This window comes from Sanguibacteroides sp. AM78-02pH3A, assembly GCF_027666085.1.
Lineage (GTDB): Bacteria > Bacteroidota > Bacteroidia > Bacteroidales > Marinifilaceae > Gabonibacter > Gabonibacter massiliensis.
The window spans coordinates 68,108-117,626 of record NZ_JAQEHX010000009.1; the positions used below are offsets into that span (position 1 = coordinate 68,108).

General features: G+C 42.5%; 35 protein-coding genes and 1 pseudogene. 10 read left to right on the forward strand and 26 right to left on the reverse strand.

Annotated features, from left to right (window positions below):
- Both PGR74_RS12045 and PGR74_RS12050 read left to right on the forward strand, forming a co-directional pair.
- The coding region (locus PGR74_RS12045) for a golvesin C-terminal-like domain-containing protein (protein WP_270517263.1) at nucleotides 1-1,673 on the forward strand (1,673 nt) is incomplete at its 5' end.
- 120 nt (nucleotides 1,674-1,793) lie between these two features.
- On the forward strand, nucleotides 1,794-2,270 hold the full coding sequence (locus PGR74_RS12050) for a fibronectin type III domain-containing protein (protein ID WP_270517264.1): 477 nt from the start codon (nucleotides 1,794-1,796) through the stop codon (nucleotides 2,268-2,270).
- A 521-nt stretch (nucleotides 2,271-2,791) separates the two neighbouring features.
- Here PGR74_RS12050 and PGR74_RS12055 read toward each other — a convergent pair.
- The 6 genes from PGR74_RS12055 to PGR74_RS12080 all read right to left on the reverse strand — a co-directional run bounded on the left by PGR74_RS12055 (nucleotide 2,792) and on the right by PGR74_RS12080 (nucleotide 13,533).
- A complete protein-coding gene (locus PGR74_RS12055) occupies nucleotides 2,792-5,113 on the reverse strand; it encodes a S9 family peptidase (RefSeq protein ID WP_270517265.1) in 2,322 nt (773 codons plus the stop codon).
- Nucleotide 5,114: 1 nt separating this feature from the next.
- Entirely contained in the window at nucleotides 5,115-6,719 is a 1,605-nt protein-coding gene (locus tag PGR74_RS12060) for a PKD-like family lipoprotein (RefSeq protein WP_270517266.1), read from the reverse strand.
- Between the two features lie 20 nt (nucleotides 6,720-6,739).
- Entirely contained in the window at nucleotides 6,740-7,426 is a 687-nt protein-coding gene (locus tag PGR74_RS12065; protein ID WP_041501911.1) for a DUF4843 domain-containing protein, read from the reverse strand.
- An 11-nt stretch (nucleotides 7,427-7,437) separates the two neighbouring features.
- A complete protein-coding gene (locus tag PGR74_RS12070) occupies nucleotides 7,438-8,892 on the reverse strand; it encodes a RagB/SusD family nutrient uptake outer membrane protein (RefSeq protein WP_270517267.1) in 1,455 nt (484 codons plus the stop codon).
- Between the two features lie 3 nt (nucleotides 8,893-8,895).
- Nucleotides 8,896-12,300 carry a SusC/RagA family TonB-linked outer membrane protein gene (locus tag PGR74_RS12075; protein WP_270517268.1) on the reverse strand — a complete coding sequence of 1,135 codons (3,405 nt, stop codon included), beginning with the start codon at nucleotides 12,298-12,300 and terminating at the stop codon, nucleotides 8,896-8,898.
- Nucleotides 12,301-12,381: 81 nt separating this feature from the next.
- On the reverse strand, nucleotides 12,382-13,533 hold the full coding sequence (locus PGR74_RS12080) for a FecR family protein (RefSeq protein WP_270517269.1): 1,152 nt from the start codon (nucleotides 13,531-13,533) through the stop codon (nucleotides 12,382-12,384).
- Between the two features lie 340 nt (nucleotides 13,534-13,873).
- Between PGR74_RS12080 and PGR74_RS12085 the strand changes: the two are divergent.
- A pseudogene (locus tag PGR74_RS12085) lies at nucleotides 13,874-14,982 on the forward strand (PDDEXK nuclease domain-containing protein).
- Between the two features lie 95 nt (nucleotides 14,983-15,077).
- On the opposite strand, the gene PGR74_RS12090 reads toward PGR74_RS12085, so the two are convergent.
- The 9 genes from PGR74_RS12090 to PGR74_RS12130 form a co-directional block, all read right to left on the reverse strand.
- Nucleotides 15,078-15,605, reverse strand: a complete 528-nt coding sequence (locus PGR74_RS12090) for an RNA polymerase sigma-70 factor (protein WP_235375020.1) — start codon at nucleotides 15,603-15,605, stop codon at nucleotides 15,078-15,080.
- Between the two features lie 160 nt (nucleotides 15,606-15,765).
- Nucleotides 15,766-16,218, reverse strand: a complete 453-nt coding sequence (locus tag PGR74_RS12095) for an ATPase (RefSeq protein WP_041501909.1) — start codon at nucleotides 16,216-16,218, stop codon at nucleotides 15,766-15,768.
- Between the two features lie 47 nt (nucleotides 16,219-16,265).
- Nucleotides 16,266-18,098, reverse strand: coding sequence for a V-type ATP synthase subunit I (locus PGR74_RS12100; RefSeq protein WP_160289119.1), 1,833 nt, complete (start codon nucleotides 18,096-18,098; stop codon nucleotides 16,266-16,268).
- A gap of 8 nt (nucleotides 18,099-18,106) precedes the next feature.
- Nucleotides 18,107-18,706, reverse strand: coding sequence for a V-type ATP synthase subunit D (locus PGR74_RS12105; protein WP_041501907.1), 600 nt, complete (start codon nucleotides 18,704-18,706; stop codon nucleotides 18,107-18,109).
- 75 nt (nucleotides 18,707-18,781) lie between these two features.
- Nucleotides 18,782-19,141 (reverse strand): four helix bundle protein, encoded by a 360-nt coding sequence (locus PGR74_RS12110; RefSeq protein ID WP_041501906.1) that lies wholly within the window; start codon nucleotides 19,139-19,141, stop codon nucleotides 18,782-18,784.
- A 50-nt stretch (nucleotides 19,142-19,191) separates the two neighbouring features.
- Complete coding sequence (locus PGR74_RS12115) at nucleotides 19,192-20,529, reverse strand: V-type ATP synthase subunit B (RefSeq protein WP_110688846.1); 1,338 nt, start codon at nucleotides 20,527-20,529, stop codon at nucleotides 19,192-19,194.
- A 75-nt stretch (nucleotides 20,530-20,604) separates the two neighbouring features.
- The gene (locus PGR74_RS12120) at nucleotides 20,605-22,368 is read right to left on the reverse strand and encodes a V-type ATP synthase subunit A (RefSeq protein WP_041501905.1); all 1,764 of its coding nucleotides are present in this window, start codon (nucleotides 22,366-22,368) and stop codon (nucleotides 20,605-20,607) included.
- Between the two features lie 69 nt (nucleotides 22,369-22,437).
- The gene (locus PGR74_RS12125; protein ID WP_041501904.1) at nucleotides 22,438-23,265 is read right to left on the reverse strand and encodes a DUF2764 family protein; all 828 of its coding nucleotides are present in this window, start codon (nucleotides 23,263-23,265) and stop codon (nucleotides 22,438-22,440) included.
- Between the two features lie 110 nt (nucleotides 23,266-23,375).
- Nucleotides 23,376-23,984, reverse strand: a complete 609-nt coding sequence (locus tag PGR74_RS12130) for an ATP synthase subunit E (RefSeq protein ID WP_041501903.1) — start codon at nucleotides 23,982-23,984, stop codon at nucleotides 23,376-23,378.
- A 219-nt stretch (nucleotides 23,985-24,203) separates the two neighbouring features.
- Here PGR74_RS12130 and PGR74_RS12135 point away from each other — a divergent pair, with 219 nt between their 5' ends.
- The 6 genes from PGR74_RS12135 (at nucleotide 24,204) to PGR74_RS12160 (ending at nucleotide 28,130) form a co-directional block, all read left to right on the forward strand.
- Nucleotides 24,204-24,368: a hypothetical protein gene (locus tag PGR74_RS12135; protein WP_270517270.1), complete on the forward strand. Its 165-nt coding sequence runs from the start codon at nucleotides 24,204-24,206 to the stop codon at nucleotides 24,366-24,368.
- Nucleotides 24,369-24,487: 119 nt separating this feature from the next.
- Nucleotides 24,488-25,381 carry a LysR substrate-binding domain-containing protein gene (locus PGR74_RS12140; RefSeq protein WP_041501902.1) on the forward strand — a complete coding sequence of 298 codons (894 nt, stop codon included), beginning with the start codon at nucleotides 24,488-24,490 and terminating at the stop codon, nucleotides 25,379-25,381.
- A gap of 115 nt (nucleotides 25,382-25,496) precedes the next feature.
- Nucleotides 25,497-26,189, forward strand: a complete 693-nt coding sequence (locus PGR74_RS12145) for a MotA/TolQ/ExbB proton channel family protein (protein ID WP_059025311.1) — start codon at nucleotides 25,497-25,499, stop codon at nucleotides 26,187-26,189.
- A 71-nt stretch (nucleotides 26,190-26,260) separates the two neighbouring features.
- Nucleotides 26,261-26,653 (forward strand): ExbD/TolR family protein, encoded by a 393-nt coding sequence (locus tag PGR74_RS12150; RefSeq protein WP_070807428.1) that lies wholly within the window; start codon nucleotides 26,261-26,263, stop codon nucleotides 26,651-26,653.
- A 158-nt stretch (nucleotides 26,654-26,811) separates the two neighbouring features.
- Entirely contained in the window at nucleotides 26,812-27,474 is a 663-nt protein-coding gene (locus tag PGR74_RS12155) for a DUF4136 domain-containing protein (protein WP_041501899.1), read from the forward strand.
- Nucleotides 27,475-27,512: 38 nt separating this feature from the next.
- A complete protein-coding gene (locus tag PGR74_RS12160) occupies nucleotides 27,513-28,130 on the forward strand; it encodes an outer membrane beta-barrel protein (protein ID WP_059025310.1) in 618 nt (205 codons plus the stop codon).
- A gap of 97 nt (nucleotides 28,131-28,227) precedes the next feature.
- On the opposite strand, the gene PGR74_RS12165 is transcribed toward PGR74_RS12160, so the two are convergent.
- From PGR74_RS12165 to PGR74_RS12180, 4 genes are read right to left on the reverse strand one after another with little or no spacing between them, the layout of a single operon-like run.
- The gene (locus PGR74_RS12165) at nucleotides 28,228-29,910 is read right to left on the reverse strand and encodes a PKD-like family lipoprotein (protein WP_270517271.1); all 1,683 of its coding nucleotides are present in this window, start codon (nucleotides 29,908-29,910) and stop codon (nucleotides 28,228-28,230) included.
- Between the two features lie 18 nt (nucleotides 29,911-29,928).
- Nucleotides 29,929-30,681: a DUF4843 domain-containing protein gene (locus PGR74_RS12170; protein WP_270517272.1), complete on the reverse strand. Its 753-nt coding sequence runs from the start codon at nucleotides 30,679-30,681 to the stop codon at nucleotides 29,929-29,931.
- An 18-nt stretch (nucleotides 30,682-30,699) separates the two neighbouring features.
- Nucleotides 30,700-32,319 carry a RagB/SusD family nutrient uptake outer membrane protein gene (locus PGR74_RS12175; RefSeq protein WP_270517273.1) on the reverse strand — a complete coding sequence of 540 codons (1,620 nt, stop codon included), beginning with the start codon at nucleotides 32,317-32,319 and terminating at the stop codon, nucleotides 30,700-30,702.
- A gap of 18 nt (nucleotides 32,320-32,337) precedes the next feature.
- Nucleotides 32,338-35,736 carry a SusC/RagA family TonB-linked outer membrane protein gene (locus PGR74_RS12180; RefSeq protein WP_270517274.1) on the reverse strand — a complete coding sequence of 1,133 codons (3,399 nt, stop codon included), beginning with the start codon at nucleotides 35,734-35,736 and terminating at the stop codon, nucleotides 32,338-32,340.
- 541 nt (nucleotides 35,737-36,277) lie between these two features.
- Here PGR74_RS12180 and PGR74_RS12185 point away from each other — a divergent pair.
- Nucleotides 36,278-37,288 carry a YeiH family protein gene (locus PGR74_RS12185; protein WP_059025305.1) on the forward strand — a complete coding sequence of 337 codons (1,011 nt, stop codon included), beginning with the start codon at nucleotides 36,278-36,280 and terminating at the stop codon, nucleotides 37,286-37,288.
- Between the two features lie 421 nt (nucleotides 37,289-37,709).
- On the opposite strand, the gene PGR74_RS12190 is transcribed toward PGR74_RS12185, so the two are convergent.
- From PGR74_RS12190 to PGR74_RS14155, 7 genes are all read right to left on the reverse strand, one after another.
- Nucleotides 37,710-38,444 carry a LytR/AlgR family response regulator transcription factor gene (locus PGR74_RS12190; protein ID WP_041501893.1) on the reverse strand — a complete coding sequence of 245 codons (735 nt, stop codon included), beginning with the start codon at nucleotides 38,442-38,444 and terminating at the stop codon, nucleotides 37,710-37,712.
- 136 nt (nucleotides 38,445-38,580) lie between these two features.
- A complete protein-coding gene (locus PGR74_RS12195) occupies nucleotides 38,581-39,939 on the reverse strand; it encodes a RagB/SusD family nutrient uptake outer membrane protein (protein WP_270517275.1) in 1,359 nt (452 codons plus the stop codon).
- A gap of 13 nt (nucleotides 39,940-39,952) precedes the next feature.
- Nucleotides 39,953-43,279, reverse strand: coding sequence for a SusC/RagA family TonB-linked outer membrane protein (locus PGR74_RS12200; protein WP_041504640.1), 3,327 nt, complete (start codon nucleotides 43,277-43,279; stop codon nucleotides 39,953-39,955).
- 62 nt (nucleotides 43,280-43,341) lie between these two features.
- Nucleotides 43,342-45,912: a zinc-dependent metalloprotease gene (locus PGR74_RS12205; RefSeq protein ID WP_110688848.1), complete on the reverse strand. Its 2,571-nt coding sequence runs from the start codon at nucleotides 45,910-45,912 to the stop codon at nucleotides 43,342-43,344.
- 154 nt (nucleotides 45,913-46,066) lie between these two features.
- Nucleotides 46,067-47,569 carry a histidine kinase gene (locus tag PGR74_RS12210; RefSeq protein ID WP_059025303.1) on the reverse strand — a complete coding sequence of 501 codons (1,503 nt, stop codon included), beginning with the start codon at nucleotides 47,567-47,569 and terminating at the stop codon, nucleotides 46,067-46,069.
- A 227-nt stretch (nucleotides 47,570-47,796) separates the two neighbouring features.
- Nucleotides 47,797-48,906 (reverse strand): hypothetical protein, encoded by a 1,110-nt coding sequence (locus tag PGR74_RS12215; protein WP_270517276.1) that lies wholly within the window; start codon nucleotides 48,904-48,906, stop codon nucleotides 47,797-47,799.
- 107 nt (nucleotides 48,907-49,013) lie between these two features.
- Entirely contained in the window at nucleotides 49,014-49,283 is a 270-nt protein-coding gene (locus tag PGR74_RS14155) for a fibronectin type III domain-containing protein (RefSeq protein ID WP_442985419.1), read from the reverse strand.
- Between the last annotated feature and the right edge of the window lie 236 nt (nucleotides 49,284-49,519).

Sequence of the window (49,519 nt, forward strand, 5' to 3'; positions counted from 1 at the left end):
TAACCGCGGAAGATGCTGCCGATTTTTGGGAAAAGAAGTGCAGATACAAATACTGGGATAACAAGATAAGGTACGCATTCGATAAACTGTGTCTCGTGGAGACGCCTGTTCATTTTTGCGCTTACGGCCGGGACTGGAAAACCAATAGCGAGCTGGTGCAACCGGAAATCGTGTTTCGTCCGGAGAGGGAGGCGTTACTCTCTATCGCATTCCGGTTGAAAAGCGTTGTTAATATCGGCAATACCCCGACAAGCGAGTTCCTGAACAACTACATTTGGGAGCTAACAATCAAGACACGATACCTCCTGAAAGGGAACCTGTTTTTTAATCAACTGACCGGGAAAAGCGGTAGAAGCGGAAAAAGCAAGGTCAAGAACGAAAACGATATCTCTTACTTGATGCGAAGATATCATTACAACGTGTACTCTACCGAATTCGCAGGGATCGACCTCTTGTTCCGCACTATGCAGGAGGGGTTCGACACCCATTTTGACTACTGGGGAGGTGATGGGTGTTTTAAAGAAGCCAAGTATCTTTCCAACCGGAGTATTGAAGACGCACTACTCGCCCCGGGGGACGGGATCGAGGTGGGGGATCTCCTGTCTTTCAAGGGATCTAATTTTTTGAAGCAAGTGTTACGCGTTATTCCCGCGGAAGAGTTCGCCCGTTTTAACACGGAGTTTATTCAAAGTCACCCGTTCCGGGGCTTTAGTTACGAGGAGTATTGCGGGGAGCTGGAGAAGCGATTCGGCGTCTCTCTTTTGAACCTGACCCGGAAACTGTATAGCGAGCGAGGTTTGCCAGCGTACTATTTTAGAGATGCCCGGGTGGACGACGTGGAAACCCCGGGAGAAAAAGAAGGGTTCGTGTTCAGCATTAAAGCGTGGAATAAAGGAAACAGCGATGGCATCCTCTCGATAAAACGCCTGTACTCCGGCACTATATCGAGAGAGCAACATTATCTTATCTCCGCCGGGGCTTGCAAAGAGATCAAGGTATATTTCGAGGGGACGAGCGAGGGAGCGATCATCGGGGTTCTCACGAACGTTTCCCGGAATGTCCCCTCGTGTTATGATTTCGGTCCCTTCGCCAAAAAAGGCAGGGTAAAAGAAGCGACAGACGGATTTTTCGATGCGGATACCCTTGTTTTCGCCCCGAATCCGGGAGTGTATATCGTGGATAACGATGACCCCGGTTGCCGGGTCATCGAGGAGAGTCGGGTCGTGCAGAAATTTCTCTGGCGAAAGAATTACAAAAACACGCCTTGGGATTGGGCTACCGACCAGGGAGCGTACGGGGAACTTGCCAGGAGTTATTTAGAGAAAAAGTCCGGGCAAGGGGATTCCGATGTCGAGTGGGAGGTGGACTTGCCGGAAGCTGGAGCGTACGAGTTGTTTGTTTACAACAACAAGCCTCTTGCCGGTAGAAACAACACGATGTCTTTTTACAGTCGGGGGAAGAAAGAAAGACAACCGGTACAAAGATACCGCTTTGTTCACGCCGATGGAGAGAAAAAGGTGGCGATCGCCCCGTTGCGCACAAAAGACGGCTGGGTATCGCTCGGGACTTACCGATTTCACGCCGGAAAGGCAAAGGTTACCCTGTCCGGGAGAGGTGCCGATCCACATCAATACCTGTACGCCGATGCCGTGAAATGGGTTAAAGTCAGGTAATCGTGAATCTCCCCGAAAATAAGAGATTACGGAACGATAATGAAAAGTTCTTCTCTTCGAACAATTTAAGCTATTTAAAAACAAATAGTTAGAGAGAAATAAAACAAAAAAAACGAAATGATGAAAACAAGTAAATTTTTTATCGTGTTGATTTTGGTATTAGTATCGAATATCGCGTTTGCCGCAGGTAAAGTCACTTTAACGATCAAACCCCCAGTTCATGACGGGGGTTCCCGTTTGATGATCTATTATGTTGAATATAGGGAAATACATGAAAAAGATTGGAAGGAAAATGGAACTGTTCCTGTACCGATGGTCGGTGGAAAATATGTAGATATGCCTTATACCGCTGAAAATCTAACAGAGGGAGAAACGTATATTTTTAGAGTAAGGGTCGAAAATTATTACGGTACGGGAGAGCCTGGTTCGTCGTCAAAGAAAGTTACAGTTACAAGCGAAGACCAATCCGGAATCGAGGTTCAAAGCGGACCTGGGTTCATTAAACCCGGGAGGGTAAATTCTTCAGTTTTGTCCAATGTCTCGTCAGCCAATCAAATTCGGGCAACAGGAGTTCTTCATAAAAAAGAAGAGGATTAAAGAATATATCTATAAAATTAGAAAAATATATAATAACTTTTATTTCTCTCTAACGTCTGTATTAAATGATTTATGAGTATTGATCATACTCTCTGAAAATGTTATTTAAGATCCTTTGATAAAGTTAACGTCGAATTGGATTTAGGATAGTGGATAGATAAATTCTAATCGATAAACTCATGGTAAGAGGTTATCCAATTAAAAGTGTCCCTAAATAATAGAAACGAGATCTATTTTATTGAATCTTGTTTATTCTCCTCCTCACTCCTAAAAATAAGGCTTTTTCTTGAATACCAACAAGAAAGCCTTTATTGTCCTGCAAAATTTCGTATGTTCATTTCACATAAACAAATAATAATCAACGATATAACAATAAGTATTATAGTTATATCAGGTAATTTTTCGATGATATCGAAAAAAGAAGTACTAAATATAAGGAGAATAAAAAAAGACGACTGAAAAATAAAATTTTCAGTCGTCTCGCTGTAAAAAATGACAATAATACAAAATCTTAACCGAATTTACCTTTCGGTCTGTTTACGCTCTTCTATATCAATATACATATCGCCTGAAAAATCGTTTAACAGATATTTGGCAAAATATCCCCGCATCTTATGTTCCAACAATCGGTTCTCTCTCCCATCTATTGCATGTCCGCTTCGAGGGAGAATCAGCATGTCAAAGTTTTTTCCGGCATCTATTAATGATTGTACCATCCGCATCGCGTGAGCCGGATGAACATTATCATCCTGCATTCCGTGAACGAGCAAAAGATGTCCCCGGCAATTCTCAACCAATTGCATATTGGTACGAATTTCCCGAACCTTAAAGTTCGTCCTTTTATCATAGGGTTTATTATCTCGGACTACGCTATCGACGATCTCTTGCACTCCATTGTTTAACTCCACCCAATCAAGAGCATAAATCCGGTTATCATGATTTCCCGATACGGAAACGGCTACCGAATAAAAATCCGGATAGGTCAGTAAAGCAGCCGTAGACATAGCACCTCCCCCGGAATGTCCGTAAATTCCAACCCGAGTAGTATCGATAAACGGATATTGCTTCGCTAAATTTATAATCGCAGCCCGATCATCCGCCAACGGGTAATCTCTCATGTTCCCATAACCAAAACGCTGATACTCTTTTCCCCGGATTGGCGTTCCACCCCGATGGCCGACCTGAATAACCACAAAACCCAACTGAGCCAATTTGGTGGCGTAACTTGAGCTTAAACCAAACGATACCGGTACATATTCTCCCTGCGGTCCGGGATATACTTCCGAGATGATCGGATACTTCCGGTTCGGGTCAAAGTTCATCGGCCTCCACATTACCCCGTAAAGATTTGTAATCGAATCGGCCGCCTTCACCTTAAAACGAATCGGCATATCCCATCCTTTTTCAAGGTAAGGATCAATATCGTGTTTAACCAATTCCAACACAATCCTACCTTTAGCATCCCGAAGAACGCTACGGGGAACCGTGTCGACCCGGGAGAAATTATCAATTATATATTTTCCGACCGGAGATAGCTCTATCTTATGTGTGGCATTCTCCGGAGTAAGGATCTGAAATCCGCCTTTATCAATATTTGTCTTACATAAAACTTTATAATAGGGATCTCTGTCCGGAACAACACCATAAGCATAAAAATAAAGATCCCGTGTCTTTGAATCGATTTCCTGAATATGTCCCGTCACATACTCTCCGGAAGTCAGTGCTCGTTTCAATTGTCCCGTCTCCCCGTCATACAAATAAAAATGCCCGAATCCCGTACGCTCCGATCGATAAACGATCTCTTTACCGTCATTCAAGAAAAAAACCTGAGCCAAAACATAATCGAAAAAAGGTTTATCCACCTCATGAATCAATACCCGTACGCTATCCGTATCCATATCATACACGCATAACTCCTTCTCGTCCCACGTGCGTTTGATACGTTGGAAATAGATCTTTTTTCCATTTTGAGAAGCGTATAAAAACTCGACATATTGATCTTTCCATTTGGAAACATCCAATTCCCGAATAGCGGGAATCGTCACATCAACTAGCTTCAAACCATATTGACAGGCCAAGCTGTCTCCGGCGACGGCATAGCGATAGGTTCGCAAACTCGGGCATTTCCAATGAAGGTAATCCGTAAGATACATCTCTCCCAAGCAGCGTCGATCTTCAGATTGAATTACAAAATGAGTCGAATTCGGCAACCAACAACCGTTAGGCCTTACCTCCCGTTCTTCCATTCCTTTAAAATACTGACCGTAAGAGTTGAATCTCGAACCATCATCCGAAAGTCGGACAAGCGTAGAATCACCGCTTTTTTCCGGATTATGCGCTAAAAACAGATTATGATCCCTTACAAACAAAATGTATAAGCTATCCGGAGAATACTCCCAGGCAGAAGGCTGGCCGTAATATTCCCACTCTTCCGCTTCCGATTTCATCACTCCGGTTTTCAAATGATAGGAAAATTTTTCATCACCGAGATAGAATGAGATCTTTTTCAACGAACGATCAAAAGTTATCCCGTCCAGCCCCAGATTATCGGGATTTACCTTGTTCCCCGTCAATCGATTTACCTTCGTTGCTATATCCCGGTTATCAAACAACAGCTCTTGTTTTCCTCGTTGCGGATAGACAATATAGTATTTCATACTACCGCCATCTTTGTATCGAAACCAAAAATTATCCGTGCCGTTAATAAAATAAGGAACAATAGAAAATCCACCCCCGAATCCCTTAAACTCTTTTTCAAACCGAAAAACCTGTTCGTAGTCTGCTTGCGCAACAGCCGAAGCCATCACCGCCATACAAGCTAACAAAATAAATACCTTCCTCATCTTACCTTCCGTTAAAATAATAGTTTCCGACTCCCAATTTCCAAATAACATCGCGTATCTTTCCGAAGCTCCGAGTCGAACCGTAAACTTTATTGCTGAACTTATACAAGCTACTCATATCCTTACCGTCGTACTGCAATTCGTATATATCAAAGAATCCATCTTCAAATGCGACTCCGATATGATGTTCGAAACTCTTTGCCCCATAACCGAACATGGACTGAGTGGCCATAGAAACGATCTCCTTATCGAACGTCCGGACAATACCGAATTCATATTTATGGAAGGTCTCGTCGACTTCAAAATAATAGATATTCTGTTTATCGCAAACATATACCATATTGCAATTCCGAAAAGTACCGAGTTTTACAAAATCGGTAATTCCGTGTTCCCGCGTCAAATTAATCTTCTGCGAGCTGTATATTTTCACGTGCTTCGCGGAAGAAGGCGCTCCTCCGACAAACAGATGTAACATATATTCCCCTTCCGGGTTTTTAGAAACAACTGCACTCCCGGAAACTCCCTCTTCCTTTACCCTAAAATAATCCGATTCCATAACCTCATCCGTTAAATCCGTAAAATGTGCGGCAAACTCCTCTTCTTCATAAACCAACTCCATCTCCGTAAGATTCCGTCTATTACTGTAATAATCGGAATAGATCCCCAAGTACCTCTTTTTTCCGACAGCATCTTCTTCTATGGCATAAATCGTTCCGGACTCCACGTAATCGCTAAATATAATATTCGATATTTTTCGTTTTCCACCTAAATAAACCACATCTTTGGAAAAATATCCCAAATGATAACCCGTGGCGGGATTACACCTTCGAGTATACAATAAACCGTCTTTATCTAATAAAAAACTATCGAAACAGGTATGAAGCAAATCCACGGGATGGAAAGCAACAGGTAATAACCCGTTACTAAACTCCTCTTCTATAAATGTCTCTTTTTTCAACGACTCTCCATTCAACTCCATAAATTGATTTCTTTCGGGTAGGGCCGTTTTAACAGTAACTTCCCCGAATACCCGATTATAATCGTCGAAAGCGTAATGTTCCCTTAATTGTAAAGGTTTTCCATTTATAGGTTCCCCGTACAAATCACTGTAACAATTGATATAATCCGCTATATACACAACCGTATCGTTTGTCCCGGTCTGAGAATTACTCGGAATCCTACCCGCCTTCACAAATCCCAAATCACTATTTTCTCCATTTTCCGTCAATAACAAAAATCCCATTTCATAGAGGGGTTTCACCTCGATCGAAAACTCCTTGTAAAATTTCGCTCCGGTTTTCTCATCCTCCACGGTCAGCAATCCTCGTAAAGAACCTAACTCTTTTGCCACGTGCGTATAGACAGAATCATGTGAAACGACCTTACTCTCTATTTGCCATTCGTATTTTACGCCCGCCGGATTTTTCTCGTCAAAGGTGAGTTCCGGTTTAAAAGTACGCGATTCGTTGACGACCATAGTAACACTATTAGGCAACTTTACCCCTATGGTATAAATTTTACCGTAATCATAATTCCCTTTATCCTCAAAACAGCTCATGCAATTCAAAAGGCAAGCAAGGATAAATATGTATTTTATCGTATTCATAATGTTTATGTTTTAAATGACTAACCTATAACCGGTACTGATATAAATCCACCGTTCTCTTCATCCGGGATAGGCTCCCGATCAGCTAACCAATGCTTAAATCTCAAGGCGGCGATACGTCTCTCGCCGTCGCTCATTTCACTCATATCCGTTATTCCAGTTGCTTCCATGAAAAGCTCAAATTTTCTTTTGGAATAGGTTCCCAAGTAAAACCGTTCGACGACCCTTTCATCCCACCAGGAAGGTCTTATAGCAATATCCGTAACAGAGAGAATCGAATGACTCCAAACGCCTCCTGTAGATAAAAAGATCTCTGATTCCTCCAACTTCAACTTTAAAAATAATTTTTCCGTTCGCAATAACGGATGATTTTTTAATTTTATACTGAACGTATCCGATACAACCCCTCGCCTGAAAACAAATCGCTCCGGTAGTACAAACATATCACTCGCGAGCGTCGATGCTGTATCCACCTTCACGATAAATTCTCTATCTTCCTCAAGAAGGTCACCGGTCAAATTAACAACAACAGGATATTCATACTCTTCGTCTAAGGTAAAGAAAAAGGAAAAATAGAGCGTATCCTTTTCATTCGACTCGAAAGAAAGATACCGGGGAGAATTATAAAGCTCTATTTTCCGCTGTTCGCAAGCCCAAAGCATAAGGGGAAAAATCAACATTCCCATTAATTTATATTTCGTTTTCATCATCCAAATTTTTAATTATTCATTTCGTCTATTTCCGGCGAGGGTAATACAAACTCTTTTTCCAACGTCTTCTCGGTCCAAGCATCTATAACGACAGGCATATGATGACGTTTATAAAAAAAGAACAACTGACCTTCTCCGTACACTTCCCGACGCAAATCTTTCAATATAATATTCTTTATAAATTCCTCTTTCGTGTTATACCCTGCCACACCTGCACGGGAACCTCTTTTACGAACGACAAAATACACGTAATCTTCAGCTAATTCCGGATCTTCATCAAAAACGGCTTCGGCAGCAATATAGTACATCTCGCTTAAACGAATCATGGGTATCATTTTACTGCAATACTTCCCTTTACCTTGTGTCAGTTCTTTTAATCTTTTGGGAAGCGGTTGATCTGATCCGTATAGCGGGTGGTCTTCCCACGCTTCATAGCGGTAATCGTATTTTTTATCACTATTAGAAAACAAGCCGTCTACATCTTGCATACATATATAATTGTTCTCCTCGAAGTATCCGGTCGAATAATCCGTCAGATTATTATTGTATAAAGCAAAAAACACATCGTCATAATATTTGAGATTACTTTGAGACTCCACATCGTCTCTCGTTGTAAATTCGATCCAATCCTCTTGTTCATGCAGATCGATCAACTCTTTAGCATAAGCGAATGCACTCTTTTCATCTCCCTTGTACATATAGACACGGGCCAATAAACATTTAACAGCCCAATAATTTAACCGGTATCCCCGGAATTCTAAAAAACGATTGCTTTCAAAACTCGTTAATTCCAATCTCGCTTTAAGTTCCTTTACCCTTTCCAATTTACTCCGGTCATACTCTTGTACCAATTCATGCGCTTTTTTCAAATCACTAATAACAGAATCCAAAAAGACGGAACTTTTTACCTTATCCGGAAAATAAACAGGGAACTCGGTTACATAAGGTAAAGCCTTTATTTCACCATCTACTTTTATACTGGGAGCAAACAAACGTAATAAATCGAAATGCACGAGAGCCCTGACCGCATAAGCTTCTCCTAAAATAAGATCCCGTTCTCTCTCTTGCAACGAGAATAGATTAGGATCGGCGATTAGAATATTCTTTATTAACACGTTACAATTGGCAATAATATTGTATCCTTCTGTCCAAAAAGTCTTGATTATCGTTTTCACCCGGGTATATTCGTAATTATATTTGGACGCCTCTTCATAAGCATGATTCTTCGTGTTCTCCGTATCATAATATTGTGCCAAGATATCCAAAAATCCCCAAGATAATTCCTGCCCGTACATACCTTGTTCAGCCATCGACTTATAAAGTCCATCCAATTGAGTATAAAATCCTTCTACCCGGGAGAATAGATCTTCTTCTGAAATCTGTTCTTTAGGCTCTATGGTTAACCATGAATTACAAGACATAAATGCCAAGCATATTCCTAAAACACACCATCTATTTAGCATAATTTAAAAATTAATCATTAGGTTGAAATTAAAACTCCGGGCAAAAGGGTAATCCAATCCTCTCTCCCGTTTCACGCTACACAGTTGAAACAATTCTCCGCATCCGATTTCCAAACGCACTCTTTCGAGTCCCAATTTTTCCGAGGAAGATTTACCCAATTCGTATTGCAAAGACATCGAGCTTAATGAAAACATATTATAGTCCTGCATAAAACGGGACGTAGGTCGTGTCTGTTTATATCTCTCCTTAATATCTTTTAACGGAGCTTTATCGCCGGGATTTTGCCACCGTTGGCTCAACACCCGCTTATCCACATTTTCAGTTTCTATATTCGCATTCTCGACATAATATACCAACGTTTCATTGTACCGCTCGCTACCGAACTCATAAGAAAAATTGGCCGTCAAGGTAAAATTCCGATAGGTTGCATGTAATCCTAAAGACCCCGATCCCAAAGGCTCCGTATCTCCGATAACGACATACTCCTTCGGATCATTTTCAAAAACCACGGCCCCTTTTTTATCTAAAAACACCTCTTGTCCGGTAGCCGGATCTATTCCCAAAGAACGCATCCCGTATTTAGCCGTTAAAGAACCTCCCTCGTAAAATTTCGTCCAGATTTTCCGTTCATCCGACTGCTCCCCCAATGCTTTATCCGAGTTGTCATAATACGCTTCTACTTTCCGATTATAATCTTCCAACGATTTACCGATTTCAAGCATCCTGTTCTTATTCCGGGCGATGTTACCGTTCAGAGCTAATGAGAAATCCCGCCCCTGATACACACTCGCGTAGATATCGAACTCCACTCCTTCGTTCCGAACCTTGCCCAAATTATCTTTATACACGCTAAAACCGGAAGTGGAAGGAATAGTGACATCATTTACCATATCGACGGTTGTTTTATTATAATAAGATAACTTCAGATTGATCTTACCCCTCAAAAAAGAGGCATCTACCCCCACATCTACAGTACTTGTTTTTTCCGGCTTTAAAGAGTGATTCCCCAAATAGGTGATTTTAGTCCCGAAACCCGTCACATACCAATCATCGAACATATTTACAAAATAGTTCCGGGCAGCATAAGCCGGAAAATTAATATTTCCGATCATCCCGTAAGAGCCTCTCAACCTCAATCGATCCAACCATTCCGTGTTTTCCAAAAAACTGTATTTATGAATATTAATTCCAAGGCCACAAGCCCAATAAGGAGAACCTTTTTTCTCCGTCCCGAAAACCGAAGAACCCTCGTAACGAAAAGAAAAATCCATCAGGTAAATATCGTTCCAACTATAATTCAAAATACCGTTTATTCCGGCAGAACGGGAAGTAGTTTCTCTCTTACTGGGCTTCCCGTTAACCTCCGACGCATAATTCACGGAAGACAAATGCCCCGAAGGAAAACCGACATAGTGTGTATATACCGAATGACTCTTATTCTCTGTCAACTCTCCGTTAATGGCAATATTAATATCGTGTTTCTCTATCGTTTTATTTAAACTTATCCCCAAACGAACATTGACTCTACTGGAACCTCCGACATCGGTATACAAATCCCCGGCAACCAAATTATCTACCGAAATCTTCCGGGAGCTGTACTTCGAAAGCGGATCTATAAAACGACTGTCATCATTCCATTTTTGAGTCACTCCCAATGATCCCTGAATCATCAAATAATTCGTCACGTTACAACGCAACTGCAAATTATCCATCAGTTCATGTTGAGTCGTTTTCGCAAAACTCTCCAATCGAGCTTCATACATCGGGTTAGGAGAATCTCCCCCCGATGCGAATGTCGTGAGTTCTTTCAACAAGTTCCCGTTCGCATCTTTATACTTTACATAAGGCAATTGATGGGAATAATCCCGAAACGCTCCATAAGGAGAATCGGCCGTAGAAGTATAATGGTAAGAAACAGAATTACGTAAGAATAATTTTCCGTATTTCAAATGAATATTAAACTCGCCTCCCCAAGTATTTCGCTCGGAACCTTTCATTACGCCATCGTTTTGCGAATAATCCACGATAAGGCTATAACGAATAGCCTTCGAACCACTTTCAACCTGTAAACTATGATCGTGTCGAAAAGCCGTACGCAAAGGCAAAGCCATCCAATCCGTATCTACACCCTCCACATAGACGGCATTCCACCTTTTCATATACAACTCCTGCCCATCATACATGGGAGAGTTTGAATTCGGATCATAATCAAAGACACCGGAACGTTTCTCTGCCTCCAACTTTTCTCTCGCGTTCATCAGATTATATCCGGACAAATCAGGAAATTCCACGGATCCCGTCACGTTATAGCTGACCTGTAACCCACCTTCTTTAGGGGTACGGGTCGTGATAACGACTACCCCGTTTGCAGCCCGCGAACCGTACATGGCCGTTGCCGCGGCATCTTTCAGGAGGGTCACCGACTCTATCCGGTTCGGGTCCAAATCGTAAATCTTACGTATATCCACCTCAAACCCATCTATCACAAACGTGGGAGTATTCGGGTTCGCCTCCAATGAAGATTTCGCAAACGGATTCGCTCCCAACTCATCCAACTCCATTTTACCCAAGCTCGAACGCCCCCGAATCGTTACTTCTGGCAATTTATTCGGATCGGAACCGGCTAAATTATCCTCCGTAATCTTAAACGACGGGTCGAATATTTGTAAGGCTTTTATAATATTCGTTCTCGATACCTTTAACAAATCGTCTCCCCGTATCGTTCTCGCGTTTCCGGTAAAACTTTTGGTATTGATATTTCCGTAACCCGTAACCACGACCTCCTCCATCTCTTCAACATCATCCTCCATTTTTATAAGAATAGGCTCTCCGGGCACAACCGCATGTTCTACCTTTTTCATTCCGATAAACGAAAATACCAATACCGGATTTTTCGATTTTTTTAGTGCAAACGTAAACTTACCCTTTGCATCGGTTGTAATTCCCAAAGTCGTCCCTTTCAGTACGATGGTGACTCCCGGAAGCGGAACCCCCTTGGAATCGGTCACTTCTCCCGTCAAAATCATCTTCTCAACAGCAGGCGATACCGTCTTCTTTTTGATAATAATCGACTGCATTTCAAATTTGTAGGTAAAAGAAGTTTTTTCAAACAATCTGGTCAGAACCGAATCCACCGTCACGTTTTTCAAGTTTAAGGTCACCGATCCGATCTCTTTCAATTGTTCCGCATTATACACGAAATTCAACCGGGTCTGTTTGTTGATCTCTTTAAATACATCCTGTACACCTACCTTTGTCAGGTGAATCGTTACTTTTTGCTGTTGAGCCGCTACCACTCCCGGTAGTAAGATCACGGACAACAACAAAATCACTTTAAAAACCCTGGTTTTTCCATTTTTTAGGCATAAAAGCCGCCCAAGACAAAACCATCTTCGATTTTTTTCCATAAATTTGTATATTACTATTTAACACTCGGATGTGTAAACATCCATCTTCTACCGAAAGTTGCTGGAACAACTTTCGGTTTTTTATTTTACTACAATTACATGATTTTCAATATCAAATTTTACCGTAGCCGTCTCTTCGATCAAATGAAGGATATCCCGGACATCCGAAAAACGTTCCATAATACCCGTAAAAGTCTGATACCTTATCTCCTGATTCTCATAGACGACCTCAATGTCATACCAACGACTTAAACGCTTCATGATCTCCTCGACAGTCTCATTCTCAAACACGAACTTACCCTCTTTCCAGGCAGTATAAACAAACGGATCGACCTTTTCTTTGGTGACTAACCGCGTACTTCTACAATACGTTGCCATCTCATCCGGACAAAGTAGGGTCTCTCTATCCGAAAAAACATCCTTTATGCAAACACTTCCATCTACCAGCGTCGTCCGTATGGTATCACGATCATAACAATTCACGTTAAATCTCGTCCCCAACACCTTCACTTCCATCCCTCCGACATTTACAACAAAAGGATACCGATTATCATACGCCACTTCAAAATAAGCCTCTCCCCTTAAATATACCCTTCTCTCCCTTTCCGTGAATCTTACAGGGTAACGGAGACTCGTTTCCGAGTTCAGCCAGACTTTCGTTCCATCCGATAATTCTATCGGGTAAAAACCTCCTTTCGGCACATTCAGGGTATTGTAAATCTCCTCTCCGCTCGAGTCAACCTTCACCTCCGCGTAACTCAAACCGTGCAAGGAGTCGTTACGAATTCCCGTTGCCGACAAATCTTTACATCCACTCCCCGTTTTACTCAATTGAATCGTTTGACCATCCGATAATATCAATTCAATCGCCGCACCTTCCGGGCGAAATGCTTCGGTTCGTATCGTCGAGTTTTCTCTCCCCGTTATTTGCAACTCTTTTACAGCCCATATCGCGGAAAATCCCAATAACACGACAGAAGCCGCTATGGAACGATACCAAATCAACCGACGCCTCTTTCGTCGGCCAATGGTTTGTCGCAAGTGAAAGTAAACAGCCGACCTATCCTGCTCGAAATCGACAGTCGAACTCTTTTGCCGGATAGCAACCAGCTCTTTCAATAACTCCACATGTTCGGGGATACTCATCCACTGCTCAACCTCCCTGTTTTCTAACGCTTTCCTGCAGGAAAGAATCTTAATGGCAAATTTTATATCTTCCTCGTGATAGCTCATCTTCTCTTATTTTTACATCTAATACCCCCACCCCCCAAAAACGGGTGACACGCAAAACCTACTTTTTTCAAAAAAAATTAAACCCATCCGACAAATAATAAGCAAGTATCAATCAAAAAAGATATAACGCCATGAAAATAAGAGTTTTTATCGGGACAATATGCATTACCTGTAATCAAAAGCATCAACAATATACACTTACTATCTTATTAACAGAAAGTTATAAGCCTACAACAAAAATTTCATTACTTTTTCTTACCTTTGTATAACTCCTGATCATATTATCATTAGCAGAACATAATAATAATCGAAATCCACGTGCAATTAAATCAAAAAAGATATGCAGTATCATAAAGATAAAGACATGAATGAACGTACCACTTTTCTTTATAACAAAATATCCTCATTAATTCAAACTACTCGGGAAAAAGTGGCAACAACTATAAATCTTGCAATGGTATATACTTATTACGAGATTGGAAGATATATTATTGAATATGAACAACAAGGAAATGAAAGAGCTCAATATGGCAAGTCTGCGCTAAAAACACTCTCCATACGGTTGACGGAAAACTTTGGAAGTGGGTTTTCGTATCCGAATATAAAAAGGTTCAGACAATTTTATTTAACATATTCGGAAAGGCTCAACAGTGTTGAGCCTATTACGGAGAATAAAATTCCCGAAGAAAGATATAAAGTTACACCCCAAGCCTTAGGTACTAATTTTCCTTAAGTTGGTCTCATTACCTTATATTAATGCGTATTGAAAATTTAGAAGAACGTAACTTCTACGAAATTGAATGTACAAAACAACATTGGAGTGTCCGACAGCTAAGTAGACAAGTTGGTTCAAGTTTATATGAACGATTGGCCTTAAGTCGCAATAAAGACGAAGTATTACGTTTAGCTCAAAAAGGACAAACGATAGAAAAACCATCTGATATCATTAAAAATCCTTTAACTTTAGAATTTTTAGATTTAAAGATTGAATCTGTTTATAACGAAAGTAAATTAGAAAATGCCATAATTAATAAACTACAAGATTTTCTACTTGAATTAGGCAAAGGTTTTTTATTTGAATCCAGACAAAAACGTTTTACATTCAACGAGCAACATTTTTTTGTCGATTTAGTCTTCTATAACCGACTATTACAATGTTACGTACTTTTAGATTTGAAAGTAGACAAACTTACACACCAAGACTTAGGCCAGATGCAAATGTATGTCAATTACTTCAATCGGCATGTCAAACAAGAGTTCGAGAAATCGACTATAGGGATATTACTTTGTCAAGAAAAAAATGATGCTTTAGTCGAATTGACACTACCCAAAGACGCCAATATCTACGCTACTGAATACGCTCTTTATTTACCTAATAAGAAGATTTTACAAACCAAATTAAAAGAATGGATTGAAGAATCTAAAGATAACCAAGAAGCAATAACTTAACATCAATCTTACATGAAAGAATTTGACCCCAACAATTATACCAAAACAATTAAAATTCTACATTAAATAAAACAGAATGCGAAGCATAAACCGGATTATTTATACCGGATGAAAAACATAATCACACGGTCTTCTAATTCATTGCGCAAAAATCTTAACGCTCGGGCAAGATGTGTTTTAACGGTATTTAAACTAATTCCGAGTTCTTCCGCGACCTCTTTGTATTTCTTCCCTTCCACCACACATTTGATCAAAACATCATGTTGCATTTCCGATAACAGACACAATTGCTCTTCCAAGCGAACAAGACGTTTCTCGTGTTCATCCAATTCCCCGGCTGCCGAATCAAATAACGTTTCCAATTCGTATTCGCTTGTTTTCACCACGCTTAAATGCCTTAAATAATTCAATGCCTTATGCTGCGCCAAAGCAAACAGGTAAGATTTTACAGGATATACCGGATTCAAACATTTCCGTTTATTCCATAGCAATAAAAAAGCATCGTGTACGATATCTTTCGCTATCTCCTCATCCCTTACATAATTATACGCAAAACCCGTAAGGTTGGAAAAATGCTTACTAAATAGCTTTTCGAAAGTTTGACCGTCAAAAAGTTCTTCCATTATGCCATGCTTATAATAAATTATTATATTATATACATGCAAATGTAAGCTTTTTACCGAGTATTACAATAATATTAACACAAGGAACAGAGACCTGTTATAAAACGACGAGGCCGTTTGAGTTTTTCAAACGGCCTCGTCCATCTATATTATACCGTGATTAGGCGGGAATCAAACCGGAAATAAGAATCAATACCAACAATCCCAAGATCGCGTACAACTCGGGGAACACGGCCAATACCATCGTAGTTCCGAATACATTGTATCCGCTACCGATAGCGATAATACCGTTCGCACAAACCTGTGCCTGACGAATAGCCGAAAAGAAGGCTACCAACCCAAGACCGATACCCGCACCGAATATAGCGGAAGCAACGCCCCAATCCATAGCAGGATTCAAATGACTACTCAACAGGAAGTATCCCACGAATCCGTACAATCCCTGAGAAGAAGGCAAAGCGGACAGACCGATATATTGACCGGAAGCCGTCGGGTTTTTCTTTAAAGCCCCCACGGCAGCATTACCGCAAATTGTAACACCATAAGCACTACCAACACCTGACAATGCTACCATCAATGCAATTCCTAAATAAGCTAATAAAATTGGTTCCATAATTTAAAACGATTAATTTGTTATTTCTAATAATTTCTATTTTCTAATTAAGCTACTTTTTTCCTAAAAGGTTCATATTGTTTACCCCCTCCTTCAAAACTGGCATTCTTGTAAAACTCCACGAAAGTGAGTCGCATCGGATGCACGAAAGCCCCGATCATACACAAACCGAAATTTATCGAGTGTCCGATCAGCAGGATCAAAAAGGCGGCTATAAATTGAACGACAAAAGGTAATGACGAGGTCAATTCGAAAGCAAGCGTATTAAATACACCGCCTAAAATACTACCTGTCAAACCCAAAGCAAAAAGACGGATATAAGACAAGGTATCTCCCAACAAGCCGGTTGCCATATTGTAGGTTCCCCATAAAGCCGAACCGAGATTCGTGAACACTCCTTTGCCCGGAGAATTCATAAAGAGAATAACGATAGCACATATACCGACGATACCGTACAAAACATAGGTCAACACGAGAGGTAATGTCATTCCCAATGCCGGAAGACCGAGCAAAACGATCCCCATAAGGATCACCACGACCCAGGCAATTGTCGACATAGCGTACTTAAAGCCGTACTGCTTCGTCAATTTAGCCGCACTGATGCACATTCCGAAAAGGATCTGTACAATCCCGACTACAACTGCAAGTACCATCATCGGATTATAGCCCCCGAGGTATTTTCCATAATTCGCTTCCGTCAAAAAGTACTCTTTCACGCCTTTCAGCCAAGGCCATTCAACGGAATCAAGGGCGATACCGAAAAACGATCCGGTAAGAATACCCACTACAATGGTGGTAATACCCAAAATTTGTCCTAACACGAGATACCCTTTCAGCTCCGGTTTAGCCTTCCGCCCCAACCAGAAACATACGGCCCAAATCAACAAACCATATCCTCCGTCTCCCATACACAAGCCGAAAAACAGCATGAAGAAAGGAGCTAAAAACGGGGTAGGATCCAATTCGTTATAGTTCGGTAAAGCAAACATCCGGGTGATCGGCTCGAATAAACGGGTATAAGCATTATTACGCAATAAAACAGGCACATCATCCTCTGGTGTCGGCCGGCTAAATTCGAAATAAGTATCCTTGGTCTCTAAAAATTTTTTCATCTCCTCTTCCTTCTCTGCCGGAATCCACCCTTCCAAAGCGATGACTTTCTCTTCAACCAAAGCCCTCGCCGCATCTTCAACCTTCAATTCGTCCACGATCTCACCGACATGCAACCGATAATCCTTTAAACGATGGATCGCATCCTCCGCTTCCCGATCTAATTTCTGATTCAACGTTAAAGCCTCTTTTCGTAAACGCTCCATCTCTCCAGCCAATTTTTCCGCCGATTCCGTCGGAAACACGAAGGGATCTGCCTCCAAATCCACTTTCGTTCCAACAGGTGTCACCGTCACGAAATACTTCTGTCCCATCATCTCGTTTACCACAACGGCATTGTAAAGCCCTTCCCATGCGGTATCGAATTTCTGGTCCTGTACCGTAAAGAAACGAAGCTCCCAGCCTGCCTTTTTCAATCCCTCGATCCGGTCTCTGGAAAAATCTCCCCAAGGACGATATTGCGCGTATTCTTTCTGGACATAGGCCAATTCCTGATCGATTTGCTCTAAACGACGATAGCTGTTATCCAAATACTCCAACAACTGATCGTCGGCAACGTCGACTTTTTCCTTCTGATCGGTCGCGTTCCGATTTTCCAATCGCATAATCATCTCGCCAGCCTGTTTGATCAGCATCAACTTGGTCTGCAAGGCTTTATCCTCGGCCGAACGCTCTACATTTTCATGGATATGAACCACTCCCTTTTCCCGAAGTTCCTCGAGAAATTGCTGATATTCTTTATAAAAAATCAACAGGGATATTTTTTTCATAGGTACTATCATGACTCTGCCTCCATCATTTTACGGTTTTTCACGATCTTTTGCGAAGACTTGGAAAGATTCTCCTCATCCTCCAAGAAACGCTTAATCTTCCGGATTGCCTCCTGGAATCCGGGGATCTGTACTTTCTCGTACAAATTCACCTTCTGAGTGGTCTTCTTCCTCGCCTTATCCAATAACTCCATTTTACGCATGTAAAACTCCCTTTCCAAAGCGATATCGACCACCTCTTTGATGTATTGTACCCCGTCAAGGAACCACCCCGGCCGGTTAAACAAGCTGAAATCCTTTACCTCGTATTCCACCCCGTCCAAGACAGGGGTTTTTACTCCGGCAATTTTCTTTACAGACATATTTACCTCCTTCACCACGAGAATATCTTTCGAATACTCGTCGTAAAGTTGTAACATATCATGTAATTGATTCAAAGTCTCTTCCAACTTCTCGTCAAACTCGTCGGCAACTTGCTTTGCCTTTTTCACTTCCGACCGTAATGCGGACTCCTTATTTTTGATGGTAGGCAACGCCCGCACCCGCATCTTCAGTTGTTTATCCAACCCCTGAAGCGAAGTTTTATTGTATTGAAATTTTATTGCCACCTTTCAAAATATTAAATTCAGATTTCTATTCCATATATCATGATTCTTTGATTGGATGATATAGTGATTCCGTGATTATCTATTCATACCGGCATTTTTGGTTCGAATAGAAATTACCACCATTGATATTATTTCATTAATCTCCGTCTTCAATGCAATTAATTCCTCAACAGGCAATAATTCAGATTCTTCGATTATTTCGAACCAATAGGCAGTTTCATCCGCTTCTTCCTCTACAATCCTCATTTTATTAATGAAATCCTTATCAGATTTAGCCCGACAAACTGCTCGATAATTGGCTCCTACCGACAAAGCAGATCGTAGAATTTGATCTTTTACAATCCATGCCAAACGTGTTTCCGGAAATTTTTCAACCATCCGAATGACATCTAAGCCTAATTGCTTGGTTCTACGTTTAAACTCGATCTGATTCATAATCACCTAATAACATAATCCCCTAATCACATAATCACTTAATCACATAATCACTTAATCACATAATCTTTATATCCGCCAAATTCTTCTACTATTTCCGCCTTGATTCCCAATTCCGAGCGGTTGAAATACTTCCGGAACAAAGTCCAAGCCGTATCCAACATCTGGTCGGTGGAGATGTTGACGTCGATGGCCAACAAATCGTTCGAATACTCTTTCGCGAAATCGAGAGTCCGGCGGTCATAATCCGTCAAATCGAATCCGTTCTCCATTTTGGTCCGGGCATTGGCAGCATCGGCATACAGACGAATAGCGGCATTCATAACCTGCGGATGGTCCTTACGGGTTTTCTTACCGATCACCAATTGTTTCAAGCGGGACAAGCTTCGGAAAGGATCGACGATAACCTTACCGATTTCCGTATCTTTACGCAAGAACAATTGTCCCTCCGTAATGTATCCGGTATTGTCAGGGATAGCATGTGTAATATCTCCCCCGGAAAGAGTGGTTACCGCGATAATCGTAATAGAACCACCTGCCGGGAATTGTACGGCTTTCTCGTAAATTTTCGCCAAATCGGAATAAAGCGAACCGGGCATAGAGTCTTTAGAAGGGATCTGATCCATACGGTTGGACACGATACTCAAGGCATCCGCGTACAGAGTCATATCCGTCAACAATACCAATACCTTCTCGTTTTTATCCACGGCAAAATACTCGGCAGCAGTCAACGCCATATCCGGAACCAACAAACGCTCCACGGGAGGAGCCTCCGTCGTATTCACGAAGCTGACGATACGATCCAAAACCCCGGCGTTGTCGAACAAATTCTTAAAATACAAGTAGTCATCATTCGTCAATCCCATTCCCCCCAAAATAATCCGGTCGGCCTGCGCACGCAAAGCCACGTTGGCCATTACTTGATTATAGGGCTGATCCGGGTCCGCAAAAAACGGAATCTTCTGTCCCGATACCAAAGTATTATTTAAGTCGATACCCGCTATACCCGTGGCTATCAATTCGGAAGGTTGTTTTCGGCGTACCGGATTCACGGAAGGACCGCCGATTTCACGTTCATCGCCGTCGATAGCCGGACCCCCGTCGATCGGATCTCCAAACGCGTTGAAAAAACGACCGCATAAATCTTCTCCGACTTTTAAAGTAGGTGCCTTTCCGAGAAATGTCACTTCTGCATTTGTCGGAATCCCTTCCGTTCCGGAGAACACCTGAAGGGTTATATCATCTCCCCAGATTTTCACGACCTGAGCCAAACGGCCGTTCACGATAGCTAACTCGTCATTTCCGACGCCCTGAGCTTTCAGTGAACACGTGGCTTTCGTGATCTGGGTGATCTTCGTGTAAACTTTTTGAAAAGCAACTGACATAATCAAATTTTAATTTTTATAACCTAACGATTCGGTGATTGCAGATTCTGCGATTCAGTAATTCAATCACAAAATCCTTTAATCATTTTTTTTTCTCTCGTTAATAATTTCCTTCACTTCTGCCTCGTATTTCTTAAAGTGTTCAGACTGGAACTCGGAATAGTTCATCTGTTTAAACCCGTTAATGATACGTTTGAAATAGGGATTTACCTCTTCAAAGGAGTCAAAATCAAAATCGGAACGCACGACATCCAACACGGCATTCAACATATACTTCTGACGCTCCATAGAGGTCGAACCGTCGATATTATCAAATGCATCTTGTTGCAAAATAACAAAGTCTATCAATTCCGATTTCCAGTAAATCAAATGATACTCCAAAGGTACACCGTCATCCCCCAGGATATCGATCTGTTCGGCAGTTTCCCGTCCACGAACCAACATATTCCGCGCTTCGTTTACATCGGCGATCCAATGATCCGAGATATTCTTCTTTGCAAACTCCATGAACTCCGGATACTCTAAGTATTTGGAATAAGACTCCAACGTATCGATGGCCGGATAACGCTTGGCATCCGCACGAGCCTGCGAAAGAGCGTAAAAACAACGGGCTACCTTCTTCGTAGATTCCGTAACCGGCTCTTTCAAGTTACCTCCCGCGGGAGATACCGTACCGATAAAAGTGACAGAACCGGTTTTCCCGTTATTCAGGTAGACCATTCCGGCACGAGCGTAGAAATTTGAAATAATGGCAGACAAGTCCATAGGGAAAGCATCCTGTCCCGGAAGTTCCTCCATACGGTTGGACATCTCACGCAAAGCCTGAGCCCAACGAGAGGTAGAGTCCGCCAGCAAAAGGACTTTCATCCCCATGGAACGATAATATTCACCGATGGTCATAGCCGTGTAAACCGAGGCTTCACGGGCAGCCACGGGCATGTTGGAGGTATTGGCAATGATCGTCGTTCTCTCGTATAATTTACGTCCCGAGCGAGGGTCTTCCAACTCGGGGAACTCCGTGAAAATTTCTACAACCTCATTAGCCCGTTCACCGCAAGCAGCCATGATGATAATATCCGCATCGGCAAAACGGGAAAGAGCATGTTGCAATACCGTTTTACCCGTTCCGAACGGACCGGGAATAAATCCGGTACCCCCCTCTAAAATCGGATTCATCGTGTCGATTACCCGTACTCCCGTTTCCATCTGACGGAAAGGACGCGGCTTATCCACGTAATTTCTTACGGCGACCTTCACCGGCCACTTCTGTGTCATCGTCAACGGAAACTCTTTACCGTTTTCGTCTTTTACGATGGCAATCGTATCTTCAATCGTATACTCTCCGGCATCCGCGACGGAAACTACCGTGTATTCGCCTTGCATCTTAAAGGGAACCATAATCTTATGGTCCAACCAATTCTCTTTCACGTTTCCTAACCAGTCTCCGGCTTTTACCCTATCTCCCGGTTTAGCCAAAGGAGTAAAACTCCATTTTTTATCGACTTCCAACGGATTCGTGTATTCTCCTCGTTTTAAGAAAACTCCGGTCATCTTATCCAGGTCATTTTGCAAACCGTCGAAATTCTTCGATAGCAACCCCGGTCCCAAGGTGACTTCCAACATATGGTTTTCAAATTCTACCAACGTACCGGGTTTCAAACCACGCGTACTTTCAAATACCTGCACATAAGCAATATCTCCAACGACCTTGATGACCTCCGCCATCAGCCTCTCGTTACCCATCAGAATGAAACAAATCTCATTCTGGGAAACCGGGCCTTCGGTACGCACAAGCACGAGGTTGGATATAATACTATGAACTTTTCCTTGTGTTTTATCCATTTTTCAATTTTTAATTTTTAATCTCTCCATCTTAAATTTCCGGGAATTCTTCCCTTGTAAAATTTAAAATCATTTGAACTCCTCCGTGAATTCAAAACTATGCCTGAACTTCTCGACCATCTCCATGAATACCTTACGTCCGGACTCCGAACTCATCTTGCTCCATCTTTCAATAATCATCAATTGCAACATAAAGCTCAAAACCTTCTCCACGGAAAAATACTCGAAAACAACGGCTTCCTCTATAAAGTCCCAATGCAACAAATCCAACCCCCGCTCCCTTTCCACCAAATTAGGATTAGCCATTAAAGATATCACCTTATCCACGTAAGGATAATCCATAGCCAAGCCAAAATCTTTCGAATTGGACGTACGCAACGCTTTCGCGAAAGCATTGTTCCCGATCACCTCTTTCTCTATCTCTTTTCCGTATTTCCGACAATTCAACGCGGTGATCAGATTCTTGACATTCATTGAAAATTCCGCGTATCGTCTCACAAAAGAGTTTCCGGATTTCAATAAATAATCGTAATACATCCAACTCAACACATTTTCAGGAGCTACATCGTATTTCAGATGTTCTCCTTTAAAATCAGCTATAAATTGATTCAAATAAGGAAGTAAAGAAGAGGTAGGTTCGGCAATCTCATCTTCGAGTTGCTTTAAAGGATATACCGTCGAAAGAGTAGGGTCAGGCTCCTGCTTCGTCAACAGACGAAGAATCTGTACATGATCTGCCGGAAGAAAGAACAGATTCAAAAGTTCCATATCTTTTTTACTCAAATCGTTTTGAGCCAACTCCCGCAGATTACTGACAGATATTGCCAATTTCCGATCATCCCAAGCGATCTCCGGCAAACCGGCAATCAAACAGTAGTAACCATTTTTTAATATCATCCCTCTCAGTTTTATTTTACGATTCTGGATTCTGTCATTTTATGATTTCATGATTAAAACGCATAATCTCCAAATCATTCAATCACATAATCACACCATCTCATGATTCATTAATTTTTATAAAGAAGTTCTTTCGTGAAACTCCTCATGTATTGAGAGAAGAATGCCTCAAACAGTTCTTCCGAGAAAGTAATCTGATAACCTCCGTCTTTCGGCTGAATAACAAATTCACCTTCCACATTGCCGGCTTTTACACGTAAGCCCTTATCCAGAAGTTCTTTGTATTTGGTCGCAACAAAAGATTCAAATTGAGTTTTCTCATCATCCGAAAGGATCACTTCCAAATTTAAATTCCCGGATGAGATATCCCATTTTTTTACGATTGTCATCAACAACTCCTGAACAAATGTCTTCTCCTCAAATCCGACTTTTGCCATCTCTCCGGCAACTTTCCCCGAAATCAGCTCCGTAACGGACAATTTTAACGCGGCAATCGCTTGTCTCACGCTTAAATTCATCTCGGATTCTGCCTTTTTCTTCAAATTACTGATATCCGTATTGGCTGTAGCATGCATTTCGTCTGCTTTAGCCTTGGCCTCGGCTATAATCTTCTCGGCCTCTTGTCTTGCTTTCGCGAGGATCTCATCCGCCTCCTGACGTGCTTTATCCACCCCCTCGTCGTAAAGTTTCTTCGTTAAAACATCTAATTTATTCTCCATATATATGTGTATTGAAATAGTATTTTTCCATCCCCATTTTTTAACTTTTCTTTGTCTCTTAACTCTCTGAAAAAACGGCCTCAAGGTATTAAAAATTATCGGGAAAAGCAAATGAAAATTAACACGCCGAATCGCTGATTTCTTCTAACCGCCAAGCAGATCGAATCTAATAATTCGGATAATCCTAATCTTCAAATATCATACCAAAAATCAAAATACATGAATATAGATAACGTTTGCGGTGCTTATAAAGTTTATGAAATCTTTTTATTTCTCCATCTATTGCTTTCGTGGTCGACCATGCAGAAAAGTCGATTCGATAGCACTTTAACCCCGTCCCAAAGTGCTAACGTGAATAATTTAATGGAGAAATACCGATCATAAGATCAGCAGTTATTTTGAAAATAGTATATTTGTTTCGAATAAATAAAACCTGAAATAAGGACTCTGTTAAACAAAACCGGTTAAAAAGTCTCGCGTTGCGTAATTTAATTCGACTCATTATGTTAGATCACAAACTCACGATATTCTATCACACGGCAAAATACCTGAGCACGACAAAGGCTGCCGAAGAGCTGCATCTTTCCCAGCCGGCCATATCCAAAAGCATAAAAGAGTTGGAAAAAGAATTGGAAGTCACTCTTTTCGAACGGGAAAAAGGACGTTTCGTGTTGACTCCGGCAGGAAAGTATTTATTGGAAAAAAGTGAAGATTTATTGGATAAAGAGCGGGAGATCGAATTCGGCATCCATCAAATGAAACATGAATTTTCCGGTACTCTGTCTATCGGTGCCAGCACGACGCTGTCACAATACATCTTACCGGGAATGTTAGCCCCGTTCCGCGAGCGTTTCCCGCATATCAGGATTAACCTGATCAGCGGAAATACCAACCAGATCGAACAGGAAATCCTACACCGCAACATCCAGTTAGCCTTTATCGAAGGATCTCCCTCCGAACCGGATATTCACTACATACCTTTTTTACAGGACGAGATCGTATTGGTTACCTCAACCCGGAACCCGAGCAAGGAGGTCATCACCTTGGAAGAACTAAAACAACTGAAATTCGTGTTCAGGGAAAACGGTTCCGGAACTTATAAAATCATTCAGCAACAGTTAGCCAAATCAAATATCCGCATGGAAGAGTTGAACCAGCAGATTACGATCGGAACAACCGAAGGAATCAAACAATACCTGAAACATTCGGATTGCTATGCTCTCGTTTCCGTGTTCAGCATCCGGGAAGAGTTAGCTTCCGGAAAACTAAAAATCATCGATATACAAGAGTTGGAAATCTCCCGGGAATTGTACGCGATTCATAAACAGGGCTATTTAGATCCGTACGCCAATAAATTATTGCAATATTGTGTAAAAAACAAGAAAAAGAGTTGGTAGTACTTTGATAGTCCCTCCCAATCCGCGCGTACAATTCCATAAGGGAATTTGTGTTTTCGCAAAAACCACATTATCTTCGCAACACTTTTAAGAAAGATTATCAAAAAATAAGTGCATGAACAATTGGATAATACAAATAGCGGCCCCGGCAGCAAAAGCGGCAGATATGGATATGAGCCTATGGGGGTTGGTTGTCAAAGGGGGATGGTTAATGATCCCTATCTTTATTCTATCGATTATCGCCATTTACATCGCTTGCGAAAGATTTTGGATTCTTCGGAAAACAGGAACGGGAGATGAAGCATTCATGCAACTGATTCAAGAAAAAATACAAAAAAAAGACATAGAAGGAGCTTTAACCGACTGTGATACGGAAAATACCCCTTTGGCCAAAATCATAAGAAAAGGTATTCTATTGAGACAGGAGGCGCCGGGAGAGATTCGCGAGTCCATGGAAAATACGGCCAATTACGAAGTGGCAACTTTGGAAAAAGGCTTAGCGACCTTAGCGACCTGCGCGGGTACAGCTCCCATGATCGGGTTTTTGGGAACAGTCGTCGGAATGGTACAGGCATTCTACGACATGGCTATGGCCGGCAACAATATCGACATCAGTCTGTTGTCGAGGGGTATATATACGGCCATGATCACGACCGTGGCCGGATTGATCGTCGGGATCATCGGATACCTGGCTTATAACTACTTAGTTTCCCGGATTGATAAAATCGTCCTGCACATGGAACGGTATAACTCCGAACTCATCGACCTGCTGATCCGGTTAAAAAAACAGGAATCACCCCATCACTAAACCTTTTAATCACACAATCATTAAATCACTAAATCACAGAATCACAGAATCACTAAATCACTAAATCAATTATGTCCATCAAACGCAGTAGCAAAATAAATCCGAACTTTAACATGTCGTCCATGACCGACATCGTGTTTTTGCTATTGATCTTTTTTATGGTCTCCTCGACACTGATTAACCCCAATGCTTTACGCCTGGAATTACCCGAAAGTACAAATCAGACTTCTGAAAAACCGGTTACGGTTGTTTCTATCGATAAAAACCATACTTTCTACCTAAACGAAAAGGTAATTCCTTTTTCCAAGCTTGAAAGTAAGTTGGTCGAAGAGCTGAAAGATCAGGACAAACCCTGTATTTCCTTGCAGGCGGACAAGTCGGTTCCATTAGAACAGATCGTCAAAGTAATGAATATCGCCAAAGATCACAACTACCGCCTGATTATAGCAACTACCCCGGAATAAGGCAGATCGCTCCTATCCTCTTTCAAAAAAAAATTCTGCTTTCTGAAACCAATCGTTAAGGCAAGCGTATACAACCAAACAAGTGCTAATGGTAACACTTGTTATAACACATTGGAATTATAGAATAGCAACAATTGTTAAACTAAAACTAACTAAGTATGAAACGTTTATTATTATTATCTTTCATTGGATTGTTTGCACAGCTGATGATTTCATGTTATCCGGGAGGTGCGGATGACGTGGATGAGATGGATGTTGCCATAACGAATTATGACAAGAGTGCAGATTTTACGAAGTACACCACCTTTTCACTCCCGGATACGATTGTTTATTTCGTGGCTAAGGGAGAAACTCCCAATCACAAGTTCGATGCCCAAATTTTAGATTTGGTAAAGAAAAATTTTGAAGATAAGGGATATACCTACATGGAGCAAACCGAGATAAATCAACCGAGCTTTATCGTGACGGTTTCTGCCTTCTCAAATGTAAATTACTATTACGGAGCCAACTATTGGTATGATTACTGGGGATGGTATCCAGGATGGAATTGGATTTGGGGTTCAGGTTGGGGTCCGGGTTGGGGTCCTTCTTACCCGTGGTATCCTGTTGCTGTCTATTCCTATAGAAGCGGATCTATCGTGATTGATATGATCGCCACCGATGCTACGACGACCAGTACTAAAAAAGTTCCCGTTCTATGGAGCGGCGTAGCCGACGGAATTTTACAAGGTTCTGAGCAATCTATTCTGAACCGGATGACCTCCACTATTAATCAATGCTTCACTCAATCGCCTTACCTGAAAAGTGGTAACGCCCAGTAAAAGAACATCCTTATTGTCAATTTTTAAAGCAAAAGATTATGAGAAAACTATTATTTATATCATTGATATTATTCGGTCTTAGTCCCCTTGTAAAAGGACAGATGCTGAATTTAAACTACCAGATGTCAGTTCCAATCGGAAAAATCAACGACTTCACGGGTAAAATGAGCTTCAGAGGTATTGATTTGGAATACCACTATTTCTTAAGTGAACAATTCTCTATCGGAGGTATGGTGGGTTGGAACACGTTTTACAAAAACAAAGGTGTACAAACAGCAGATTTCTACTTTAAAGGAAATAGCGATATACACACCATTACCGGTCATCAATACCGTTATGTAAATACGGTACCCATTATGGCAATCGGCCGCTATTGGTTCACGGAAAGCAACACTCTTTTCAGACCCTATTTCGGTTTAGGAATCGGTACGAGCTGGACGGAATTGAAATTAGACGTGGGACAGTTCTCTTCGACGGAGTCCAGATGGCAATTCGCCTTTGCCCCGGAAATCGGAACTTTGATAGAATTAAACGATCAATTCGCCTTTAACTTGGGATTCAGATATTCTTACGGCACCAAAGCCGGAAACGGCAGAATTCCCGCGACACAAAGTTTTGCCATCAGCGTAGGTATTGTTCTGCAAGGTGTTAATTAAAACGCAAAACTCTATACAAAAACAACTAAGCAATCAAGAGCTGCCGAGTTTTCGGCAGCTCTTTTCATAATCTACAAATGCAACATACCGGAATTTTTTAATACCAATCGTGATTACTGGTATGCCAACCGATCTGTTTTACCACGGAAATCTTCCCGTTTAATTTCTTCTGGAACAACAGTCTCGGGTTTTCAATATTATTGATATCGTAACAATAGATACTTCCGTCCTCACACCCCACGAAAATCTGATCCGTTTGGTAAAAAGCATACGCCAAAGCCGTAATCTTGGAAGGGAAGGTGGCGTTAAAGGTCATAAATTTTCTTTGATTCGCATCTTCAGTTGCACTCCATGAAGTTGAGCGTTGCAGGTAATAAAGTTTGCTCCCTACCGTGTAAAAATCGCGGTACATGGCCTTTTTATTATAGCTAAGTGAAGGACGGTTATTGGCACTTACCAAAAACACCGAAGAGGCATCCAGTCTTACCGGAAGATAGAACCAACGCTCGAAGGTCGTACGGGTTATTGCTTCAGTTTGAGTGCTGAAAGAAAAATCTCCGACCAACGTTCGATTCTCCATCGTGGGATCGTTGTAATAGACGGTAAACAAGAGCGTCGTTCCGCCATATCCCCAACTGATATGGTTTTTTTCCGTCAAATACAACACCTCCGTACCTTCGGGAAATCCGGACACGGGTACATTATAGTGTGTTTTTATCGGAACCATCCGCGTCCGCCATATGGAAGGGTTGTCTCCCGGGAAAGACCCTCCGTCCCGCCAGGTCGTCGCCATCACCACTCTCCGGTTTTTTTCATCGTAACAGGGTATAACTCCCCCGTACTTAGAATGCCCGAACTTGGTTATTTTATACCCTCTGTCGTCTATCACGTAAGGTTCCGTCAGGTATTGTCCTCCCAAATAATTGGGAGACTTCATTCGATAAAACACCCTGCCGTCTTTTGTGGCCACAAATATACAGGCTCCGTCTTGGCCGGGATAATTGGGAGATTTTTCCCGTAAATCGGAAACCACGAAATTCGGGGGTGTCCCGTCCAAAAACTGATCCTTTACCTCCCCCACCTTCTCCATGTTCTGGATATTCACCTCGTAAGCCACCTGGTCCGTGATCACCACGCAGGCTCCCGACGGGCTGATATCCCGGGCGGTCTCCATACCCAGCTGAACCGGTTTACCGGGGAGCTTTCCGTGATTGATCTCCTCGTAAGCGTTGTCCTTTAACACATACACCACTTTTTGTTTGCCCTGTTCCGTCACGATCCGTCGGCAGATAGCCGAAAACTTCGTGTCATTTCCGTCTTCCGACAAGATAAACCAGTCATTCGGGGCAAAAGCAGAATAAATCGATACATACAGGCGGGCCGGGAAGGAGACGCCTGTCTCTTTCTCGATCACCGTAAAAGTTCCCCAGATAGCGTTCGAATTGGTATAAGCATCCAAACCCAACTTTTGAAACACCGAATCCGTGGGAAGCTCCATATCCAGCTGATCGCCGATCACGACACCGGCGATCTTCCACTCGTAACGAACCTCTTTCGCTCGAGCGGCGGAATCCGATCCCCAGGTAAACATACGACTCCCGTGGAACACCATGGTTTCTCCCTTACCGGCCCAACCGGATATATACTCCGGTGTTTTATTAAAATCTTGTATCCATTGAGGAGGGTTCAGCTCCGTATAGGTATAATTGCCCTCGTCCTTAAAACATCCCGACAAAAAGCCAAGAAAAAACAACAGACCGCATAGTTTTATATAATTCATACCATCTTATTTAACACGTTAAACATTAACAGACATCCATTCATTATTCTCTTCGTCCCATACCGGATGGTCGGCCAACCATTCTTTAAAAGCGATAACCAATTTCCGGACCTTATCCGGACGATCCCTGACCATCTCCGCGTTCAAGTCGTACGCCCCCTCGATATTCTCCAAGAAAGTCCTGTATTTTAGAGACGAATAGAAGCCCAGAGAGTAAAATTCCACCTCCCGGTCCCACCACTCCGGCTTCACGGCGTCTTTCGTGAAATGGATTACCGCCCGGGAACGCTCGAACTGTCCCACGGCTAACCCGTCGCCCGGTACTAACTCCACGACCAGACGTACCCCATTCTCCATATCGCCCAAACGGCCGCTTTTATTCATCCGGATTCGAATCGTATCCTGAAACATATCCAAATCCTCCGGGATCGGACCGGCATGAAACGTGTAGGAATCCGCCAATTCGTACTCGTCCGGGTTGGCGGTGGTCATCTCTTTCACCACTTTTAACCCGAAATGCAAGTCCTTGGCCAGGGGGCGTCCGGCAAGCACTACCACCAGCTCAGCCATCACGAACGTGTCCGTAGGCTTGGCAAAAAAGAAGGTCACGTTCGTGGAGTCGGCCTTCGCTGTTCCGGGTGCCGCCTCGTCTTTAAAAAATCGTTTAAAATACACCTCGTGCCGGTCTCCGAAAGGCTCGATATACTGTTCCTCACAAGCCGTAAAAAAGGCGATCCAAACCACCATACTGTATAACAAATATCTTTTCATATCTCGTGTCGTTTAAGATTACATACTCTGATTATCCGGTAGCGGAAACATATATTCGGATTTACTCAATTCGCGTTCTTCTCCCTCTTGCATAAATATCTTGGTTCCCAAGCGCTTGTAAAGATAGAACAACTGTCCCTCGGATATCCATTCCCGTTGCGCATCGCGAACCAAATCCCGTTGAAAAGAGGCATAATCCGTCGTAACAGGAAGATCTTTCATCGTGGCCCAGACACCTCCTCCGACATCGGCAGAGGTACTTCTGTTGCGGCGAACGGTATTTAAGATATCGTATGCCTGGGCAAATTGCCCCTTACGGGCATAACTCTCGGCCATAATGTAGCGCATCTCCGTGGCCCGGATAACAGGAAGGATCTGAACATTCTTCTGGCGTATTTTCGTGTCGTCGCTACAATACCATTTGGCCGATATTTTATATCCCCATAAACCTCCCGGTTGAAACAGAAGATAGCGGGAACGAATATCCATCTGAGACTCGTCATAGGAATCACTCGGGTTCAGAAATATCTTTTGCTTTCTTTCATCCAGGGCGAGCCAATTGCCTTGTGTCATTCCACTGGCCTCTTTCCGGAAAAAATCTCCAAGGTTATAGTCGTTGTAAGCCTCCTCGTTATAGAGAGCAAAAATCAGATTGGAGGTGAGTTTCAAATCCTCCTTTCGTTCGTTATCGTCATTCTGGATCGCCCAGAACTGTTCGGTGGAAAACATGTCATAAGAAGCCCCGTTCACCCCTTTCGCTTTAAATTTCAACACGGTATCCGCCATCTGGAAAGCCTCCTCGTACATACCGGCGTATTGGTACACCCTTGCCAACAAAGCGGTAATGGCGTAATAACTCAACCGGTATCCCCGCCCGGTATAAAAACCGTCTATCGTGTTCTCTTTATTAAACCCCTCCATTCCGGATTCCACGATGCCCTCGAAACGGGTTTTCCCGGTAGCGCTCATGCTCATTCCCAAAGCCGAAGTATCGAACTCAATCGTCAGCGCACGGGCGGTTTTCAAATCCCGGATCACCTTTTCGAGAAAAGGTTTTAACGCGATTCCATCGGGCTGGATATTGGGCGTCGCTTCCACGTAAGGAACCCGCTTTTCTCCGTCGTCATGGATCAAAGCCGGGGCAAAAAGCCGTACGATATCGAAATGCATCAAAGCCCGGCAGGCATAGGCCTCGCCCATGATCAATCTACGCTCCGTCTCTCCCCCGGCAAACAGGTCCGGGGAGGCCTTCTCCGTATTTTGTAACAAATTGTTCGCGTTGGCCACCACGTTAAAGCCGTCTTTCCAAATCGCATCGATAGTCGGCCTTAACGAAACATTGTAATAGTCGAAACTACCGGCGCTCCGATACATGCTTTTCCCGTCGTCCGAGTATTGCCAATTCCAAGTGTATTGCCGGGAGATACAATCCACGATACCGAATTGAAGTTCCACCCCGTACAAATTTTTGGACGTCATAGCCTGATAGATCCCGGCCAAAACGGAACGGTAGCCGTCGCCGGTAGTAAACAACTCGTCACTGGTTGCCTCTCCTTCCGGTTGCAGATCGAGCCAATCCCGGCAAGAACCGAAAAACAGCCCGGAGATCAAAAGAATGATTTGTATCTTTATTTTCATGATCCTTTCATTTTAAAATTAGAAACCTAACGTCAAGGTAAAACTGTAATTCTTGGCATAGGGATAACTGGTTCCCCGTTCCTGCCGTATCGTGGACCACCGGCAAATATCGTTCGCGTTAAAACGCAGCCCCAAGGAGGTCAAGCGGAATTTACGAATCAGCTCCTGATTGAAATCGTAACCACAGGAAAGGCCGCTAAATGCCACGTAATCATTGTCCTGAACGAAACGGGAAGTCGGCTGTGTCTGTTTTCTCGCTTTCAAATCAAAGAAAGGAGCGATATCGCCCGGCCGTTTCCAACGCTCCGTCAATACCCGGCGATCCACGTTTCCCCCGTCGATATCCGCCTCTTCCACTTTTTTGATCAACGTCTCGTTGTAATCCTGCGCTCCCCACTGGTAAAGGAAAGTGGTATTCACGTAGAAACCTTTCCAACCGATGTTGATCCCGAAAGATCCTTGCGCATCGGGGCTTTTATCTCCCACGACCACCTCATCCGCCGCGTTCCAGACATAGGTACTTCTCCCGTTTCTTTTCCGGAACAACTCCTGCCCGTTCGACGGATCGATACCGTAAGATGGAACCGCGTAAATGGCCGTGGTGGAAGCTCCCACGTAATACTGGGTTAAAGGAATATAAAGCAACTCTTTATATTCACCATCTCCTCCCTCCTCATTTTTACTATTATGAAAATCCTGAATATTTTTGTTGTATCGCTCGGCTTCCTGTCCCAATTTCGTGATTCTATTCGTGTTGGAAGCTAAAGTTCCGGTCAGGGCCACCGTCCAATCCCGAGTCTGTAAAACAGTCGCTGTTACCTTGATCTCGAATCCCTTGTTCCTGACAGAACCGGCATTCGTGTAAAAACCGGAGAAGCCGGAAGAGGTACGTATCGAGAGTTGCTCCAATTGATTTTTAGTATCTTTCCGGTAATAGCTGAATTCAAGACAATACCGCTCGTTAAACAACCCTAAGTTCATTCCGAAATCCACGGTATAGGTCTTCTCCCAGGTTAACTTCGGGTTGCCCAAGGCGATCAGGGTATTGGAAGGGGTGGCGTAATACCACTTGTCCGAGGTCTTATAGGTCGAGATGGCCGCGTAAGGGGGAAAATTCACGTTACCGGTCACCCCGTAAGTTCCCCGCACCCGTAAGGTACTGATCAGCCAATGATCTTTCAACCACTCGGTATTATGCACGTTCATACCCGCCCCGACGGACCAAAAGGGAGCAAAACGCTTGTCCTTACCGAACTTGGACGACCCGTCCAAACGGAAAGAACCGTCGAACAGGTAGATATTATTGTAGGAGTAGTTGACGGAAGCTAAAATCCCCAACAAACGACTCTTGTCGGAAGAGACACTTGCCTTACCGTCCTGCATGGCCGCATAGGTCGGAGAATGCAAATTACTCAACTGAAATCCCTTGTACCGCATAGAGGTGCTCTTCCCGTGAGTCTCCCGCACGTTTAAACCCGCCGTCGCGTTGATAAAGTGTTTCCCGACTGAACGGTTATAATAAAACATGGCATTTACATTCCAGTTAAAACTTTTATCGTCGGAAACAGACAAAACACCCCGTTCCCGGGTCGGAGCCGTGCTGAAAAAAGGGTCCTTCGGGTCGCGGAAAGATTCCGTTTCCGAATCGGTTTTTGTCAACGAAAGTTGACCTTTAAACGTGAAACCCTGTAAAATCGTAAGATTAATACTGAAATTATTGGTCAAATCGTTCAAACGCGACCTCCCCGTGTAGCTTCCCAATCGCTTGGCCTTGTAAAGCGGGTTAACCTCATCGTTCTTCAGCCTGATCAACAACTCCCCGTCGTTTGAATAAGGAGCGTAATAGGGTTGTAATTTGGCATAAGTATCGAACGACCCGTAAGGAGAGTCCTGTGACCGGGTCACGTTAAACGAAACGGAATTCATGATCTGCAACCACCCTTTATTCCGGTAATCCAACGTCAAACCGGCCCCCGCATTGTCCCGGTAAGAACCGGCCATCGCCCCGTTATGCGTCCCGTAATTCAGGTCCAAGCCGTAACGGATACTTTCCACTCCCCCGGAAACATTCAAACTATGCGAGTGATTGAACACGTTTTGCAGGGGTTGGGCCAACCAATCGGTTTTTACCCCGCGACGTACCTCGTTTACCAAATCGTTGTAAGCAAGGTCTTTTAATAATTGCATCCCGGCGTCGCCATCCTCCTGAATGTATTTTCCGGATAATTTTTCCACCACCAGCTTCTCCTCGGCATTACACAAGTTGTAATCCGAAAGATCCGGGAACTCCGCTCCCCCGGTAAAATTGTAAGATACCCGCAACTCTCCGGGTACAGGAGGTACGGTGGTAACCACGACGACCCCGTTGGCCGCCCGGGAACCGTACATGGCCGTGGCTGCCGCATCTTTCAAAATGGTCATGCTCTCGATCCGGTTCATGTCCATATCGTATATTTTCTGAACGGCAACCTCGAACCCGTCTAAGATAAAGATAGGCAGATTCGGGTTATCCTTCAACGCGGTACGTTGTGTTCGACGATTTTTTTCCACATCCAGTCCCCGCTCGATACCGAGACTTCCTTCACCCCGGATCGTAAACTCGGGTAGGGCATTCGGGTCCGATCCGAACAGTTTATTCTCCTTGATCCGGAAAGAGGGATCGAACGCTTGAAGCGCTGCAATAACGTTCTTATTATTGGCTTTCAGCAATTGATCTCTTGTCACGGTCGTCGCATTCCCGGTAAAACTCTCTTTTTTCAATTTCAAATAACCGGTTACCACCACATCCTCCAACTTCTGCAAATCCTCTTTCATGACCACGTTAATCGTGTCCTGCCCCGTGTATTTGATCTCCTGGGTCTTCATGCTTAAAAAGGAAAATACCAACGTGATACTCTTTACGTCCGGTAACGACAAGGAGTATTTTCCATCCACACCCGTGGCCGTTCCCAAAGTCGTCCCCTTTATCAATACCGTGACCCCTGGCAAGGGTACTTTTTTCTCGTCAGTCACCTTTCCAGCAACTTTGATTTTCTTGGTTTTCTTGTCTTCTATCACGGGTTTCAACACGATCACGGCATCCTGAATCACGTAAGTCAACCCCGTACCTCTCAAGCAAACATTTAAAATCTCCTCGATATCGGAAGCCCGTACCTCGACATTCACTTTACCGACCTTATCCAGATCCTCTTCGTTATACATGAAAATGAATTTAGTCTGGTGTTCTATCGCCCACATGACATCTTTCAAAAAAACATTTTTCATGGACAATTTCACCTCTCGATCGAGTTTGAAGCTCTCCGCCCCGCGAACATTCAATACACCCGACAAAACGAATAATAATACCCAACCGAAGACGACTCCCTCTTTTTTTAATCTTCCGGGATACCTCCGGCACAATGTCAGAATTTTCTTCATAAATTGTTTGTTTTAGTTATGCAACTTAATTAAAAGGAACATCAAAGAATGGCTATAAACCATCGTTTATTGACACGACAAAACAACAAGTATGGATATTACGTGAATATTTGTTAACTATTTAGTAATTAGAGTTAATGGCGTTTTTTTAAGGAAGTATCGGGGAGTTCTATATCAAAAAAAGCATAACATCAATAAACGATCCTTTTAAGAATGACTCATCGCTCACTACTTATATAACACAAAAAACCGTTTTTATGGGGAATGAAAAACTCGTTTTTTTATAAAAAATATATTATATCACTAATTATCAATTTATTATATTCGTGATAAAATAAAGAGTCGAGATTCTCAAATAGAAAAGCACTTGTCATATCCTCTTGTTTTATCTTTTCTCCATAAATAAAAGTTATACCGAATAACAATTTATATCTTATGTTTCGTAAAAAAATTTAGTTTCTTCGCATCGGCTTTTAAAAGAGATTAAACCAACAATATTAATAAGTACAATACAATGAAATTAAGTGAAAAAAGAGGCAATATGCTCCACGGCGTTTTGTTGATCGCCTTATTCTCCTGTGCAGCATTTTACATCAGTGAATTTCCCTTCGTAAAAAAACTGTCTTTTAGCCCCCTTATCGTGGGTATTATTTTAGGTATGCTATATGCCAATAGTTTACGAAACAGATTACCGGCAACGTGGGTCCCGGGAATCTTATTTTGTTCTAAAAAAATCTTGCGCTTAGGAATTATTTTATACGGATTCAGGCTGACGTTTCAAAACGTTGTAGCCGTAGGATTACCGGCCATTTTGATCGATGCTGTCGTCGTAACGATTACGATATACGGAGGCGTACTTATCGGCAAATTGCTCAAAATGGATAAAGGCATAGCTTTGCTGACCTCTATCGGAAGCGGAATATGCGGAGCGGCCGCCATTCTGGGAGCGGAATCGACCATAAAAGCCAAACCTTACAAAACGGCCGTGGCCATATCTACTGTCGTTATCTTCGGAACCATCTCCATGTTCATCTACCCCATGCTCTATAAAAGCGGTATCGTGGATTTAAATCCCGAACAAATGGGAATATATACCGGTTCAACGCTGCATGAAGTAGCTCACGTCGTGGGAGCAGGAAATGCCATGGGAGAAGAGATCGCGGCCGTTTCCATTATCGTCAAAATGATCCGGGTCATCATGCTTGTTCCCGTTTTACTGATCGTAAGTTATTTGGTAGCCCGTGCCAGAAAAAACAAAAACAAACAACAAACAGGAGGACAGAAAATAACAGTGCCCTGGTTCGCTTTCGGTTTTCTGATCGTGATCGGATTCAATTCTTTTAACCTCTTGCCTCAACCGGTCATCGGTTTTATCAATGACTTCGATACCTTTTTATTAACCATGGCCATGACGGCCCTCGGGGCAGAAACGAGTATTGAAAAATTTAAAAAAGCAGGAGCAAAACCGTTTATTCTGGCATTAGTCCTCTATGTCTGGCTTTTAGGCGGCGGTTATTTATTAGTAAAATATTTAAGTCCATACCTTATTTAATTGTAGATTCTGAGATTAAAAAGATTTACGATTTCGGATTTTAGATTGACGATTTAAAGAGGGTAAGATCAGAATCTTAATCATAAATCGTAAATCAAAAATTAATTTACAATCTACAATTTAAAATTTACAATTGATTAAAGGGGGAAGGGAGAAAAACGAAGGGGTATAAATAGTGAACGGCGAGTGTCGGGTTCGAGTTTCGGAACGCCCACCCGACGGATTGTTTGAGCGTAGCGAGTCCCGGAGGGTAGTGAACGAAAATCGACTACACGACCGACGAGAACCTCCCCGCCCCGAGGAGTTATCCCTTGCGATTGTAGATTGACGATTTGAAGAATCAAAAGATTCTGGGATTAAAGGATTCAGTGATTGGGGATTAAGAGATTAAAAAGATTGACGATTGTAAATTGTCATTCTTTTATCTGTTTAACCATTGCTTAAACTCTTGTATTCGATCCGTACTGACAATCGATTCTATACCGTCGGGAGGGAGCGGCGACAAAATAACTTTGATCCGGCTATTGGAATAGCGAACCATCTCTTTAATTGCCGCAAAATTGATAATAAATTTCCGGTTTATTTTGAAGAAATGAAGGGGATTCAACTTGGTTTCTATGCCGCTTATGGTCTGATCCAGAATATAGTTCTGTCCATCCCGGGTAAAAAGGATAAGGTACTTCCCGTCTGCCATAAAATATGCGACCTCCTGCACCGCAACAGATCTCATCTTGGCACCGACGGTTACCAGAAAACGCTCCTGAAAAACAGACAAGGAGGCTGTCGGGAAAGGGGCTGAATCGGAACGAAGTGTACCTAATTTCGACAAGGCCCGTTGCAGTTCCTCTTTGTCGAACGGTTTTAAGATATAATCAATTCCCTGATATTTAAAAGCTTTCAAGGCATATTCATCGTAAGCCGTAATAAAAATGACCGGAACATGGATCTCTACCTGCTCGAAAATATCGAAACTTTGTCCATCACCCAAATGAATATCCATAAAAATCAAATCCGTCCGGTTCTTTTTCAACCATTTCACACTATCCGCCACCGAATCTAATTTCACCTCTATTTTAATGTCCGGAGCAACCTCTTTTAAAAGTGTTTCCAATTCAGTTGCAGCCAAACACTCATCTTCAATGATAACAGCATTCATATCCATCGATTTTAATTCAGAGCCTTTACCCTCCCTATTCGCAAAAATAGATAAAATAATAACGATTGACAATCGCAAATTAAAAAAGCAGTGAACTTTCGTTCACTGCTTTTCCCTCTTGGTTTTTAATTACTACTTATCTTCCACCCAAATTTGGATTATTCTGGATAGCCTCCTCCGGGTACGGAATAATATATTTAGGATCATCCTGTTGCAACGTAGCCGTATGCATATCAAAATCGGCATCAAAATAAACTTTCACGATCTCGGGGCGAGTCGTACGCCGCAAATCGAACCAACGATGTCCCTCGAATATCAATTCCCGGGCACGCTCGTTCATGATCTCGTCGATCAATTGTTGTTGATTCATAGCTTCAATTTCAGTAGCCTTTTCATTGTAATAACTATTTTGCAACCGATTTTTCAGCAAAGTCAACAAATAACTTTTTGCTATCGACAATTTACCGTCTTGGCGAGCTGCAGCCTCTGCGGCAATCAAATAGATTTCCGAACTGCGAAAACTTACCTTTTCTCCCTGTGTCCCTCCTTTTCCGGCATAAGCGGCTGCATAACCGGGTCGTAGATAGAGTCCTATACGCGCATCTTTATATACCTCACCCTCTTTATCCATATTGTATTTACTCAAAACGTTATCCAAAACATACATATCCTCCCGAATCACCGTACTGGAAACTTGTTCCATAGAAAGGATAGCCTCCTTAGACTCGCTTGTCCAAGGTTTTACCGTCCCTGTTACAATATCTTCCAAAGGACATTGAGGTAAAATATCTTCGGCAGCTTTTTGTGCCAACTCCCATTCGCCCCGATATAAACGTACCCTTGCTTCAAAAGCCTTTAAGGATTTCTTGGAAAAACGATAACGAGTAGCCGCAGGCTGTTCCTCTACCTGCATATATTTCCCGGCCTCCTCGATATCGGATACGATCTGCTTGTATACATTCTCTACGCTTGAAGGCACGAATTCCTGTCCGATATCTATCGTCAAATAAAGCGGAATGCCTCTGTCCGAAGTTGCAGTTTCCGGGGTATACCATTTCGCGTAAAGATTCAACAGGTCGAAATGCACGTAAGCTCTCAGGCAATAGGCTTCTGCCAATAATTGTTCTCTCGTATCCGTTTTCACATCCTCTTTGGCATCCATCACGCCTTCGATAACACTATTGGCATAAAATATCGTCTTATAGGCATCCGTCCAAGGATAAGTCGGGGTAATCGGATCCGGATTTTCGTCATTCCAAGTCGCCAGGTCAATATGGTCTTCGTAGGATAACCCGTACGCATCCGGAAAAACTTCATCCGAACGAACCGTCAACAAACGTTTATATTGGGGATAAGTACCGTAAGCCGTGGTCAATAATGCACGAAACTCGGAAATCTCATCAGGAATCACTTTCCCTACCGGTTCCACATCCAAATAATTACATGATGTAAACAGAACCAGTGAAACTACGATATATTGTATATATTTCATCATATATTCTTCCTAATTAAAATGTTAAATCAAGGCCACAAGAGAAGGTTTTTGCCAACGGCTGAGCATACATACTTCCATAGGTCTCCGGATCGAAATACCCTTTATAACTTCCGCCGAAAACAAATGGATTACGAGCCTCGAAGCTTACCCGCGCGGAAGCAAAACCGATCCTTTTCATGGCATTCTCGGGTATTGTATATCCCAGGCGGATACTGTTGATTCTCATATAGCTCATCTGCTTAAACCAGATATCATAATTTTTAAAAGAAGAACCCTGGTCCATTCCTCCGATCCATTGGTAAGCCCAATTATCCGCTCCCTCCGTGTTTGTTCCTAAAATCCGGGGGTATTTCCCGTTCGGGTTACTCGGAGACCACACATCCAGCATTTTCTTGGAATAGTTTTGTCCCGGAGAGGTCGAAGTCGGATTGTAGAACGGGGTTTCCTGAACGGTCTGGTCCAAAATAAAGGAAGCGGATACCGTCAAGTCAAAATTTTTATAATAGAACCGGTTGATCCATCCCCCGGTAAATTTCGGTTCCGTTGTTCCTTCATAGGTAAACAGATTCCGGTATTCTTCCGCCGTCAAATTACTTTTCAGGAAAGGAATAAAGCCTCCCATCATATATCCGTACTCCAATCCATAAAAATCGTAGAATGAAACTTTTTCTCCTTGCTTATTCAAAAATACGGGTAAACCGTTCTCGTCCAATCCGGCTGTTTTCAAAGAGAATACAGCTCCCACGGAATAACCCTCTCTTGAAGGTTCGTACGAATTTTCCCTTACGTTGATTTTATTGATTTTACTCTTATTATGAGCGATATTGAAATCCATAGCCCATCTGAAATCTTTGGTCTTCACGTTAACCGTAGACAATGAAAACTCATATCCCTTGTTGGTCAGCTTCGCCCAGTTCATCGTCGAGTAGTTAAAACCGTTTTCTCCGGGTAAAGCCCGTATACCGATCAAATCATCACTCACCCGATGGTATACATCCACGCTGAGAGCGATCCGATTATTCAAGACGGCTACATCCAATCCTCCGTTCCAGTTCTTTGTTTTTTCCCAACGCAAATATTGATTAGGCGGAGAACTCACGGTAATATTGGACTCGTTATTCCCGGGAAGAATCGTTATGTTGCCCCATTCTCCCACAATCTCAGGTGAAGTATTTTTATCTACGTTCCCCTGAATTCCGTAAGAGGCTCTTAATTTCAAATCGGATATCCACTCCACGTTGCTTAAGAAACTTTCCTGATTGATGTTCCAGGCAGCAGAAACAGACCACAACGGTAAATATTTATATTTCCGGTCGACACCGAACATATTGGATCCGTCATAACGCAAGCTTCCGAAGAATGTATAACGATAATCATACGTGTAGGATGCCGTCATATAATAAGAGAGGAATCGATCTTCATTGAACGTCTTCTTATATTGACGGAAAGAGGCATCGTTTATCATCGTATTTCCCTCTGGAAATACCAGCGGTTTGGTCGTCAAAGAGTTCGGATCGTAACCGAAGCCTTTCGTTTGAATATCGGTTGTTTTACTTCCCCGCATTTCCAATCCCATCATCACATCGACAGCATGTTTATCGGCAAAAACCTTATCGAACTCTCCCTGAATTTTCCACTGATACTGGTTCATATCCGTCGTCGCATTCTGGATAATACCTCCATCCGGCAAGAAAGAGACTCCCTCGCCATTTCTGGCCTTCTCCCTGTATTTTCTAACATAATAGGTATTTTGATCGGCAATCTTTTCCGAAGCGGTATGTTCCAACTGCATAGAGAATTGAGTTTGCAGTTTTAACCAGGAAGCCACCTTGTAATCGATAGAGATCATCGGCTTTATGGAACGGTTTTTCAAGGTATAATCGGTATTGTTCATCTCCTCGACAAAATTAAAATCCAAGTGCCGTCCGCTATATCCCTCTATATCCTTATCATACACGTAGTCTCCATTTTCATCTCTTACCCTCAGATACGGATTGGCCGTACGAGAGTAATAAGCAGGATTAATAAAAGCGTCTGCATCGGTCAAATAACTTTTCCTTTTACTGTCTGTAATGAACAAAGAGACTCCCACGTTGAAATTTTTAAACAAATCGAAATCGGTCTTCATCGTTAAATTATAACGTTCGAAATCGGTACCGCGAGTTGTTCCTTCCTCGTTATAATATCCTCCTGAAAAATAGTATCTGGCTAAATCAGAACCTCCGGATACGCTTAAATTGTATTGTTGGTTCACGGCATTCCGGTATATCACATCTCCCCAGTCCGTATTGATATTACGTAACGCGTTTATCTCCGATTGAGCATCAGAGGATATACCGCTGAAACCATTCTGACGAAGAGCATCCAATTGACCGTACCGGGACAAGATACGGGAAACTTCCCCGTATTCGCTCCTATAATCCAAATCACTCCGGGAAGCGATATCCAGTTCAAAATCCACTTTCTCGGAAGCATTCATCAACCTCAACTTACCCAAATCCGGCTTCAAGGTATAAAAAACACCTCCTGAAAAGTTTACCCTCGGTTTACCTTTAGCACCTTTTTTAGTGGTAATAACGATCACTCCATTAGCGGCACGAGCGCCATAAATAGCCGTAGCCGCGGCATCTTTCAATACCGTGATATCCTGGATATCCGCCGGGTTCACTCCCGCGATGGAAGTATTATACAGTTCGTCAATATTATCTTTATCACTAAAATTGGCCGGAATATCGTTCCCCTCCAGAATCATTCCGTCCATCACCCATAATGGATCGGTACTTCCGGTCAAGGAAACCGTACTGCGGATACGCATTTTATTAGGAGCACCCGGAGCGCCATTCGTAGGAATTGACGTCATTCCGGCAACTTGTCCCTCCAACAACTGATCGACACTGGCAACCCCGACTCTTTTAATATCGTCCATATCCACTTTTACCATCGAAGAAGTAACCTTTCTCTTATCCAACTGTTGATAACCGGTCGAATAAACGACCACTTCATCCAACTGCTTCTGATCCAACTTCAGAAGAATCTTAAAATCCTCTCCTTTGCTGACATCCACCTTCTGGGTAAGGTATCCTATATAACTAACCATCACGTATTTCACCGCTTTCGGTAACTTCATCTCAAAACGACCTTCCAAATCCGTAGCCGTCCCCTGCGGGGTGAAATTTTTCGCCTCGACCGCTTCAGGGTCAATAAATACTGTCGCTCCAATCAAAGGTTCTTTGGTGATCGAATCCAACACCTCGCCTTTAATTATTCTGATATCCTTGTCCTTTTGGGCAAATATCATAAGCGGACAGAACAGAGCAATTAACAATAAAATTTTTCTCATTTTCGTTTGTTTTAAATTGTAGTTTTCTGAACGCAAGTACACATCTTGGTTATTCTTTTCTATTATCGCATATTCAACGCCTCTTTTACGCGTATAATCAAGTCCTCATAATGGTGTCGTGTCGCCACATCACCCGTAGCACGACGGTTCTCCGCCAATTTCAATACCTTCAGCAACTCTCCCCGTTTCACAGATACGGCCTCGGAAACTCTTCCCATGGAATAGAAATGCAACACCCGAATCCGTACATCTTCCTGCAGATCTAACGTGAAAGCGGGCCTCCGGGATGCAAAACAACACCCTGTTTCATCCCCGCGAAGAGCCTTTTTCGTAGTTTTCTCTACTGCTTTGTTTGAACTCACGATGATGGCATCGATATAATTTTTTTGAGCCATACGTTCATAAACGGACAAACTACGTCCGGCTAAAGTTCCTTTGAAAACAGCTTTGTGCAAATCGGCAAACAACTCTTCCGGTGTATAACATTTCTCTCTACCTAAAGTCGCTTCCGCATCATACATTCTCATCAAACGATCGTCTTTCAACAAATTATAAAAAGTAGCGTACTGCAACTCCCTGACAACCGTGTACGGAGAGTATTCGACTCCCGATTGTATCGGGTAGCTTTTTTTCCATACTTCCGCTCCGAACAACCATTCGGGAACCGTAAAGACCTCTTCGATAAGATATTTTACACTCTCTTTCTGGATGCCTTTGGGCACGGGAATATAACGGTCTTCCGAACTTCCTTTTACGGGATTGTTAATGTAAATCCCCCCTACATTTGCCGTTACATGATCCCCGTACATTTTCCATTGATTAATCACGGCCATCAACAATTTACCTGCCTCGAAATAACCTTGTCCCTCTTCCTCCGTCCACTCCTGAATATGGGGAACGATCCGTTTCAGATTCTTTATTCCGTAACGGTTGGCTTTCACGATATCGTCTCCCAAATCTTCATCCTGAGAACGGGGATCGATCGGATCCCGGGGATCTTGTTGTTCTCCGTACCAATACATCGGATCGCCCTCATGCTCCCGTATCCAATCGTTCAAAACAGGTAATTCCTCTTGAGGAGTCGCAACATCCAACCAACGATAAGCCCAGCGAATGGCAAACTTATCATACATGCCGATCTTCGGGGTAATCTCCGTTACGCCATCCTCCGGTTGCGCCACATAATTAAAACGAGCGTAATCCATAATGGAACTTGCCGTACCTCCCATCTTAGACGTAAATTCGGGCGATCTTAACGAATCTACCGGGAAAGAAGAGGAGGCTCCCATATTATGTTTCAATCCGAAGGTATGTCCTACCTCATGGGAAGAAACAAAGCGAATAGCACTTGCCATGTGTTCATCGCTCAATTTATTTCCGCGGACGCTCGGATCGATTGCTGCTGTCTGAACTCTCATCCAGGTATGTAACAGACTCATTACATTATGCCACCATACCACATCCGCTTCAATAATCTCTCCGGAACGAGGATCGACAACCGAAGGTCCCATCGCGTTTGCCTGTTCCGAAGCGGCATAAGTGATTACAGAATAACGTACATCCTCGATATCAAAATCCGTCGCATCGGCAGGCACTTCTTTGGCAACAACGGCGTTTTTAAATCCGGCCGCTTCAAAAGCCGCCTGCCAGTCATAAACACCGGCTATTATCTCCTCACGCCATTGCTTCGGCGTGGCCGGATCGATGTAAAATACAATTTGTTTCACCGGCTCAACCAACTCTCCCCGTTTGTATTTTTCCACGTCTTCCGGTTTCGGTTCCAATCTCCAACGATGTACAAGCTCCCGTCGTTCCACCGCTTGTTGTTTGTCATTAAAATAAATACGTTCCGTACTGAAAAAACCAACTCTCGGATCCGCAAAACGGGGCTTCATCGGCTCTTTATCCAAAAGCACAAGATTTGTTGTCGTTTCAACGGTTAATGGGACCGAAACGGCCCCATCTGTCACCTGCGTCGTCATTAACGCCTTTACCACCACATTTTTCGGAAAAACTTTCACGCTCAATATCTTCGATAGATCTCTTTTTACAGACGTTCCCAAAGAGATACTATTATACAAATCATTTATACTTTTCTCGCTACCGTCAAAAATCTTGTTCACTTTAAATACGACCGTCGTCGAATCTTTTCCATAAGCTTCGATCGGAAAGTATTCGATCACAGACTCCCGGTAATTATCTTTGACCGACTGACTGATTGCATCCCCCTCCGGAACGCTTACCCTCGGGTCGTAGGTCGTTACCCAAACCTTATTTAAAGCCTCGTCCTTATAAAAACGAACAATCTTGTCATCGTACTCCATTCCCTTGTTCAGTCCGGCGTCATTCAAAGCTCCAGGAACTCCGGATACTTTGTTTACAATCAGAATATCCCGTCCCAATAAAGAATCGGCTATCTCAAAATAATAGTCATTACCGACTGTATGAATTTTTATCATACCTTCCGCCGTCTTGGCTTTATTCAATAATTCATCGTATTTGTTTTTGGTAACCGCAGTATCCGTTTTAACCTCCTTTTTCTTATGCCTGTTTCTAACCGCTCCTTCGGCAGGAAGAAAGAAAAACGACGTCAATACCGTCATACATACAATAAAGGTTTTCGTTGTAATCATAGTTTTTGTCTTTATAATAGTTATCATGAGCCTATTCATCTTTTACAATAATACCCTATTATTGAAAAAAACGAAATAAAAAAGGAGTGAATGCCTAAAATGAAGGAGTGAATAACAGAAAAAATACCACGAAACGAAAATTCATTGTTTCTCCTTATGAATCAACGCTTAACAACGGCAATTTGCATATAAAATAAGCACCTGTACTACTGAATTCAAAGCCGGAACGCCCGTAAAATTCATACATTTTTCGAATACGTTCCAAGCCTACACCTATCGATTCAACCGTAGATTCGGTACGAGGCTGGTAATTATTTTCAACGACGACACAATCGTCGAACACGTATATTTTTATCCAGAGAGGTTTTTGTACGGTTACCTGATTATGTTTTATCGCATTCTCGACCAACGTTTGCAGACTCATGGTCGGGATCTTCAGGTCGAATACATCGGAATCGATATCGAATATCAACTCCAAAGACTCGCCAAACCGTATTTTCTGTAAAAAGTAGTATTGACGGGTAAATTCCAATTCGTCTCTGACGGTGGCCAAACTGACATTTCTTTTTTCCAAAAGATAACGGTATACTTTTGATAACTTCAAAACAAATTCTTTGGCCAATACCGTATCGGTTCCAATCAAAGCACTCAACGAATTTAAAGAATTAAAAAGAAAATGAGGATTGATCTGATTTTTCAACTGTTGCAAGTTCAACTCGACAGACTCCCGCTCCACCTTACGCCTCAACCGATACTCCTTTCGCCATTTATGTTGCGCGAGGAAGAGTAACACCGTAAATATCAAAATAGTAATCAACGCGATAATAATAGCATAACGATGGAATTCTTCGGTTTGTTCGCTATAAACAAATTGAGGAACATTCACTCCTATGATCCAGCGTTCATTTCCTACTTCCAACGGAAAATAGACCCTTACCACAGGAACCTTCAAATAAGCAGAGTTCGCCAAAATACGCAACTCCTTCTTTTCTTTCAATACCTGCTTTATCGAATCCAACTCTTCTTTCTCCATCAGCTTTTGCCCCAATAAACGTTCATCCGGATGAGAGAGAATAGTACCCTTTTCATTGACGATAAAAACATAACTCCGGAATATGGCCGTTATCTCCGAAAAATAGGTATGCAGATCCGGTAAAGAGATATCAAAGCCTAAAAGCACATCTCCCCATTTTTTATTCCTAATAACATCTACCGTGGTCCAATAAATTTTTCCAGCATCATTATAGGTCCCGCTATAACGATCATTCTGGAGCGTATCTATCATCTCTCTAAATTCCGACTGCTTCCTTTCCGACAATTTATATTTATAAAAAGAGGTCGTATCTTTATCCAATACATTCAATATTTTCTCTCCATCCACAAAATACCATATCCGGCTCAGTTTCGTGTCCAATTGAGGTATAATCATCAAAGAAGAAAACAACTCCTCCTCCTCCTGCCACTTTTTGGAAGTAAAAAATTCCCGGACTACCCGTTGCAATTGCTCCGTCTTCTTAAATTCATAAGCAATAGTTTGCGAACGATAACGACATTGATCCATAACAAAATCATTACTCAACCGATTCCATACGGAACCTATCTTGTCTCCGATCAAATAAATGGCCACAAGGAAAAGGGCTAATAAAACAAAGCCCATCAAAATAATATTGTTGGTCCTAAACTTCATTTGAAATCAAAGATAAAAGAAAAAAATGACAAATGACAAATGTTGGTTAATGATTAAAAGATTAAGGAATTTTTGGGATTGAATGATATAATGATCGGAGGATTAAAAAGATGGACAAATCATGCCACGACGCTTTGTTGCACAGACGATGTTTCTCAAAAGTCGGGCGGCCATTGTCTGGCCGCCCGAATGATAAATCATAACGCTAAATCCGCTTTATGCAGCGTGAGTTTAAAGAACTCATCCTCTTCGGCCGCGTAATCATTGAAATACACCGAGCGGGCATCATTCGATATCGAAAAGTACCCCTTGGGACCTAAATCGGGCAAATCGAAACGCTTGATCGGATTCAGGTTCCAGTCGAACACGAAAATGGCCTCTTTATACACTTCATACTCTTTATCTTCTGCATTAAAATAACCACCCACCTTGCACACGATGTACGAGTCGTTCGCTTCCATGGCTAAAATACTCTGCCGCATGTCGTTGGTTGATAAGAAACAGAACTCTTCATTAGCGTATTGAACCGGCGTGTATCTCTTCTCGTTCACCACCTTACCCGTGGTCACGTCGAACGTGTATAACATGAATTGACCATCCACGGCGAAAACAGCCATATCGTTGCCTCTCGTTCTAAAAAGACCTCTCGCGTTAGAACGTTTCATCGTGACGTACGGTGTAAACTTCGAACCAAGTGAAGGATTATATTCCGGGAAACCGTCACCCGGGAGTGTTTCGCGATAGGTTACCCCTTTCTGACCGAGAACCATCAGGGTTTTCTTCTCCATACCCGTTCGGGCATCTTTTTCCAGTTTTTGCAAGTCCGGAGCAGGAGGAGGCATTATCGCCACGATAGCCCCGTTCGGGAGGATCGTCGCCTGCTCTACCCAAACGCTGTCCGGAAACGCGGGAATGATCACTTTCCTGTCTTTCACGGGAACATTGTTGATCATATCTTTTTTGGCGAAAACCTTTATCGCGTTTTCCCGAGTATAAACGGCTTTACGAGAAACCGTCTTTAACATTGTTTCAGCAGGCACAAACACGATAAAATCTTTTGTCACGTGAATGGTCTTGTAGGATATATAATCGGATAATTCGTATGGAGCTTTCCCGTGTTTTGCAAGCACGGATAACTTCTTGCCCGTGTTGAAATCATAACAAGTTCCCAAATCATACTTGGGATCATGGTCTATGACATACAGCAGGGAGCCGTCGATGATCCAGGTATGCCATGCTTTTAATCCGTCGTATGTTTTGAAAGGCTTCAGTTCCACTTTTTCAACCACCGTGAAATCCCTTTTCATGTCCAAACGCGTAGGGGGGAGAAGAACAAACGGCAAGGTGACTATCGAAAATAAAAATGCCGAACAAAAGCCATAAAAATCGGTACCTCTTCTTCATGATTATAAATTTAGTTTACTTTTGGAAATCGTATCACTATTTTATCTGACGGATCGCTTAGTCCAGCCGCATTTTTAGCTTTAACTCGAATTTTCATAAGAGAACCCGACTCTCTATCCCCAATTGCACATTCAGTCGTGGTAACTGAATCATAGCTTTCCCAAGATAAATCCAAACGCACATCCTTAACTTCAATAATATAATCTGTTACAGGTAATCCGCCATCATCTGCAGGCGGTGAAAAACTTAGTTTACAGCTGGTTGGCGTTATATCATCAATCCGAAGCGCTCAAGGAGGCGAAGGAGGAGAAAGTACATACACTGCGGCAGTAGCAATAGTCGTAAGGGTTAGAGCGATACATACGGTCAAGATTAATTTTAACTTTTTTGATTTCATAATCGTAAAGTGTATAAGTTCATAATAAACATATCACTTGTAAAGTTAAAAAAATATGTTATTTGCAAATAAATTCCTTTGAATTTTATTCCAAATAACAACAAGTATAGATTGAAAGA

What these genes read in the sequence shown, in the direction of transcription:
- PGR74_RS12050 (WP_270517264.1), top strand. Translation starts at nt 1,794, where the DNA reads ATGAAAACAAGTAAATTTTTTATCGTGTTGATTTTGGTATTAGTATCG.
- PGR74_RS12055 (WP_270517265.1), bottom strand. Translation starts at nt 5,113, where the DNA reads ATGAGGAAGGTATTTATTTTGTTAGCTTGTATGGCGGTGATGGCTTCG.
- PGR74_RS12060 (WP_270517266.1), bottom strand. Translation starts at nt 6,719, where the DNA reads ATGAATACGATAAAATACATATTTATCCTTGCTTGCCTTTTGAATTGC.
- PGR74_RS12065 (WP_041501911.1), bottom strand. Translation starts at nt 7,426, where the DNA reads ATGAAAACGAAATATAAATTAATGGGAATGTTGATTTTTCCCCTTATG.
- PGR74_RS12070 (WP_270517267.1), bottom strand. Translation starts at nt 8,892, where the DNA reads ATGCTAAATAGATGGTGTGTTTTAGGAATATGCTTGGCATTTATGTCT.
- PGR74_RS12075 (WP_270517268.1), bottom strand. Translation starts at nt 12,300, where the DNA reads ATGGAAAAAAATCGAAGATGGTTTTGTCTTGGGCGGCTTTTATGCCTA.
- PGR74_RS12080 (WP_270517269.1), bottom strand. Translation starts at nt 13,533, where the DNA reads ATGAGCTATCACGAGGAAGATATAAAATTTGCCATTAAGATTCTTTCC.
- PGR74_RS12090 (WP_235375020.1), bottom strand. Translation starts at nt 15,605, where the DNA reads ATGGAAGAACTTTTTGACGGTCAAACTTTCGAAAAGCTATTTAGTAAG.
- PGR74_RS12095 (WP_041501909.1), bottom strand. Translation starts at nt 16,218, where the DNA reads ATGGAACCAATTTTATTAGCTTATTTAGGAATTGCATTGATGGTAGCA.
- PGR74_RS12100 (WP_160289119.1), bottom strand. Translation starts at nt 18,098, where the DNA reads ATGAAAAAAATATCCCTGTTGATTTTTTATAAAGAATATCAGCAATTT.
- PGR74_RS12110 (WP_041501906.1), bottom strand. Translation starts at nt 19,141, where the DNA reads ATGAATCAGATCGAGTTTAAACGTAGAACCAAGCAATTAGGCTTAGAT.
- PGR74_RS12120 (WP_041501905.1), bottom strand. Translation starts at nt 22,368, where the DNA reads ATGGATAAAACACAAGGAAAAGTTCATAGTATTATATCCAACCTCGTG.
- PGR74_RS12125 (WP_041501904.1), bottom strand. Translation starts at nt 23,265, where the DNA reads ATGATATTAAAAAATGGTTACTACTGTTTGATTGCCGGTTTGCCGGAG.
- PGR74_RS12130 (WP_041501903.1), bottom strand. Translation starts at nt 23,984, where the DNA reads ATGGAGAATAAATTAGATGTTTTAACGAAGAAACTTTACGACGAGGGG.
- PGR74_RS12135 (WP_270517270.1), top strand. Translation starts at nt 24,204, where the DNA reads ATGAATATAGATAACGTTTGCGGTGCTTATAAAGTTTATGAAATCTTT.
- PGR74_RS12140 (WP_041501902.1), top strand. Translation starts at nt 24,488, where the DNA reads ATGTTAGATCACAAACTCACGATATTCTATCACACGGCAAAATACCTG.
- PGR74_RS12145 (WP_059025311.1), top strand. Translation starts at nt 25,497, where the DNA reads ATGAACAATTGGATAATACAAATAGCGGCCCCGGCAGCAAAAGCGGCA.
- PGR74_RS12150 (WP_070807428.1), top strand. Translation starts at nt 26,261, where the DNA reads ATGTCCATCAAACGCAGTAGCAAAATAAATCCGAACTTTAACATGTCG.
- PGR74_RS12155 (WP_041501899.1), top strand. Translation starts at nt 26,812, where the DNA reads ATGAAACGTTTATTATTATTATCTTTCATTGGATTGTTTGCACAGCTG.
- PGR74_RS12160 (WP_059025310.1), top strand. Translation starts at nt 27,513, where the DNA reads ATGAGAAAACTATTATTTATATCATTGATATTATTCGGTCTTAGTCCC.
- PGR74_RS12165 (WP_270517271.1), bottom strand. Translation starts at nt 29,910, where the DNA reads ATGAATTATATAAAACTATGCGGTCTGTTGTTTTTTCTTGGCTTTTTG.
- PGR74_RS12170 (WP_270517272.1), bottom strand. Translation starts at nt 30,681, where the DNA reads ATGAAAAGATATTTGTTATACAGTATGGTGGTTTGGATCGCCTTTTTT.
- PGR74_RS12175 (WP_270517273.1), bottom strand. Translation starts at nt 32,319, where the DNA reads ATGAAAATAAAGATACAAATCATTCTTTTGATCTCCGGGCTGTTTTTC.
- PGR74_RS12180 (WP_270517274.1), bottom strand. Translation starts at nt 35,736, where the DNA reads ATGAAGAAAATTCTGACATTGTGCCGGAGGTATCCCGGAAGATTAAAA.
- PGR74_RS12185 (WP_059025305.1), top strand. Translation starts at nt 36,278, where the DNA reads ATGCTCCACGGCGTTTTGTTGATCGCCTTATTCTCCTGTGCAGCATTT.
- PGR74_RS12190 (WP_041501893.1), bottom strand. Translation starts at nt 38,444, where the DNA reads ATGAATGCTGTTATCATTGAAGATGAGTGTTTGGCTGCAACTGAATTG.
- PGR74_RS12195 (WP_270517275.1), bottom strand. Translation starts at nt 39,939, where the DNA reads ATGATGAAATATATACAATATATCGTAGTTTCACTGGTTCTGTTTACA.
- PGR74_RS12200 (WP_041504640.1), bottom strand. Translation starts at nt 43,279, where the DNA reads ATGAGAAAAATTTTATTGTTAATTGCTCTGTTCTGTCCGCTTATGATA.
- PGR74_RS12205 (WP_110688848.1), bottom strand. Translation starts at nt 45,912, where the DNA reads ATGATTACAACGAAAACCTTTATTGTATGTATGACGGTATTGACGTCG.
- PGR74_RS12210 (WP_059025303.1), bottom strand. Translation starts at nt 47,569, where the DNA reads ATGGGCTTTGTTTTATTAGCCCTTTTCCTTGTGGCCATTTATTTGATC.
- PGR74_RS12215 (WP_270517276.1), bottom strand. Translation starts at nt 48,906, where the DNA reads ATGAAAAGGGATTTCACGGTGGTTGAAAAAGTGGAACTGAAGCCTTTC.